Raw genomic sequence first — 56,748 nt, 5'->3', positions numbered from 1 at the left:
GGGCGCTGTCGACCGTCATCGGATGCACCTCTTTGCCAAGACTCGCCGCAGGATATTGATCCCGGCGCCCCAGGGTCAATCAACCGTGATGACGAGCTTTCCGAGCGCGTTGCCCGCCGCCAGGTCACCCACCGCGGTGGAGGCCTCCGCCAGGGAGTACGTGCGCCCGACGGCCGGTCGAACGGCCCCGGCCTCGATGAGGTCGCGCAGCGCGTCCAGGTCGGCGGTGCGGGTCAGCGCGATCAGCGAGTCCAGGCGCTGGCGCGTGAACGGGGTGATCAGCCGGGCGACCAGCAGCCGGCTGAGCCCGCCGAACCACCGACCGCCGCCCTCACCGCCGACGATGACGAGCCGGCCGCGCTTGGTGAGCAGCCCGCGCAGCAGGGCCAGCGGCCGGATGCCCGCGATGTCGATGATCAGATCGTACTTCCCGGTGAGTGGCTCGCGCGTGTAGTCGATGACGGCCTGGGCGCCCAGCGACCGGACGAGGTCGGCCTTGGCTTTGCTGCACACGGCGGTGACGTGGGCGCCGCCGGCGACCGCGAGTTGCGTCGCAAAGCTGCCCACGCCGCCGCCGGCACCGATGACCAGCACCTTCTCGCCAGCGATGACCTGGCCGACGGCCCGTAACGCGGTCACCCCTGACACGGGTACGGCCGCCGCTTCGGTGAAGCTCAGGTTGGCGGGCTTGCGGGCGAGCTTGCCCGGGCGGGCGAGCGCGAACTGCGCGTACGCGCCGGTCGCCGCGCCGTACACCTCGTCGCCGGGGCGAAACGCGGTCACGTTGGCGCCGACGGACTCCACGACGCCGGCCGCGTCCATGCCCGGCACGCGGTTGCGGGGCCGACGCAGGCCGAAGCCGAGGCGGCCGATGAGCGGCAGCCCGGTCATGATGTGCCACACGCCGTAGTCGATGCCGGCCGCGTGCACCCGGATCAGCACATCGTCGGCGCCGGGCGTCGGGATCGGAACCTCACCGAGGCTCAGCACGTGCGGCGGGCCGTACTCGTCCTGGACGATCGCCCTCATGAGGGGTCTCCTTCGGTGTCGGGGTACTGGAAGACGTCGTTGAGTCCGGATCGGAACACCCGGGCGATGCGGAATGCCATCTCCAGCGAGGGGGAGTAGCGACCCTGTTCGATCGCGATGATGGTCTGGCGAGTGACGCCGACCCGGTCGGCCAGCTCGGCCTGGGTCATCTCGTCGTGCGCGAACCGCAGGGCCCGGATCGTGTTGGTGACCTGCGTCGGCTTCACCACGTCTGGAAGCCGCCCTTGCGGTACGCCATGATCTTGGCAAACGAGCTGAGCACCGAGGACAGCACGAACGCCAGGTAGACGGCGTTGGCGATCCAGAAGTGGCGCAGCTCGGCGATGGCCATGACCAGTGCGGCGAGCGCGCCGATGATGACGATCGACTGCCCGATGCGCTCACTGACCTGGTTGATCTCACGGTCGCGCTCATCAGTGCGGTCGCTGCCGTGGCCGCCCGCGATGGCCATCGCGATGTTGGCCACGATCGCGGCGACGATGGCGCCACCGATGGTCCACAGCAGAGTTCCCGCGTAGGCGACGTCGGTGAGCGGGCCGTCGCCGGCCCGGCCCAGGACGGTCGCCACGTAGATCGTGTACGCGCCGACGGAGACCAAGATCATTAACCAGGCGCGCTTTTCCTCGAAGGCCATGCCCGCTCCTCACGTAAAACAAAGCTGACATCAACCAATGTAAAGCGCCTCGGACACCATGTCAAAGTTTATTTACACGCATGGTCGGCGACGCCATGGCGCCCGGCGCGGTGTTGCTACAAAACGTCCACACTCGGCTGGACGGCGCAGGTCGCACCGGCCCGCCCTCATCGGAAGAGCCCGCAGAATCTGGGCTACTCCGGCTCGCGCCGCTGGGCGGCACCCTCGCCGCCGCCCGGTGGAAGACGCTTGGCCACGTCAGGCCGCACCTCGCCGTAGGGCTGGATGTGCTGCCAGAACAGCGGGGTCAGTCCGTGGCGGTCGGTGGGCTGCTACAAGAACGAGCCGGTGTACCGGCGGTCTTTCACACGATCGTAGATCTCACGTAACCATGGCTGACTAACCAGCGGCAGCCGCTCCAACGTCCTGAGGAACACCTCCCAATCAGGCCGGAAAGGACTGTTCGGCAGCAGCGGCGGCGAATCATCGCGGCGCACATCTGCGGGCATCCGGGCTGCCGCGTGCGCGAGCTGCCGATCGTCGTTGAAGGCCATGTAGGTCCATACGTCGGCGGCCAGCGGGACTACCGCTTCTCCGCTGCACGGCCATACTTCGCCGGTCTGCGGATGTCGCGGCACCATGGCGATGTCGGTGATCTCGGCGGCCAGGCCGGGCCCGGTCAAGACAAGGCGCCGCTCGGGCGGTCCTGGAGGGAGCAAGGTATCGAGCGCCCAGCGAAGCGCCTCGGCGGCAAGCCCCTCAGGGACGATCACGCGCTTGCCGCCCGACACCGCCAGCAAGTGAGCCAGCGCCACCGCGATCGCGGCCATCCACTCCAGGCTCCACCATCCTGGCTGTTCAATGAGCGGTATGCCCGGATGGACCTCCCGCAGCGCCTCCCAGCCGACCACCCGACAAGCGGGGCCATCGACGGCGACCGGACGCACGGCGCCCGGGTCAAGCCACACCACCTGCCAGAACCCGCAGTCGTCAACGCGGGTCGCCACCGGACACTCGCACGCGGCGCACGCCAGGTTGGGGCCGTACCGGCCGTCCCAGCCACAGCAGCAGCCGCCGTACCGCTCCGGAATGAACATGGTCCTGCGGACATCGCCCGGCGCGACCCCGATCCTTCCCGGGGCCCCCGACAGGGTGTACATCTGCCGGAACACGCCAGGGCCTTCCGCCTCAACCTCCCAAGGCTGCCACGGATGTCCGTCTCCTGGGTCCACCGCGTAGGTCCCGGGCTCCAGAAGCGCAGGCAGCAGGTCATGTCCGTACTTCTGGCCAGCATGGTCGGGAAGCGCGACCTGCGATACCCGGGCAGTCAATACAGCGCCGCACCCCGTACAGGCGAAAACGACCAAGCACCCTCCCCTGCCTCAACGATGCGATCATGCTGGCGCAAATCCTGGCTTTCGTGAACCGATCACCACCGAAACGCCGTCTCAAGCGAGATCTTGCTACCACTTTTGGTGTCGGCAAGGCGCTCGGCCAGTACGGAAGGACGGGGGCCAACAGCACCGTGACGACCGCTGAGCTGGCCGCACGGCGAGTGAGAGGCGTCGAGCGCCACAACAGAGGTCGGGTTGCCCGGGAAGCCGGCGTCGGTGTCTGCGACGAACTTCTCCCGCAGAGCCGGCCGGATCGCCATGTCGCGGGCGCAGGTCACGTACGTACGGGGCGCTGCGCCCCTGCCGCCAGCATCCTGGCCCCGAGGGCGATGCGGCCAGCGCGTCCGGACGCGGCAGCGCGATGGCGGCGTCGGCGACGGCGGGATCGGCGTCCCGCCCGGGGAGCCGCGAAGCCGGGCTGACCTTTCGCGAGCGCTGGGCGCATGTGCCCGCCCCTCGCGGTGGGCGACTCCAGACGGCCGCGAGCGACCAGAAGTGGTTGTCGTTGTTGCCCGCGGACGGACGCCGAGGGCCAGGTGCTGTTCCGGACAAGCGCGCGGTGTTTCCTCGATGTCCAAGTGGATGCGCTCTGACCTGCGGTTTCATTTGTCCAACGGGGCGAGCGCCACTTTGGACGACCTCTGGACAAAGGTCCCTTGGCCGAGCGTAAAGCCGCGTGCCAGCATGACGACCGGGGCACGCGCAATCTCCTCAAAAGCAGCGCTCACGTCGTCACGGCCGCCTCCAAGGGGGCGTGGGCGGTCGGGGCGCCGTGGTGGACCTGGACGGTGGCGGCGACGATCGACAGGCCGAGTCCTAGGCCGTCGCCGGTGGCCCTGCGCCGGCCGGACGACCCAGATGAGATGTATCCACCATGCATATGCCGCATCCCGGCGAAACTCACTACTCCGGAAGGAACCCGATGCGAGTCCTTGCTCTCCTGGTTGCGGGCACCACTTTCTTCGCCGCCCCACTGACCGCGCAGGCCGCCACCGGCTCGGCCGCAGGCCTGACCCCGGTCGCGAGTTCGAGTGCCCAGCGTGCGGCCGCCGCCTGGCCCTCCTGTGTGAAAGCCACCCGCACCAAGCTGAACAACAGCGGTTGGTCCGATCCCAAGTGGCAGGTCCGGGTGGCCAACAACTGCGCCAGCAGGACCAAGTACTCGATTGTGCGCGACCGGCAGTCCGACTTCGACTATGTGGCGGTCGCCCCCGGTAAGACCAGCTCTCGTAACATTGGCAAGTACTCCTTCGGGCACAGTGCCTCCGAGCCTGACGGCGTGAAGATCTACTACCGGGGCACCCGCTACACGAAGCGCTTCTGAGGCAAGGGCGGGCGGCAGTGGACTGGACTTCCCTGCCGCCGCCCCCATTTCTGTTGGCTCTGTCGTAGCTTCGGTGGTGACGGTACGTCTCACTGCATCACATTGAGTCACGAACGGTGCAGGCGAGCTCGTAAGCGTGGTGTTCTCCGGGCTATCACCGCTGATCATGGATGACGCGACGCGCTGGGCGTGATCTTCATCGTGCTGGGTCTGAGCTAGGCCGATCAGCTGGCCAGCGATCGTTCACATGCTTGAGCCCGCGTTGGTCGTGCACGTCGCCGCTGTCGGTCCATTGCTTGCCGCTTGCTTGGCGCATCTCGCCGAACCGCCTGGCGGCTGGGCGAGTACGAGCGGGCCATCGTGTACTACCGGCACGCCCTGACCCTCTACCGGGAGGTTGGCGACCGGTACAACGAGGTCGGCACTCTACGCCACCTTGGCGGCAGCCACCGCGCGGCCGGTGACCGGGACGCGGCCAGGGCCGCCTGGCAACGAGTCCTGGACCTGTCGGGTGCAGTTCGCCGCCCCGACCTTGCTCGGCGGGCATCACACAGATGCTGTCCAGCATCCATCTGCTGGCCGACGTTGGACCGCATCGAGGATCGACCGCCTGAGACAGAAGTTACTAATGGGAACAAAGTGGGGTATCGGACATGGCACCATTTCTGGAGTGAATGCGGTCAAGCAGGCGCCTCGGGGCGGGGATCGGCTGATTCGTGCGTCGATGACGGCCGTGGTGCTGGCGGTCGCAGCGGTGGCTGCGTGGGTGTCGTACTGGCATGCGGTGGCGGTGATCGAGAGGTATGGCGCCGAGGACGAGTTGTCGGCGCATCTGGTCCCGGCGACGGTGGACGGCATGATCTACGCCTCCTCGATGGTGCTGCTGTGGTGTGCTCGCTACCGCCTGGCTGTGCCGGCACTGGCCCGCTGGGCGCTGGCGCTGGGAGTCGCCGCGACGCTGGCAGCGAATATCTTGCACGGGGTCGAGCGGGGACCCGTGGCCGCGGCGCTGGCCGCGTGGCCGGCGATCGCCTTGGTGATCTCCTATGAGTTGATCATGTGGGTGGTCCGCTCGGGTCGCGAGCTCGCCGATCGCGCGCACGACTCAGGGCAGTCGGAGCGAGCGCTCGCCGAGCCCGCAGACCCGAGCGTCGCCTCACACCAAGCGCCGCGGGAGCCGCAGCCGGGACCGGCGGTGCACGCCACGCCGCAGGTCGACCAAGGCGAGCTGACGCGGGAAACCGGCGAGCGCCCGTCAGCGTCCGCCGAGCCCGGACCGGAGACCACACAGGCCGGCCAAGACGCGCCGACGGGCGAGACCCGGGAGGACGGCGACCGGCGAGCCCAGGTGGCGGCCCTGCTTGCTCAGGATCCGAAAATGACCGGGACCGCGCTCGCCCGTGCGCTCGGGGTGCACGAGTCCACCGGGCGCAAATACCGCCGCGAAGCCCTCAACGGCCATGACCGTTCTGCATAGCGCCAGAACCGGGGCTCAGCGTGGGCGGGGCCTCGATCGTCATCGGCGAGCCAGATGCTCCCCTTCTCCGCGTTGATCCTGCCGAACGGCGACGACTGTGAAGGGCCACGGGTGAGATAGATCATCGTCGCCCGCCGGACCCACTCGCCGTTTCTCCAGGCGGTACCCTCGGCCGGGCGCAGCTCGCGGGCGTCCAGCAGGGCAGCGGCTGGCCTCACTGTTCCCATGACGGGGTGGGGGCCGCTTCTCAGACACCTCCCATCAAGCGCCGTTGGGCCGTAGGTCGGAGGCTCGAGGCCCGAAGCCGGCTCGCGGCGAGCCGTAAGGCGACGCTGCTGCCGATCCGTTGCGTGGACTCGGGTTTGCTGATCGGCGACGTCGAGGTCTCCCGGGCCCTCTGGTGCGCCTGTAGGGAGCAGGGCCAGGTGATCTAGATGAGCCGAGGAGTGTGAGCAAGCGGGTCAGTCTGGCCTGGGGCAGGGCGTGCCCGTACAGCACCAGCCGGCTGCCGGCCCTGTGCGGATGCTTTGGCGTGCCGGCGCATTCGGTACGTGGACCGCGGTCAGGGTCGCCGTGTGGGCGACAGCGTTCGCCAGGACAGCAGGGCGGCGATGGCCGAGGCCGCGCCGGCCAGTGTGACGACCAGCCCGGGGGCTGCGACTTCGCCCAGCGCGCCGCCGGCTGCGGCGGCCAGGCCCTGCAGCGTCATCGTTCCGGTCAGCAGCAGGCCGAACGCCTGACCGCGCTGCGTCTCGGGCACCGCGTCGAGAAACCTGCGGGCCAGTGCGAGCTGGTAGGCGACGCCGAAACCGGACACCGTCATCAGGATGGCGGCGTATCCCGGTGCGGGGTGCAGCGCGAACCCCAGCAGCGGCAATCCGAGCGCGAGCGCGAGGGGGCCGGCCAGCCGCTCCCGGCCCGCAGGGCGCACCAGGCGGCCGACGATCAGGTTGCCGGCGAACATCCCGGCGGCGACCGCTGCGAACAGCAGACCGGCCGCGTCAGGCGCGCCGGCCTGCGCGGCGTACGGGACCAGCACGCCCTCTGCGCCGACCATCAGCGCCGGTGCCAGCCATTGCGCCAGCAGCAGCGCCCGGACCGCGGGCCGGCGCAGCAGCGCCCGGTTCACCTGCCAGGTCTCGCTGATGCCGGCCGAACCGCCGGTGCGGCGGCGTGGGTGGTCGGCCAGGCGCAGTTGCAGCAGGACTGCCGAGGCCAGGCAGGTCGCGGCGGTGATCCAGAGCGCGCCTGGCGCGCCGACAGCGGCGATCAGCATGCCGCCGGCGGCGAAGCCGAGCACCTGCGTGCCGCCGGCCGCCATGGAGAACACGGCACGGCCGAGCACGTAGCGGTCACCGTCCAGCAGGTCGGGCAGAAGGGCGGTGCGCGAAGCTGAGGCGACGGCGCTGGGTAAACCCGTGACGAACACGAGCGCCAGCATGGCCGGTACCGGCAGTAGACCGGCGGCGAGCACGGCGCCGACCGCGGCGCGCAGCACCTCGTAGCCGATCATCACGGTGCGCGGGGGCCAGCGGTCGGCGAAGGCCAGCAGTAGCGTGCCGCCCAGGGCATAGGGCAGGAAGCCTGCCGCATACGCCAGCGCCGACATCAGCGGCGACCCGGTTGCCGCGTAGACGGTCACGGACAGTGCGAGCATCCGCACCGTCTCGCCGATCAGGAAGAGCGTGTAGCTGCCGAACAGCACGCGGAACTGGCCCACAGCGAACACCTCGCGGTAGGTGGCCGGGCGTGACGCGACGGGCGTGGTGGTCATGGCCGACAGCATCACGGCAGCCCGGCCACGGTGACTATGCTTTCGTGTGGAGGCGAAACATGCTGGCCATCGAGGTGGGACCCGTCGACGTGGCGCGTACCCGCTACGCGATCTCGCCGCTGGGCGAGGCGATGCAGGCGCTGCGCGTCGCAGCCGGCGTGCAGGCCGCCGGCCCGCTCCGGCCGTGGGCCGAGCGCATCGCGCCCCGGTACGAGCAGCTGCGCCGGCAGGTGCCCGCGGTCGGGGCGCTGACGGCGCTGTTCCGCCGCGGCGGCTACAACGCCGACTTCATCCATCCGCCGCCGTCGGGCTCCGGTGGCGACTTCGCCGCCGAGCTGGCCGTCGTGCGCGCCACGCCGCTGCGCCGCGCACGCCTGGAACTGGCCCGCAACCTGGCGGGACTGCGGACGCCGCCACGCCACGTGCAGCGCATCCTCGACGCGTCGGACGTGGTCACCCGGCTCGCCGATGCGCTCGAGGCGAGCTGGCAGGCGCTGGTCGAGCCGGACTGGCCGCGGCTGCGGGCGGTGCTGGAGCGTGACCTGGTCCGCCGCGCCGGGTACCTGGCGATGTCCGGCTGGGCGGCAGCGCTGTCCGATCTCGACCCGCGGGTGAGATGGCGCTCCGAGGGGCAGGCCGGGACCATCGAGGTGCGTACGGGCTCGCGTACCGAGTGGGACCGGCACCGGCTGGCCGGCAAGGGCCTGCTGCTGATGCCGACGGTGTTCGGCACTCTGATCAGCTACGTCGAGCCGCCATGGCCCTACGCTCTGGTCTATCCCGCCCGGGGCATCGCGGACCTGCTCGGCCCTGTGGCGCGTGCACCGGGCGGTGAGGCCCTGAGCCGGCTGGTCGGCCCGCGCCGCGCGGACGTGCTGCGCGCGCTGGACGTGCCTGCAACGACGACGCAGCTGGTCGCCCAGCTCGGCCTGAGCCTGGGCTCCGTCGGCAGCCATCTGGCGGTGCTGCGCGATGCCGGCCTGGTCACCCGCACCCGCGCCGGCCGGGTCGTCCGCTACGAGCACACGCCGCTGGGCGCGGCCCTGGCGGACAGCTGAGCGCCACCGGGCGGTCCACCGGGTGGCCCACCTGGCCGCCCGAGGCTGACACCTCGGTGGCGGCAGGGCGCCACAGAGGCACGTCCAACCCCACGCGCTCGAATACCTTCGCGCCGGGCCGGGCCCGCTCGGCATGCTGGGGTCTACTCGCCTGATGTACCGGACAGTGCGAGGGGGGTTGCGCAAAGTGCTGCTAATCGATTAGAAACGTCTCATCTAATCGATTGGATGCATCATGGTGTTGACCTTCGAGCCGGCTGTCGTCGTCGTCGGATCCGTGAACCTCGACACCACGATCCGCGTCGCGATGCTGCCCCTCCCGGGCGAGACCGTCCTCGCCGCGACGCATCACCATCAGCTCGGGGGCAAGGGAGCCAACCAGGCCGTCGCCGCGGCGGAGGCCGGAGCATCGGTTGCCATCGTCTGCGCGCTGGGCGATGACCGTGCCGCCGGACAGGCCCTCGACTGGCTGCGGGCGCGGGCCGTCGAGGTCCGGCCGGTGCGTGACCGGACCCGCCCCACCGGCCGGGCCTGGGTCATGGTCGGCGCCGACGGCGAGAACGCCATCGTCGTCGACCCCGGCGCCAACGCGGCACTCACGGCTGACCTGGCCATCGCCGCCGTCCTCGACGAGATGCGCGGCGGGGCGAGGGCGGCACCCACGCTCGTCGTTCAGGGGGAAGTGGCTCCCGCGGTCGTCGACGCCGTCGCCGCGTTCGCACGGGAGCACGGCCTGCGGCTCGTCCTGAACCTGGCGCCGGTCATCGAGGTCGGCGAGGCGACGCTTCGTACGGCCGCGCCGCTGATCGTCAACGAGGGCGAGGCGACCGCCCTCGCACGCCGCCACCTCGGTGCGGACTCGCGACCCGCGGACCTCGCGCGGCGCTGGGGCATCGACGTCATCATCACTCTCGGCGCCGAGGGCGCCGCGATCATCCCGCCCGACGGCGAGATCCGCCGGGTGTCAGCACCCCCGGTCGACGTCGTCGCGGACACGTCGGGAGCGGGCGACGCGTTCGTGGGAGCGGTCGCCGCGGCCTTGAGCCAGGGCCTCTCTCTGGACGAAGCCGCGGAGAACGGCGTCGCCGCCGGCGCTCGCGCCGTGCGCCGATGGGGCGCATCAGGCATCGGAGACGAACAAGGAAGCAATCGATGAACACGAACAAAGTGCGGGCCGGCCTGCTGGTCCTTCTCATGGCAGCGGCGAGCGCGACACTGGCCGGATGCGGCGCACCGCCCGAGAGCGGCGGTGCCGGCGGGGCGAAGCCGTCGCTCTGCATGGTCACGGACACGAACGGGATCGACGACGGCTCGTTCAACGAACTGACCTACGCCGGGCTCACCCGGGCAGGCGGGACCAAGCCGACCGTGACGATCTCGCGCACCTCCGACGACTACGTCCCGAATGTCGAGAGCCTGGTCAGCGGCGACTGCAGCCTCATCGTCGGTGTCGGGTTCAACCTGGTCGACGCCATCAAGTCCGCCGCCAAGGCGAACCCGGAGATCCGGTTCGTGATCGTCGACGACGGTTCGATCGACCTGCCGAACGTGACGACGATAACCTTCGACATCGTTCCGGCGGCGTTCCTGGCGGGCTACGCCGCAGCGAGCCACTCGACCACCGGCGTGGTCGGCACGTACGGCGGCACGCAGATCCCGCCCGTCACCGCGTTCATGGACGGCTTCGCCCGGGGCGTCGACTATTTCAACAAGGACAAGGGCGCCGACGTGTCGGTGGTCGGCTGGAACGTCGCCAAGAAGACGGGGACGTTCGTGGGCGGCTACGCGGCGGGCGTCGAGGCCAAGACGGTCGCCCAGAGCCTGCTGGACCAGGACGCCGACGTCCTGATGCCGGTCGGCGGCCCGATCTACCAGTCCGCGGCGGAGGCGATCCGCGACCGCGGGACGTCCGCCGCGCTCATCGGCGTCGACACCGACGGGTACGAGTCGGATCGCAAGTACCAGAACCTGTTCCTCACATCAGTGCTGAAGCGGGTCGACGTGGCGGTCGCCCAGGTGGCCGGCGCGACGGGGAAAGCGGCCGACGCGGGCGGCTACGTCGGCACCCTGGCGAACAACGGCGTCGGCATCGCGCCCTTCCATGACTTCGCGGACCGGACCCGCCCCGCCCTCGGCGCGAAGTTGGACAAGATCCGGGCCGGACTCATCGACGGCTCCATCAAGCCGTGACCCGCGAAAGAGGCCAAACCTCATGAAACTCGAGCTCCGCGACATCACCAAGCGGTTCGGCGGCCTGACCGCGAACGACCACATCGACCTGGTGATCAGGTCCGGCGAGATCCACTGCCTCCTCGGCGAGAACGGCGCGGGCAAGTCCACTCTCATGAACGTGCTGTGCGGGCTGTACCAGGCCGACGAGGGCGAGATCCTCCTGGACGGCGTGGTCCAGCGGTTCTCCAGCCCGGGCGACGCGATGAACGCCGGGATCGGCATGGTGCACCAGCACTTCATGCTCATCCCCGTGTTCACGGTCGCCGAGAACATGATGCTCGGCGACGAGCCCACGCGTGGCGGTGGCACGCTCGACCTCGATGCCGCCCGGGTCCGCGTGCGGGAGATCGCGGAGCGCTTCGGGTTCGACATCGACCCTGACGCGCTCGTGGCGGATCTCCCGGTCGGCGTGCAGCAGCGAGTCGAGATCATCAAGGCCCTCTCCCGTGACGCCCGGATTCTGGTCTTCGACGAGCCCACCGCCGTGCTCACGCCCCCGGAGACCGACGAGCTGATGGCGATCATGCGCCGGCTCAAGGAGCGTGGCACCGCGATCGTGTTCATCACCCACAAGCTGCGTGAGGTGCGCGAGGTCGCCGACCGCATCACGGTGGTGCGTCACGGCAAGGTGGTCGGCGAGGCCTCGCCCACGGCCGGTAACGCCGAGCTCGCATCGATGATGGTCGGCCGCGCGGTCGAGCTGACGGTGCGGAAGGCACCGGCCAGGCTCGGGGATACCGCGCTCGTGCTGCGCGACCTGTCCGTGATCGACGCGCGCGGCCAGTACGTCGTGTCGCACGTCGACCTGGCGGTGCGGTGCGGGGAGATTCTCGCAATCGCCGGGGTGCAGGGCAACGGCCAGACCGAGCTGACGGAGGCGATCCTCGGGCTGCGGCCGCGGGTCGAAGGCTCGATCACGCTCGACGGGGCCGAGTTGGTCGGTCGCACGCCGCGGCAGGTCCTCGACGCGGGGGTCGGGTTCGTGCCGGAGGACCGTACGGAGGACGGCTTCGTCGCCGAGTTCACGATCGCTGAGAACCTCATGCTCGCGCGCTCGAACGGTGCTCCGTTCGTGCGGGCGGGCGCGCTTCAGCTCAACGCGATCGAGACGTTCGCCCGTGCCGCGATCACCGAGTTCGACATCCGCGCGCAGGGGATCGACACCCACGTCGGCCGTCTGTCCGGCGGCAACCAGCAGAAGGTCGTGCTCGCCCGGGAGCTGAATCGCGAGCTCCGGCTGTTCGTCGCCGCCCAGCCCACCCGCGGCGTCGACGTCGGCTCGATCGAGTTCATCCACAAGCGGATCCTTCGGACCCGCGATGCGGGGGTGGCCGTGATCGTCGTGTCGACCGAGCTCGACGAGGTCGTCGCGCTCGCGGACCGCATCGCCGTGATGTTCCGCGGCCGGATCGTCGGCATCGTGCCCGGTGACACGCCGCGCGACGTGCTCGGTCTCATGATGGCCGGCGGCACCGCCCAGGCGGTGGCGGCATGAGACAGGACGTACCCCGCTCGCATCGGCTGCTCAGGGAGATCGCCGGCGGTGACGCCGTCGTCTCCGTCCTCGCGATCGGGCTCGCCCTGGTGGCCGGCGGCATCCTCATCGTGCTCACCGATCCCGAGGTGCAGGCGGCCGCCGGCTACCTGCTCGCGCGTCCCGGCGACACCGTCCTGGCGGCCGGCGACGCCATCGCCGGCGCGTGCTCGGCGCTGTTCCAGGGCGCCTTCTTCAACGGGACGCGTGCGGGCTGGGCGAACCAGATCAAGCCGCTCACCGAGACGCTCACGCTCGCGACCCCGCTCATCGCGGCCGGTCTCGGTGTCTCCGTCGCGTTCCGGGCGGGCATGTTCAACATCGGCGGCCGGGGACAGATGCTCGTCGCAGCCGCCGTCGCCGGCTGGATCAGCTGGTCGTTCCCTATGCCGTACCTCCTGCACATGCTCGTCTGCGTGCTCGGCGCGATCGTCGGCGGCGCGCTGTGGGGCGGCATCGCCGGTGTGCTCAAAGCCCGGACCGGTGCGCACGAGGTGATCGTCACGATCATGCTCAACTACGTCGCCTTCTACCTCGTGTCGTTCCTGCTGCGGACTCCCGGGGCGCTACAGGCGCCCGGCTCGAACAACCCGAAGTCGCCGGCGGCGCTCGACACGGCGGTGATGCCGACGCTGTCGGACCTGCTCGGCATCGGTTCCTTCCGCCTGCACGCCGGGTTCGTGCTCGTGGTCATGGCCACGATCCTCATCTGGTGGGTGCTGAACCGTTCCAGCATGGGCTTCCGGTTCCGGGCGGTCGGCGAGAACCCGAGAGCGGCGCGGGTCGCCGGCATCGACGTGCAGCGCGTGTACCTGGTCGCGCTGATGATGTCCGGCGGTCTCGCCGGCCTCGCCGGTGCTTCGCAGGTGCTCGGCACGACGACCATGGGCTTCGGCTCGGGGGTCGACGCGGGCATCGGCTTCGACGCCATCACGGTCGCACTGCTCGGGCGCTCGCGCCCGTGGGGCGTCTTCGCCGCCGGCCTCCTGTTCGGCGCGCTCAAGACGGGCGGGTACGCGATTCAGGCGACCCAGGCGGTCCCGATCGACCTCGTCCTCGTCGTGCAGTCCGTGATCGTCCTGCTGATCGCGGCGCCGCCCCTCGTCCGTGCCGTGTTCCGGCTGCCCGCCCCTGCCGCCGCCTTGCCGCACCGCCGTACGGAAACGGTGGCCGGGTGAACGGCGTGAGCGGTGTGAGCGGTGTCGCGACGACGACCGTCAGCGCCCGGAAGGCCGTGAGCCGCGACTGGAAGGCGCCGATCGTGCTCGACGCGTTCGCCGTCGTCGCCCTCATTCTCGGCTTCGTGGCCACACGTGCCGGAACGAGCACCTTCGGCCTCGCGACGCGCGGCGACCTCGTCGCGCTCCCCCCGCTGGCGGTCCCCACGGGCGGCACCGTCACCGCGCTCGCGCTCGTGCTCGCCGGGCTCGCGGTCGCGGCCCACGCGTTCGTGCTGGTCGGAGCCGCCCGGCGGGTGCCGCTCTGGCTCATCGCGGGATTCGCGGCCGTGTTCCTCGTCGCGTTCCTCACCTGGGCGTCGGCGGGACGAACCGTGCCCGTTCCCGGTCTGCTGGTCGGCGGCCTCGCGCTCAGTACCCCGCTGGTCTTCGGCGCCCTCGGGGGCGTCATCGGCGAGCGCGCGGGCGTGGTGAACGTCGCGATCGAGGGCCAGCTACTGCTTGGCGCGTTCTCGGCCGCGGTTGTCGGGTCGGTCACCGGTCAACCCGTCCTCGGGCTCGTCGCGGCGGTGGCCGGCAGCGTGCTCGTCGCCCTCGTGCTCGCCGCTCTCGCGATCCGGTACGTCGTCGACCAGGTCATCGTCGGCGTCGTGCTGAACGTGCTCGTGACCGGGCTGACAGGCTTCCTGTACGCGAAAGTGCTGAAGTCCGACGCCGAGCTGTTCAACGCGCCCGACCGGTTCCCCGTACTGCCGATTCCCGGGCTGTCGGCGATCCCGATCATCGGGCCGGTGCTCTTCCGGCAGACGATCATCGTGTACCTCATGTACCTCGCGGTGTTCGCCGTGTGGTTCGGCCTGTTCAAGACCCGCTGGGGGCTGCGGGTACGCGCGGTCGGCGAGCACCCGAGCGCGGCCGACACGGTCGGCATCAACGTCAACCGCACCCGGTTCCGGAACGTCGCCCTGGCCGGCGCGATCGCCGGCGTCGGCGGTGCCTACTTCACGCTCGACTCCGTCGGCGCGTTCAACAAGGAGATGACGAACGGCATGGGCTTCATCGCCCTCGCGGCCGTCATCTTCGGCCGATGGCACCCGATCCGGGCCACGCTGGCGGCGCTGCTGTTCGGATTCGCCACGAACCTGCAGAGCATGCTCGGCATCATCGGCTCCCCTGTGCCGAGCGAGTTCCTGCTCATGCTGCCCTACGTCATCACGGTGTTCGCGGTCGCCGGCCTGGTCGGGCGGTCCCGCGCGCCCGCGGCGGGCGGAAAGCCCTACCTCAAGTCCTGAGTGCACAGAACAAGGAGAAGATCACTAGTGTCCCAGAGTTTCGTCATCGACACCGACACCGCGTCCGATGACGCCGTCGCCCTGTTGCTGGCCGCGCGCGATCCACGGTCGCGGATCCGCGCCGTCACGGTCGTCGCCGGGAATGTGCCCCTCGTGCAGGGCGTCCGCAACGCGAAGGTCACCCTCGAACTGGCGGGGGCCGCCGACGTCCCGGTGTGGGCGGGATGCGGCGCTCCGCTCGTCCGCGACCTCGGGACCGCGCAGAACGTGCACGGCTCCGATGGGATGAGCGGAACGTCGCTGCCCGAGCCGCGGATGGCGACGCAGGACGGCCACGCCGTGCTCGCGCTTCTCGCCATCGCCCGGGACGAGCCCGGGCAGCATACGCTCGTCACGCTGGGACCGCTCACGAACATCGCGGCCGCCGTCACGATCGATCCCGGGTTCCTCACGAGGTTCCGGCACACCTACATGATGCTGGGCACCAGCGACGGCAACGGCAACGTGTCCGCGATCGCCGAGTACAACGCCTGGGCCGATCCCGAGGCGGCGCAGGTCGTGCTCCGGGCGCCGGGCGAGAAGACCATGGTCGGCTGGGACATCTCCCGCAAGTACGCGGTGATCGATCCGGCCGAGGATCGCCGGCTGCGCGATCTCGGGAGACTCGGGAGCTTCGCCGCCGACATCAACCGCGACGTGCACGCGTTCGCGGTCGAGGAGACCGGGCTGGCCGGTTACGACCTCCCCGACCCCATCGCCATGGCGATCGCCATCGATCCCGGCATGATCGTCAGCGCCGAGGACCTCCACTTGCAGGTGTCGACCGACCCGGTGACTCGCGGGCACACCTACGCCGACCGCCGCACCCCGCCGCGACCGGTGAACACCCGCGTCGTGACGAGTGCCGACGGCCAGGTCTTTCTCGACGCGCTGCGGGCCGCCGTGACCCTCTGACGCGGTAAGGGCCGGTACGGGTCGGCGCGGGCCGGCGCCGGCCCGCGCCGGTCGCAGGTCCTCCGACCGGCGTCGGCCCGCACGCCAGTAGAGTGAGGAACCATGGTGGTCACGTACGCGGATGTCGCCAAACGGGCGGGCACGTCGACCGCCGTGGTGAGCTACGTGCTCAACGACGGGCCGCGCAACGTCGCGCCCGCCACCAGGGAGCGGGTGCTCACCGCGGCCGCTGAGCTCGGATATCGGCAGAACCGGATCGCGCGAGCCCTGCGTTCCGGCCGCACGGGCCTGGTCGGGGTGCTGACGCCCGACGCGACCATTCCCTACTTCGGCGAGCTCACCCGGGCGATCGTGCGTGCACTCGGCGACGCCGACCGGTTCGCGCTCGTGAGCCACGCCGCGGTGTCCGGACGGTCCGAGCGCCAGGCCATCGAGGCGCTGCTCAGCGCTCAGGTCGATGGGCTGCTGATCACGGCGTTCTGGCCGGACCAGGAGCTTCCGGTCGAGATCGACGTCCCGGTCGTCTACGTTCATCACAAACCCGACGGTGTCGAGGGCCTGCTCGTCGAGAGCGACAACACACACAGCGTCCGTGCGGCGGTGGAGCACCTCCGGAGCCACGGTCACGGCGCGCCGGCATTCTGGGCGGGCCCCGACGACGTCGGCCCCACCGGCGAGCGAACCCGCGCATGGGCCGCGCTCGTCGGCGACGACGGCACGCTCTACCGGTCCGGCTACAGCAGCGGGGAAGCGGCCGCCGAGTTCCGGCGACAGCACCGGCTCGGGACGCCGGCGAGGTCGCTGGTGGTCGCCTCCGACGTCCAGGCGCTCGGGATCCTGTCCGCCGCCTACCAACTGGGGGTGCGGATCCCGGACGACCTCGCCGTCATCAGCCTCGACGGATCCGCCGAGACGGCGTTCACCGCTCCGCCGTTGACGGTCGTGCGGCAGCCGGTGGAGTCGATGGCCGCGCGGGCGGTCGGCCTGCTGACCGGACGCCCTGACGCCGGCGAGTCGCTCGGGTCCTTGATCGTCCGTACGAGCTGCGGCTGTGACCACGACGTCTGAGGACCACGACGTCTGAGGACCACGACGTCTGAGGACTACGGCGCCTGAGCGACCCGCGACCGGATGAGCACGGTCAGCGCGGCGAGAGCCGACAGCAGGACGGCGATCGACAGCCCGGCGTCGATCGTCGGGCTCACCGCGCCGAGCGCCGTCCCCGCGCCGATCCCGGCATAGAGCGCGGCGGCGTTGAGGCCGACCGCGACCACGCCTTGCGACCCCGCGGCGCGCAGGAGCAGTCGCTGAATGACGGGGCTGATCGACCAGGTGGCCGCGCCCCACATGCCGAACAGCACGGCGACGCCCGTCGCCGAGGCCCCATCGACGTGCGTCAGGGCGACGAACCCCAGGAACACCAGGCACAGCACCGCGAGCGCGCCGACCAGCAGCCGTTCGGGGTGCCGCCTCCGGTTCTGCAGCAGGAGGCCGACCAGCGGAGTGGCGACGACGCCCCCGGCGCCGAAAACCGCCGACCCGGCCACGTCCGCCCCGACCTGGGTCGCGAGCTCCTCCGATCGGCCGAACACCGTGTAGGCCGACGCCATCGAGACCGTCGTGAGCAGCAGCCAGAATCCGCAGGCCGCCAGAGTGCCGAGATAGCCGACCGGCCGCGGCCGCTCTGGCCGGTCCGTCGTCGCGCCGCGCACCGCGAACCCCACGACCGCGGCGGTCGCGCCGCGCACTGCGAACGCCACGACAGCGGCGGCGAGGCCGATGAGGGCCGGCCCCATCAGCACCAGTTGCCAGGGGAGCCGGCTGACGAACGCCCGGGCCAGGTCGGGTGTGAACGAGGTCGCGGCCGCCAGGACGGCGAACGCGACCCCCGTCGCCGTGCTCGGTCGGCGCGCGGCCGCAGCCGTGGACAGGAGGACTGGAACGAGCGTCGCCGCGCCGATGGCGGCGATCGTCCGGGAGACGACGAAGGCGGCGTAAGCCGGGGCCAGCGCGCCGAGCACACCGGCCACGACGAGCAGCGCCGCGCCGATCGAGATGACGCCGTGCCAGGCGAGCCGGCGGCCGAGGGCCGGCGTGAACGGCACGCAGACCGCGTACGTGACCGAATAGGCCACGGTGGCGAGGTGGATCCGGCCAGGGTCCGTGCCGAGATCCCGCGCCACCGCGTCGGCCAGGCCCGCGGGGAGGAAGGTGCTCATCCCGGCGGCCGCGATGCCGAGGACGACGACGATGAACCTCACATGCCGATGAACCTCACGCACCGCGGGATCGGCGCCAATCGGCGGCCGCCTGCTCACGCGCCGTCACCTCGCCGATGTTCAGCGCGATGGCGGTCAGCGCCGCGCGGTGCAGGTCCTCCTGGTAGGACGCGCAGCAGTCGGCGGGCACCTGGACGTCCCATCCAAGCTGGAAGGCGTCGTTCGCCGTCGACGCGACGCAGCACTCGGTGGTGAGCCCGGTCACGGTGACACGATCGACTCCGGCCTGCCGCAGCATCGACTCGAGCGGCGTGCCGATGAACGCGCTGTACCTCTCCTTGCGGACGACGGTCTCCGCACCGAGCGGCTGGACCCGATAGAACTCGGCGAGTTCGGCGCCTTCCATGCACGCGTCGAACCCGAACCCGGTAGCCGGACCACGGAATCTCCTGTTGGCCTCCCAGGGCGCACCGAGCCGGGTCGTGTTCTGGATCCAGAAGATCGGGACATCCGCCGATCGCGCGTCGTCCACGAGATCGGCGATCTCCTCGACGGCCGCCTGGACGCGCGTCACCGCCTCCACCGGGACCTGGTGACTTCTCAGGAAATCGGGCCGGGCGAAGTAGTGCTGTACGTCGACGACGAGGAGCGCGTCGATGCCTGACCGTGTCATAGGCCGTCCTTCTAATCGTTTAGATAAGCGGGACGGGACGATACCGCCGGTCGGCGGTATCGTCAACAGGTGTGGCTGCGGGGCCGCCTGCCTGGACGCGGTGGGCACGTCTTGCGGTCGATGCGCGGCGCCGCGGCAACCGCTTCGTCTCCTTTACGCTGATGCACCCGATGACCGCGCATTTCGCCGGCCGACCCGCTTTACCCGGCGGCCGGCGCGCCGTAGACGCCGAGTTCGTAGATGCTGCCACCCGAGGAGCTCGAGTCGTTGATCGTGATGCGGACGTAGCGGGCGTTCACCGCGCTCGGGGGCAGGGAGTAGGTGGTCTGGGTCGTGGTCGGGGCGGCTGTGTGGTCCTCCAGGCTGGTCCAGCCGCTCGGATCGGTGGTGTCCGCCGAGTACTCGATCTTGTACTTGTAGCCGGACGACTTCTCGAAGGTCGTCACGACGCCGGTGATCTTCCGTAGCGATCCGAGGTCGACCTGGAGCCAGGACGGGTCGGGCAGGCCGGCTCCCTGGGCCCACCGGCTGGACATGGAGCCGTCGAAGGCCATGGCCGGGGTGTACTCGGCCGAGTACATGGACGAGGCGGTTGCGGTCTTCCCCAGTGCGAGGTTGACGCTGTTCGGCGTCGTCACCGACACCGAGGCGCTCTCCGCCGACAGGTTGCCGGCCGCGTCGCGGGCCCGCACAGTGAACGGGTAGGTGCCACCGGCGGTCAGCCCGCCGATGCGTACGGAAGGCGTCGCCGTGGCGTTGACGAGCCGGCCGTCACGGTAGATCTCGTAGCCGGTCACCGCGGTGTCGTCTCGTGAGGCGGTCCAGCTCAGGTCGGCGACCGTGGGCAGCGCGGCGGACCCCTGGAGGCCGGTGGGCGCGGTGGGGGAGTTTCGGTCACCGGCCGGCTGGGCCGGGTCGAGGTCACGGTAGGCCGGTTCGAGCCCGGCGGCGGCGGTCACCGACGCGGGGAGCGCCTCGCAGCCGGGCACCGTGACGTTGTTGGCGAGAACGTTGTTGGGGCTGCCCTGCAGCGCGGTCGCGGGATTGTCGGTGAAGTTGTATTCAGCCGTGTTGTGCCGAGCCCCGCCCCCGTTGATCAGGAGCCATCTGACGTCGAGGTCGCACAGGGCGTTCTCGGTGACCTTCACGTAGCGGCTGCCCTCGTCGAGGTACACCGGACCGTAGCCGTCCGGTCCGAGGCTGCGGATGTAGTTGCCCGAGATCACCGTTCCGGGGTCGGCGCCGAGGTGGTAGATCCCGCCGCCGTCGGCCAGTCCGGTCATCACGTCGTGGATCAGGTTCGCCTGGATGGTGTTGCCCATGCTCGTCGTCGGAGTGTCGTAGATCGGGGTGCCCAGATTGCCGTCATAGGCAGGGTTGCCGCCCGGGTCGGTCAGCCCGAATCCCCAGCCGACGGAGATCGCGCTGTACGGGAGCGCGTACAGCACGTTGTGGGTGAGGGAGGTCCTGGTCGTGTAACCGATGAAGATGCCGACCGCGTCGGCGTATTCGGCGCCCACGTCCGTGACCACGTTGTCGGACACGGTGTTGTCCTCGGTCACCAGTCGGGGGTCGTCCGGGTGGTGGTCGACCACGGCGATGCCACCGACCTGGATTCCGGCGGAGGAGACGTCCTGGAACCGGTTGCCGGTGATCGTGGCGCCCTTGCTGCCGGTGTCGAAGTTCAGTGCGGCGGCGCCAAGGTGGGTGAAGACGTTCCGATGGAAGGTGATGCCGCGGTCGTTGGCGAACGTCACCGCCGCGGGGGTCTTGGCCCACGAATCGCGGGTCGAGTCGAAGTTGGGGTTACCGCTGCCGACGATGTGGAAACCGGCCTGGACGTCGGCGTAGCCCTCGTCGGAGTTCGGCGCCAGCCAGGTGGCATGCGAGAAGGTCAGTCCCTCGAACCGGATGTCATGGATCGGCCGGCTGACCGTGCCGGTGCCCTTGATCAGGGCTTCCAGGCCGCCCGCCACCACGTCGGCGGTCCGGGGATCCTGGCCGGGCAGCGGGATGTAGTACAGCGCGCCCGCGCTCTTGTCGAGGTACCACTCTCCCGGCTGGTCGAGCAGTTCGTAGGCGTTCTCGAACCAGGTCGGCTTCTCCATGCCGATTCCGGTGTGCAGGTTGGCGTTGTGCCAGCACGGTTCCTGTACGGTGACGGCCGTCCCGGCGATCGACGCGACCGGGCAGCGGAGCAGTTTCCAGCTGATGCGGGTGACGACCTCGATGTCGGACTGGTTCTTCCAGCCCGCCATCGCCGGGTCGGACACGGTGAATCCGGTGGCGGTCTTGGCGAACGTCACCGGATCGTCCGGCGTGCGTGCCCTGGTGGCTCGCTTTCCGTTGACGTACAACTGCCGCGTGTCGAGGTCGCCCGCTGCGGCGCGGTAGATGTTCTTGGCCGCGTCCTGCAGCGTCCAGCCGGTGACGGTACGGCCGCCGCTGATCACGGGATGGCGGCCGGGAATCGCGCGCCAGATCACCTCGTGGCCGTTGGCGCCGGAGTCGGCGGCGGTGAGGTCGAGGGGCTTGTCGAGGACATACGTGCCGTCGTCGATGTTGACGACGACGTCCTTGCGCATTTGGGCGTTGACCCTGCGTACGGCGTCGCGGGCTCGTTCCAGGGTCTTGAACGGCCGGTCGCGGGTTCCCGGAGCGGAATCGTCACCACGAGGGGAGACGTAGAAGTTCGTGCCCACGTCGGCCGTGGCCGGGGAGACGACATGAGGAATCAGTACGAAGGGGACGAACATTGCGCTGAGCAGCAGTATCGAACGGCGAAGGAGGGGTTGCGAAAGGACCATCGGGCTCGCTCCAGGGAGAACTGGTGGGGGGTAAGAGCGCGATCGAGGGGGCGCGATCAGGGGTTGAGATCGCCGAAACCCGGGGCGGTGCCGGCGCGGACCATGCCGTCGGCGCCGACGGAGTCATCGGTGCTGATCGGGTTTCCCCAGACCAGCGCCTCGTAGTAGGTCGTGTTGGGAATGGCCATGCACAGGTGCTGGTTGACCAGCCCCATGCCGTGAACCTCCGCGCGGAGCCCGAAGCTCTCCGCGAGATGGGCGATGCGCATGGCTCCGGTGACGCCGCCCTTGAAGATGGCCGAGGTGCGTACGTGCGTGGCGGTGCCGGCGCTGATGAAGTCGGCGATGTTCATGTGGGAGCCGTCGCTCGTCTCCCCGACCAGCAGGGGCACCGACACCCGCTCGGCCAGCCAGCGGTGGCTCGTGATGTTGAACTCCCGCATCGGCTCCTCATACCACAGGAAGCCGAGGTCGGAGAGCGCCCGCCCGAGGTGGATCGCGTCGGCGAGGTCGAACCCGGCGGAGCCGTCGTACATCAGCGGGAAGCCGTCCCCGACGTGCTCGCGCAGCCGGCGGGCCAGTTCGGCGTCACGGCGGCCGTCGCCCCAGGCGTGCAGTTTGATCGCGCCGAAGCCCCGCTCGACGCACTGGTCGGCGATGTCGAGGTACTCCTCGATCGAGGAGTAGGTCACGGTCGACGCGTAGGCCGGGATGGCGTCCCGGAAGTTGCCGAGAAGGCCGTGCACGGGCAGCCCCGAGAGCCGGCCGGCGATGTCCCACAGCGCGACGTCCACCAGGCCGAGGAAGTAGAGCGGGAACTCCTCGATGCGGTCGAGCTCCCACATGCGGTGCCACAGCCATTCGCGGCGCAGCGCGTCCTGGCCGATCAGCTCCTCACGGACCCGGCGCTCGACGAGGTCGGCGGCGATGACGCCGCGAGGTGTCGGCGCGCTGCCCACCACACCGTCCTCGGTACGGACCCTCAGGACGCCGCCGGTGCGCTCCGGCTCGGACCCGGGCAGGCCGTCACGCCAGCGGAACGGCTGCTGGGCGGGCAGTCGTACCTGATCGACCCAGACATCCTGGATCGTCGTTCCGCTCAAGGGCGCTCCTTCGGGTCGTCGACGACGTTGAGCAGCCGATCTCTGATCCTGCGCTCGAACTGGGCCTGGGTCGTGTCGATATGCGCGATCATCGCGGCGGAGGCCTTCTCGGGCTCTCCCGCGGCGACGGCCTCGGCGACCGCGACGTGCTGGCGCGCGGCGACGGTGAGCGATCCTGGAAGATCGCCACGGAACAGCAGCAGGTCCGACTGCTGGGCGAAATCGCGAAGGGTCGTCACCGAGGCCTGGAGGAACACGTTGCCGGAGGCGGAGGCGACGGCGTCGTGGAAGAGCCGGTCGGAGCGCGCGAACTCGCGGTGGTCGGATCCCGGCGCCGCGACGAGCGACTGCTCGGCCGCCTCACGGATCGCGCGCACCTGCAAGGGGGTGGCCAGGGTGGCGGCCCGGCGCGCCGTCTCGGCCTCGATGAGCCGGCGATGATCGAACATCATGAGCACGTGCTCAAGATTGGTGGGCTGGAAGTAGGCCACCTGCTCTTCGGCCACGGCGTTGGAGGGAACGGCGACGAAGATGCCCGCGCCCTTGCGCACCGTGATCCGCCCTACCGCCGCCAGGACCTTGATGGCCTCGCGGGTCACCGTCCGGCCTGACTGGAAGATCTCCGCGAGCTGCTGCTCGGTCGGCAGCCGGTCACCCGGTTGCAGCTTCCGCTCGGCGATGTAGACCAGCAGCCGTTCGGCCACCAGCTCGTAGCCGGGGCGGTAGCTCGTGGCCGCGTGAGCGGGTTCGGACGGGGAGGCGCCCTCTTCAGGGGCGGCGCGTGGGCTCATGTGACCCTCTCTGGTGTTCTTCGGCGCCGGGCGAAGCATCCGGTCCTAACTGGCGAGAAGCATGCCACATCGAGGGTGGATTGAAAATAGATCAGATCTATCTGGGAAACAGAGCGTTGACATCCTGGTCGTTGGCTCGAATACTTACGCTCCAACAGCAACAGATCTTGTTTGTTAGCCAAATAGATCTGATTCTTCATCGGACGGCTGCGTCCTCACCCGAACGAAGGGGCCCCCATGAGCAGTCGACCAGGCGGCCGTGTCGCAGTGATCACCGCGACAGGCGCCACTCTCGCCGCACTTCTCTCGCTGACCGCCTGCGGCGGTGGCCGGAGTGCCGACAAGCAACCCACCGCCGACCCCAACGCCAAGATCGTGGTGTGGGCGGACGCCACTCGCGTCCCGATGGTCCAGGAGTACCAGAAGTCGCACCCCGCGGCGAAGATCGATCTGGTCACCATCCCGAACGAGTCCGGCTACATCGAGACGAAGGTCCAGCTCGCCAACCGTGCGGGACAGGGCTGGCCCGACGTCGTGTTCACCGGGGAGAACCTCGCGACGTTGCAGGCGAAGCCCTACGAATGGGCGGCCCCCCTCGACGGCCGGGTGAAGCAGGACGTCATCGACGCGTTCGCGAAGACCTCCGTCGGCAACTGCACCATCGCGGGTCATCTCTACTGCCTGCAGAACGACATCGCCCAGACGGTGCTCTGGTACGACAAGGGCCTCATGAAGCAGTTCGGGTACACCGTCCCGAAGACCTGGAAGGAGTACCAGGACCTCGGGGCGAAGGTGGCCTCAGAACACCCGGGCTACGTCGTCGGAGCGCTCGGCGCCCACGGCATGCTGTTCACCTACTACCAGTCGAGCGGATGCCCGCTGACCGACGCCAAGTCGGACACCACCGTCCGGATCAATCCCGATGCGGTGGAGTGCACGCGCGTCGACAACCTGCTCCAGCCGATGCTGGACAACGGGTCGGTCTCGCGGCTCGACGAGTTCGACCCCGCCTTCGTCGCCCTCGGCACCCAGCGGAAGATCCTCATGCTTCCGTTCGCGTCGTGGGCGGGCGACTTCGCGTTCAAGCCCACCTACAAGACACCGCCGGGCCAGCTCGCGGCGGCCCCGATGCCGACCTGGGAGGGCGAGAGCGTCGGATACTCCGGCGCGGTGGGCGGCGGGGTCTGGGCCATGAGCAGGCACGCCGCCAACCCGCAGGGTGCCGCCGACCTCATCACCTGGCTCACCACCGACATCGGTCTGCAGAGCAAGCAGCCCACCTACCCTGCCTACCGTCCGGCGGCGCAGGCATGGATGGCCGGTAAGGCGAACGACCCCTACTACGCCGAGGATCCCTCTCCGGTGTTCAAGGCGCAGGCCGACCTCATCCGCGAGAACTGGAAGTACACCCGGTACGCGGCGACGGTCATCAACAGCTACAACGAGACGGTCGCCAAGGGCATCCAGGACAAGGGCAAGCTCGCCGACCTGATGCCGAAGTTCGGCGAGCAACTGACCCAGGCGGCGAAGGACGCGGGCTACACGGTGACCCCGTGAGGCGGCACTTCGCGCCGTACCTGTTCCTCGCGCCGTACCTGGTGTTCCTCCTCATGTTCGGCGTGGTGCCGGCCGTCTACGCCGTGGGCGTCTCGTTCGAGACCCCCGACGTGACCTTCGCCGGGCTGGAGAACTGGGCGGCGGTGCTGGCCGACGCCCGGCTCCTGCCGTCGGCCCGGAATGTCGCCACCTACCTGGGCATGTGGCTGCCGACCATGCTGCTGTTCGTCACCGGGCTGTCGCTGCTGGCCCACCACCACGGCGGCCGGATCTCGGCGGTGAGCCGCTTCGCCTGGTACCTGCCGGGCGCCGTCACCGGCGCGGCGGCGGCGCTGCTGTGGCTGTTCATGCTGAGCCCGGGAATCAGCCCGTTCTCGCCGCTGCTACGGCTCGCCGGCGTCAGCTCCGGCACCGACCTGCTGGGCGGGCAGGGCCTGCCGATCGTGCTCACCGTGATGGCCACGATGGTGACCGCCGGCGGCTGGATCGTCGTGGTGTACGCGGCGCTCAACACCGTGCCCGGCGAGATCCTCGAGGCCGCGAGGGTCGACGGAGCAAACGGCTGGCAGGTGACGATGCGCATCAAGGTGCCCCACATCCGGCCGCAGCTCGCCCTCATGCTGATCTCCAGCTTCGCCTACGGGACGCAGATCTTCGTCGAACCCCAGGTGCTGCGCTCGGCGTTCACCAGCCAGGTGAGCGAGACGTGGTCGCTGAACCAGCTCGCCTATTTCTTCGCCACACAGCGCGGGAACTTCGGCATGGCCGCCGCGCTGTCGCTCATGCTGCTCGTCGTGGGCCTGCTGGTGGCAGTCCTCGTGATCGCCAGAACCGATCTGTACGCGACCGGCAGCAGGAAGGGTTGACATGGCCACCGACTCCGCGCTGGAACCAAGGGCGGACAGGACGAGCGACCCCGCGCCCGAACCAAGGGCGGACCGGACAGCCGGCACCGGACCACTGCTGCGGCGCCGGGCGAGCGCGGTCGTCGGGGCGACCGTCATGCTGGTCTCCGCCGCCGCGTTCGTCATTCCGCTGCTGTGGCTCGTACTGGCGCCGACTCACACGCGCGACCGCCTCACCGCCGGCGCGTCGCTGACGTTCGGATCCGTCGCCGACCTCGGCCGCGCCTGGTCCAACCTCATGACCTTCGGCGATGGCCTGGTCCTGGACTGGCTGGCGAACTCGATCGGCTACTCGGTGGCCGCGGTGATCCTCGCGCTGTTGATGGCGGTCCCCGCCGGCTACGCGCTCGCCATGTACGACTTCCCCGGGCGCCGGGCCGTGTTGAACGCCACCCTGGTGACGATGATCATCCCACAGGCCGCGCTGATCCTTCCCCTCTACCTGGAGATGGTCAGGCTCGAACTGATCGACACCGTCTGGTCGGTCGTGCTTCCGAGCGCGTTCTTCCCCTTCGGGGTCTACCTCACCTACCTCTACTACAACGACAACCTTCCGCGCAGTCTCATCGAGGCCGCCCGGATGGACGGCGCGTCGGAGTGGCGGGCCTTCGTGTCCCTCGGCCTTCCCTTGGGCCGGCCCGCCCTTGGGCTCACCGGGTTCTTCTGCTTCGTGCAGGCGTGGAACCAGTACTTCCTGCCCTTCGTCATGCTCTCCGACGACTCCAAGTACAACCTCCAGCTCGGCCTCCAGACGCTGATCAGCTCCACCGCCGCCGTCAATCCGTCCTACGGCGCGACGATCCTGCCCATCCACCAGCCGGAGGCGGCGCTCGCCGGGCTCGTCACCGTCGGACCCATCCTCGTGATCTTCCTCGTCGCGCAGCGGTACCTGCGAGCCGGGCAGCTCGGAGGAGCCGTCAAGGGATGATCAGCCACGTCTCCGTTCGTCATCACCGCTCCTGGGTGCTGCCGCACCCTCGTCGGCGGTGGACTTACTCGTCGGGTCCCTGGGTGTTCCAGGAGTCACTGCGGCGGGTGACACTCGGGCACAGCACCTCCGACACGCTGGTGCCGCCGACCATGGGCCCATGCTCGTCGTGTCTGGTGATGAACCCCTTGCAGGTGACGTGCACCTGGTGCCAGTGCCGCCACGTGCCGGGCGGGCAGACCGAGCGGGCTCCCCGCTTCACATCGTCGTCGTTGATATCCACCACATAGCAAGGACCGGTGGCCCGCACGATGCTGGACTCCGCGGTCGCTGGCCCGAACAGTGGGAGTCCCAGGATCGGCGCGGTGAGGGCGGCCAGGAATGCCTTTCCGCCGAATTCGCGGTTCATGCGTACTCCTTCGTGTGGCCGCAACGTGCCTGCAGCCATGACGGCGGCGGTGAGCATGCCGGCGAGTCCGTGACGTGCGTGCATGGTGGTCTCCTTTCTCCGGGTCGGCCGAAGGGGCCGACGTCTTCTCGTGTTCTCGTGGTGCGGCGGGCGTGCTCGCCCGATCACTACCGGTGAACAACAGAGAACCCACTCCGGCGGGGTGTCCAACAGGGCCTCGGCCGGCCTCGGCCGGACTCGGACGCTGCATCACCAGATCCGGACACGCCTGGTGATCGCTCGTTCCCCGCACCTTGATGCTTGCTATACGTCTTGACCTGCAGGATTGCGGTGAAGACATGTCTCGGAGAGAGGGCGGGGAAGGCTGGGCATGTCAGCTCACCTGCTCTGGCGGGTGATCGTGGCGGCCGCAGGCCCTTGTCCGGAGCCGTCAGGCGAAGAACTGGGTCAGTGACCGTGATACCAGGTCGGGAGCTTCCTCACACAGCCAGTGCAGCGCCTTGTCGATGGTGACGATGCCGCGGACGTCTGTGGCCACGTGGGGCAGTGTGCCCTCGAACCAGGGGCGGGTGTCCGGGGCGACCAGGCCGAGTACGGGGCGCTCACCTTGGCGTAGGTCTTCATGTCCTGGATGTCCTGGTGGCAGGCCTGGTACCAGCCGTTGCCCGCCCGGATGGCTTCGGCCTTGTCGTAAACGCGCGTAGATGGCCCTGTCGCGGGTCGGTCACCGAGCTTTGGTCGACGAGCCCGATGCCGTAGTGCCAGTCGATCAGAAACCGCGATCGGCCCGCGAGAAGTCGTTCCGGCAGACCCTGGACCTGGTTGAACGCCCACCACCACATGTGTGTGTCGCCGCCTGGCCGCTGCAACATCGGAATCTGGTAGAGGCTCTCGTCGGGGTGCAGCACGTCCAGTAACGCAAGCTTGCGCGTCGCAGCCAGGTGGTTGGCCGCGAAGCTGAAGGCGACCATCGCCCCGACGTCGTGCCCGGCGATATTGACGCGGTCGTGGCCGAGCTTGCGCACCAGTTCGTAGACGTCGCGTGCCATCGTCTTCTTGTCGAAGCCGCCCGCGGGTTTGTCAGAGGCTCCCATGCCCCGGATGTCGACGGCGATCAAATCACGGGGACTGTACGGTTCTGGACACACCCCACGCCGTTTACTGGACACACTCTAGTTGTCAGCCTTGGAGCAGCAGCCGGGAGAAGACGACTCTTTGGATCTGGTTGGTTCCTTCGTAGATCTGGGTGATCTTGGCGTCGCGCATCATGCGTTCGACCGGGTAGTCGCGGGTGTAGCCGTAGCCGCCGAGAAGTTGCACCGCGTCGGTGGTGATCTGCATTGCGACGTCGGAGGCGAAGCACTTTGCGGCGGCGCCGAAGAAGGTCAGGTCGGCGTCGTTGCGGTTCGCGCGACCGGCTGCGGCGTAGGTAAGTTGTCGCGCGGCCTCAAGCCGCATGCCCATGTCGGCGAGCATGAACTGCAGTCCTTGGAACTCCGCGATCGGTCGCCCGAACTGCCGTCGCTCGGTGACGTAGCCGAGAGCGTAGTCGAGAGCGCCCTGGGCGATGCCGACGGCTTGTGCGGCGATGTCGACGCGCGTGCGGTCGAGGGTGGCAAAGGCGGTCCGTAGCCCTGAGCCGGGCTCGCCGATGAGCCGGTCGTGGCCAACGCGGACGGAGTCGAGGTACACCTCGCGGGTCGGGGAGCCGTGCAGTCCCATCTTCCGTTCGGGTGCGCCGAATGAGACGCCCTCATCGTCGACGTGGACGACAAAGGCGGAGATTCCCTTCGAGCCGGCATCTGGATTGGTGACGGCGAACACGACGTAGTAGTCGGCGACACCGGCCAGCGTGATCCATCGCTTGACTCCGTTGAGCTTCCAGCCGTCGTCGACCGAGACTGCGCGGGTGGACATCGCTGCCACGTCGCTTCCGGCCTCGGGCTCGGACAACGCGAAGGTAAACAGCGCGCTGCCGTTCGCGACCTGCGGCAGGTACTGCTGTTTCATCTGCTCGGATCCCGAGAGCAGCAAGGGGATGGTGCCGAGTATGTTGGACGACGGGATTGAGGAGACAGCTGCCGATGACCGTGCTAGCTCCTCCATCACCAACGCCGCCGAGAGGGCGTCGCCGCCTGCGCCGCCGTACATCTCCGGGATGTGCACGGCATGCAGATCGGCGGACACCAGTTGTTCCAGCATGTCCCGGGGAAACTCGTCGGTGGAGTCGATGTCGGCCGCGCGGGGTGTGACCACCTTTTCGGCGAAGGCGCGCACCACCGTACGCAACTCGGCATGAACTTCAGGTAGTGCGAACAGGGGCGTGGTCATGACTGTCCTCCGAGGTGTTGGGTGGCGCCCCGTTGTCTGCGGCTTCCCGGGAATCTGCTCCTTCGGCACGATTCCATCCTTATTTCCAAGGTCAGGAGCCTCCAAAGTACTCAGTGCGGTTCATCCTGCCTCGCATCGCGGACTGGATCGGTCTTGTCTGGTTCGGGGGTCAGGCGCCGCCGAATCGGGTCCGCAGAGTGGGCTTGAGGATCTTGCCCATCGGATTCCGAGGCAGTTGCGGAACGATTTCGACGGCTCGGGGATGCTTGTACTTCGCGAGACGGTCGGACAGGAATGTTTGGATGTCGTCGATGGCGAGTTCGCGCCGGTTCTCCTTGAGCTCGAGCACGACGAGAGCCTTCTCACCCATGTCGGGGTCGGGCACGCCGATCACGGCACATTCCTGGATATCCGGGTGCTGCTGGAGGACCGCCTCGATCTCGGCGGGGTAGATGTTCACCCCACCAGAGACGATCATGTCTCTGCTTCGGCCGGTCACGTATAGGTACCCATCCTCGTCGAGGCGTCCGGTGTCTCCTGTCTTGAAGAACCCCCGGGGAGAGAGCGTCTCCGGTCCCATGGGTCCTTGCCCCAGGTACGCGCCGACGAGACCGGGTGTCCTCGCCGTGATCTCACCCTCTTCGCCGATCGGTTTGGGGCGCCAGTGCTCGTCGACGATCTCGATGGTCACGTGGGGAAAAGGTCGGCCGCTCGCCGTTGGATGAGTAAGGAAGTCCTCTGGCGCCATCCGCGTCATCGCGGCCGCCTCTGTTGATCCGTACTGTTCCCACAGCACGGGGCCGAAAGTGCTCAGCACCCAGCGCTTGAGCTCTGGGGGGACCGGAGCGGCGCCCACGTAGATGCTCTCAAGACTAGTCAGATCCCACGAACGATCGGAGGTTTCCAGAAGCGTCTTGATGCGCAGCAACATGGTGGGCACCGCCATCCAGTGCTGGATTCGGTGCCGCTCGATGAGGTCGAGGGCTTCTTCGGCCTTGAACCGAGGCAGCAGATACAACGTGCCGGCGCGCTGGTGAGTCACCGTGGCCTCGACGGCGCCGGCGGCGTGGTGCACCGGCAGCGTCAGCAGGACACGGACGCCTTCGGGATGAGGAGGTGTGGCTGCGATCGCGTCCTGGTACTCCCGGCGTTCGTCATCGTCCCACGGGAGTCGGTCGTGGAAGGAGACCCCCTTGGACTTGCCGGTCGTACCCGAGGTGTAGATCAGGATCGGCGTTTGCGGTGGCCCGACTCGCTTCGGCGCAGGTGAGATGTACAGGTTTGCCAAGGACTGATCGTCCGCGGCACCGACGATCAGTTTGAGTGGCCGGTGGGCCGCGATCTCGGCCAGTTTGGTGTGGTCGGCGTCCGCTGTGATGAGCGCTTCGGCTCGTGCGTCGTCCAACAATTCCACAGTCTCGGCGGTCGTCAGTTGGGGATTGAGAGCCAGTTGCTCTGCGCCCAACTTGCCGATCGCTCGATTGACGATCAGCCAGTCGATGCTGGGCCGCATGCGGACACCGATGCGGGAGCGGGGTCCGAGACCCGCGCGAGAGAGTCCTTCAACGAGCATGTCGGCCGCTTGATCGAGTTCCGCGTACGTCATCGTCTTGTCGTCGTGCACGACCGCGAGTCGGCCGGGAAACCGTCGTGCCTGGAACTCGAGTGTGCGGTGGTCCGTGTTGAGTTCCACCTGATCATTCACAGTGTTCTCCACATGATGCTTGGCGCGGGGATTGGAGCATCAGACCTGCAGGATGTGGACGAAGCAGACAGCGCCGAGGCCGACCATGTGCGCCAGGCCGGTCTTGGCTCTGGGATGCTGACGCTGTCCCGCTTCTCCTCTGAGCTGTCGCGCGACCTCCACGATCTGACCGACGCCCGTCGGTCCGATGGGATGGCCCATGGCCAACAGCCCGCCTGACGCGCTTACGGCCGCCCGGCCGCCGATGTCGAACTCGCCTGCGGCGACGGCAGCGGCGGCCTTCCCTTCCGGGGCGAGGCCGATAGCCTCGAGGTAGAGGATTTCCTCGATCGCCATCGCGTCATGCACCTCGACGACGTCGAGGTCGGTCGGCTCTACCCCGGCGCTTTCCAAGGCCGCCATCGCGGTCGTTCGGGTTAGGGCGACATCGAAGTTTTCCTGGCCGTAGAGAACTTCAGATCGGGCCTCACTCGCCGTGATCCGTACGGCACGCGAGCGGTCGATACCGAGTCGGCGTATGCCTTCTTCGCTGGCGAGGACGACAGCGGCAGCGCCTTCACCGATGGGGGTGCATTGCAGCCGCGTGATGTGGCCGGCCAGCAGCGGTGGGGCAAGGACTTCCTCGAGTGAGCGTTCCTTCTGCCGTTGCGCGTAGGGGTTGAGGCTGCCGTTCCGGTGGTTCTTGACCGCGACCTGCGCGACCTGTTCGATGCTCGCGTCCGAATTCTCAAGGTACTCCTGCAACAGGAGTGCGTAGTGGGTGAACGGGACGACGACGTCATCGACCAGAGGCTGGATGCCCGACTTTTCGAACCCGAAAACGAACGGATCGGCTTTGTCGACTCCGATGGCGATGGCCACGTCGGAACTGCCTGCGGCGACATCGAGCAGGGCAGCCCTCACGGCGGTGGACCCGCCTGCCGACGCGTTCTCGACGTGGGTGATCGGGAGACCGGTCGCTCCAAGGAATCGCAGCATCTCGCGCCCGAATGCCATCCCGATCTTGGAACTGGCGAGATACGCGGCCTCGACGTCGGGCCAAGAGATCCCTGCGTCGCTGATCGCCTCCCGCACGGCAGTGTTGCCGAGCGTGACGTAAGAGGTTTCACTGGGACGCTGGTATCGGTGAAGGCCGATCCCGACGACGTAGATGGGTCTTGCCTGATCAAGGAAGTTCGTCACGAGCCTTCTCCTTCGAAGTACGGCCGGTCGCCGAGGCCAAGGCGAGTAGCGATCACTCGACCGCCGCTTCGCCCGTCCACCGGCGCGTCCCCGACGGCTCGGACGAGGGGGCCCGCGTCCAGTACGACCTCGACGACGGTGAATGGCTGCTCGATCTCGGGGTGGACGTAGACGGTGGCGAACGAGCGCAGCCTTCCTCGGGCCACGAGTTCGACGTCCGTGAGTTCGCTACCTTCGGCGCCGCAGTTCTCGCAGCCGTAGTGCTGGCGTGGCCAACGAACGACCTGGCACTTGGAGCAGCGAACCCCCTCTAGAGCCAGTGGGCCGCGGACGCTCTCGGCTGCGTCAGTACTGATGTGGCCGCTCACAGGTTCACCGAGTAGCCGCCGTTGACCGGGTAGGTCTGCCCGGTGATCCAGCCCGCCTGCTTGGATGCCAGGAGCAGGACTACTGGGGCGATGTCCTCTGGCTCACCGGCACGACGGATGATGTAGCGCGAGAACAACTTCTTCGGTCCGACCTCATCGATGTACGCCGACGTAGTGGGCGTTCGAGTTACGGCGATGGCGACGTTGTTCGCTGTGATGCCGTATTGGCCGGCGACGCGGGCGATGGCGCGGGTGAACCCCGCAGCTCCTGCCTTGGCGGCCGAGTAGGCCTCGAGGCCTGCTTCCCCGACGCGGCCAGCGTCGGAGATGACGGTGACCACGCGCCCATAGCCGGCATCCTTCATGCCTGGCAAGAATGCGCGCGTGCAGTTCATGGGTCCGTAGAGGTTGACGTCGACGAAGGGACGCCAGTTTCTCGGGTCGATGTCCCAGAACGCGCCCTCGTCGATCATGGCGGGATCGGCGCCCGAGTTGCCGGCGTTGTTGACCAAGACTTCGACTGTGCCGAATCGTGACAACGAGGCGGCCGCCATCCGTGACACGGATTCGTAGTCGGTGACGTCGGCCTGAACCGGGAGCGCCGCGCAGCCGGCCGCCTCGAGCTCTGCGGCGACTTCCTCCGCTCGTTCCAGCACCACGTCGTTGACCACGACGCCCCGTGCTCCGGCGCGGGCGAACGTTCTGGCGATCTCGGCTCCGACGCCTTGGCCGGCTCCGGTGATCACGGCGACCGAGTCGGTGATGTCGAGTAGCCGCTGCGTTGTCTCACTCATCGATGCTTCTCCTAGTTCGCAGGTTGTAGGACGATGGTTCACGAACTGCTGGGCGAGACCAGATTGCCTTCGAGCGTGAACGATCCGGTGTCGGCGCTGTACTTGGTGATGTAGAAGGTTTCGCTCGGAACGGGGTCGGTCGTGCCGTTCATGCCGACCTCGACGCGCGGAAGGGTCACGCTGGAGGACAGTTTGAAGTTACGCGATGCCTCCAGGATCGAGGCTCGTGTGAGTCCGTCAGGGGACTGCTGTGCCTGCTTCAGCACGGCGACGACGACTTCGCCCTCGTACCAGCCGGTGAGGGCGGACGCGGCGACCTTCGACTTGCCCTCCTGGTCCATCCAGTCCAAGTAGGCGGCCACACCCGGCCTCGATCGCGCGCCGTCGCTCTGAATGTCGGCCAGCATGTTGGCGGTCATGACACCGTCGGCGGCGTCCTTCGCGGCGCGCAAGACCGTGCTGTTCGCGCACGTCCAGGTCAAATAGACGTCGGGATTCCAGCCATCCGCCTGTGCCTCGCGGGCGGCGAGCTCGCGGAGGAACGTGACGCAACCCGAGCCCACCGGGAGCGCGACGATCGCGTCCGGCTTGTCGGCCGCCAGATTGGTGACCTGCGAGGTCGGCGGGTTGGTGTCGACAGGGTCGAGGGTCTGCTCAGAGGTAATCTTGATGCCGAGGCCTGACGCGACCGAGCGCATGGCGTTCACGTATGCCTTACCTGCCGGGTTCGCCACGGTGAGGAGGGCGACCTTCGCGCCGCTGGGGTGATCTGCGGCGATCTTCCGCGCGTAGGCCTTCACCTCGAGGTCATACGGGATCGGCAGACCGCTCGTCCACGGATACGCCTTCGGGTCGTTCATGTCCGGGGCCCCGGTAGATGCGAAGAGCTGTGGCATGCACTCATCGTTGAGCGTGGTTCTGACGACTTGGTTGCTGGCGGTCCCGAGACTGCCGGCGAAGACGTCGACCTTCGACTCGATGAGCTTGTTGACCGCGTTGGGCGTCAGGTCCGGGCTGAGCTGGTCGTCTTCGACGATCAGCTTGACCTTGAGGGCATCGAGCAGCCCCCACTTGTTCGCGTAGTCGATGTAGGCCCTGTAGCCGTCGAAGTAGGGGGTGAAGCCGGCAGCCACGCCGCCGGTGAGTGGCCCAGTCGCACCGATAGTGACAGTGCCTTTGATGGGCGCGTTGACGGCGGCGGAGTCGGGGCACTTGTCGGTGGGTGCCTTCCATCCGTCTTGGGTCGCGGCCTGGACGGAGAAGAAGGCGTCGTCACCGGGGCGCTTGGCGGTGGCCCCGCTGCCGTCGGAGCCGCATGCGGTCACGACCAGCAGAGAACCGGCCGTTGCGACCAGTGCCGCCGACTTGAAGGGGCGAAGGTGTGTATGCATCAGCGGGGCTACTTCCTTTGCCAGGTGGCCACCCGCGCTCGCGCGGGTTCTGAGGGGGCGACTGCGGCGTCCCGCGTGCGGTACGCCAGGACGGCCTCCTTGATGCGCGTGCCGATACCGGCGAGCCCGCGTGGCGCGGCGAACATCAGGAGGATGAGGAGCACGGCGAAGATGCCGTTGCCTGGCGGGATTTCCGCCCAGCCGAAGACCGGGCGCAGGATGGCGGGGATGTTTTCATCGTTCGCCCAGCTACCGGTCTGATCACTGATGATGATGTACACGCCGGCGCCGATGATCGGGCCCCATAGCGTACCCACGCCGCCGAGAATGACGGCGATCAGGAAGACCATCGCTCCCTGGAAGGTCAGATAGGTGCTTTCAGCGGTGACGTTCCCGGTCCGAATAGCCGCGACGCTTCCGGCTAGGGCACACAGGCCCGCCGAAGTGGCGATGACGAGTGCTTTCGTGGTGGCGACGTTGACGCCCATTGTGGTGGCCGCCGTCTCGTTGTCGCGAACGGCCACCAGTGCCCGGCCGACTCGACTGTGGACGAGGCCCCTGCAGGCGAGGTAGACGACGAGGGCGGTCAGAAGCGCAAGCCAGTAGAAGAAGGTTGTCTTGCCGGTGATGGATCGCAGGTTGTCGATAAGGGTGAGTCCGAAGAGTTCCAGCCGCGGCATCGAACGGAAGTCGAATCCGGCGTCTTGGATGCCGGCGGATCCGGACGTGAGCCATGCGAGCTTCTGCCAGCGCAGGAGATTCGGGAAGACGAGAGCGAACGCGAGGGTGACGAGGCCCAGGTAAATCCCTCGAATGCGGAGTCCTGGCAACGCCAGCAGGAGGCCGGCGACGAACGCCAGAGCGAAGGCGACGACGAAGGTCGCCCACGGGCTCCAGCCGTACTTTGAAACCAGAACCGCGGTGGAGTAGCTACCGATCCCGAAGAAGACCGAGTGCCCCAGTGACAGCTGTCCGGCATAGCCGAACATCAGGTTGAGCGCCATCGCCGCACTCGCGAGGATGAAGAAGGTCGTCATGGTGCCTGCGCCGCTGTCCGAACCGAAGGTCGGGTAAAGCAGCAGGGCGAGGAGGACCAAGAATCCCGCTGCCGGTGCGACCCATGTGCCCGCACGGCCGGCCGTCGACCGGTGTTGTGACTTGAACATGCCGGCGCTCACACCCTCTGCACTCGTGCTGTTCCGAACAGGCCTGACGGGCGGAATGTGAGCACACCGAGGAGCGCGACGAATGCGATGGCAGTCCGCATCTCCTGACCGACCCACACCTGGGCGTAGCCGGCCGCCAGATTTTCGACGACGCCGATACTCAGTCCGGCTACCACCGCGCCGAGCGGGCTGTCGAAGCCGCCGAGCGTGGCCGCGGTCGCGCCGTACAGGAAAACGGTGAGCATCAGCGTCAAGCTGACGTTGCCGCTGATGGACGCGAAGACCAGGCCGGCGACGGCTCCGAAGGCGCCCGCCAATCCCCAGCTGACGGCGTTGACGCGGTTGAGCGGAACGCCCAACAACCTGGCGCTGTCTGGATTGCTGGCGACCAGTCGCATCGCCAGGCCTAGGCGTGTCTTGCTGAACAGCCATGCCAATCCGGCCGCCATCACCAGTAGCGTTGCGAGCGCGCCGATGTACTCGTAACGCCACGTCGCCCCGAGGATTCGGACGAAGTCGCTGCTCTCGCTGGGGAACACCGACGGGTAGGTGAATTGGACACTGTTGAAGTTCGGTAGGAGCTGATCGCCCCAAATGGCGCCCGCCAGCCAGTTGATGAGCAGCATCACCCCGATGGTGGCGATGACGACCGCGAGCGTCGACGCCGATAGTGGTCGAACGATTGCCACTTCGATGCCGACGCCTAGGCCGAAACCTGCTGCTACCGCGAGCAACACACCGAGCGGGAGGGGCAGGCCCGACTCGCCAAACTGGTAAAGTAGATAGGCACACAGGAGGCCGATCTCGCCCTGGGCGATGTTCAGATGCGACGTGGCGCGGAAGACGATGACAAGTCCCAGCGCGACCAGCGAATAGATGCTGCCGATGCTCAGCCCGTCGAGCACATATTGGAGAAAAGTACTCATCTCAGAATCCCAGGTACGCCTTGCGGATGGTGTCGTCTGCGCTGAGCTCGTGCGCGGGTCCGTCGGCGACGATGCGACCGGTCTCGAGGACGTAGACGCGGTCGGCGAAGCTCATCGCCAGATTCGCGTTCTGCTCCACAAGAAAAACGGACAGTCCGGTCTCCTTGTTGAGCCGGTGGAGCACGTCGAAGAAACCCCGCGTAATGCGAGGTGCCAATCCCAGGCTCGGCTCGTCGCAAAGCAGAATCTTCGGCCGGCTCATCAGGGCACGGGCGATCGCGAGCATCTGCTGCTCACCCCCGCTGAGGGTGCCGGCGCGCTGGCTACGGCGCTCCGCAAGCTTGGGGAACATGTCGTACCACTTGTCCATCTCGCCGGCCACCTGCGACTTCGGCAGCACGTAGCCCCCCGCTCGAAGGTTCTCGGCGACGGTCAACTCCGGAAACGTTCCACGACCTTGCGGGACTTGGGCGACACCGCGGCGCACGATCTGCTCCACAGACGCCTCGCTGATGTCGCTGCCGTCGAGCATGACCGTGCCGGTGCGACTGATAACGCCGTTGATGGCACGGATCGTGGCGGTCTTCCCGGCCCCGTTCGCGCCGAGCATCACGACGAACTCGCCGTCACCCACGGTGAGAGACAAGCCGTGCAGCACGGTGGACCGGCCGTAGCCGGCGTCCATATCCGCCAACTGGAGCATCACGGTTCCACCCCCAGGTAGGCCTCGACGACCGCCGGATTGTTGCGAATCTCCTCAGGCGTGCCGTCGCCGATGACCTTGCCGAACTCCATGGCCACGACGCGGTCGCTGATGGACATGACCATGGCCATATGGTGCTCAACGAGAAGGATCGAGAGGCCGAAGTCGTCTCGGATGGCTCTGATGCCGGCGCCGAGTTCGTCGACCTCTCCATGAGTCAGGCCTGCGGCCGGCTCGTCCAGGAGGAGCAGGCTGGGCTCGCAAGCAAGAGCTCGGGCGATCTCCAACTTCTTCAGCGTGCCGAAGGGCAGCCCGTCAGCCAGGTGGTCGCGCCACGGCCCCAGCCCGACGCGGTCGAGTAGTTCCTCGGCTCGCGCTCGAACGCGCTTGTTCTCAGCCGACGCTCCGAACCGTGCGACCGCGCGCCCGAACCCGACTTTGCCGTGTACGTGCGCGCCCACCATCACGTTCTCGGTGAGGGTCATCGATGGAAACAGCGCGAGGTTTTGGAAGGTGCGCCCGATCCCCAGCTTCGCCATCCGGTGAGCAGGGTACTTCATCAGACTTCGCCCATGAAAGGTCACGTTGCCGGCCGCAGGTTCGTAGATTCGGCTGACCACGTTGAACACAGTCGTCTTGCCCGCACCGTTGGGTCCGATCAGCCCGCATATCTCGCGCTCACGCACTGCGAAGGACGCCTCGCTCAACGCCACGACGCCGCCGAAACGCAGCGTCACGCCGTCCAAGCGAAGGAGTTCTCCCTGAGGCGTAGCCATCGGCGCGGAGATATCGCTGCGAGAGGTCGTCACGAGACCTCCTCGTAACCGAAGATGCGTGCGTATACGGGGTTGCGGGCTGCGGCTTGCCGGCGCGCTTCCTCTCGCTGCGCAGGGGTGGCCATGGTCGCCGCAACGGTCTTCTCGACCTGCAGAGCTGTTTCCAGCGGGGACTCCGCTCCCCGGTCTATCAAGAACTTGACGGCATGGATGGCGTACGCGGGTCGCTCACTGATCACCCGGCCGAGCTCCTTCGCCGCAGAGAGAACGCCGGCCGACGGGCTCACCTCATCGGCGAGGCCGATCTGCACAGCCCGCTCGGCGTGGACGCGCTCGCCCGTCCAAATGAGTCGCTTGGCCAGCGAGGGCCCGACCAGTCGGGGCAGCCGAGTGGTGCCTCCTCCGAAGGGGAGTTCACCGAACTGCGTCTCCGGCAGCGAGAAAAAGCCGTCCTCGGCAACGATCCGATAGTCGCAGGCGAGCGCGAGTTCACAACCGCCGCCGACGGCTCCACCGTTCACCGCCGCGATCACCGGCTGCGGGAGTCTCTCGAATCCGATTCGCACACCGGCGGGTAGGGGCTCGTCGTCGGCGAGGTCTGCTCCGCCACAGAAGTGCCGGCCCGCGCCGGTCACTACGACGGCGCGCACTGACGGATCAGCCGCGATCATGACCTGCACGTCGACGAGTTCGATCAACATACGTGTGCTGAGCGTGTTCGCCTTCTCCGGGCGGTTCAAAGCGATGACGGTGACCGGCCCGTCGGTGGAGACGGAGAGCGTTGCGAACGCCATGTCATGCCCCATTCAGTGCGGTACAGACCGCTTCGTGCGGCGACGCTGGCGCGGTTGGGTCTGGAATTTCAGACATCGCCCACCTGGCCGGCAACCCTCAGGAACGAGGTCGGGAACATCCTGCCTACGGCAGGTCCGATGAGTCCGACCGCCAGCGAGCCGACCTGCGCGTTGACCATGAACCACAGTGTGCCCAGGTGCCAGGTGCGGCCGTGCCGCTCTTCGAGGGGCACGAAATGGATGGAGTGTGTCTCGGTGGCTGGCGTGGCCATGGCAGCTCCTGGTGACGAAGAATACTCCGAAACGGACCGTGAGGGGTGAACGTACGGTATGATTCGGACCATGTCAATGGGTCACGCAGCGGCGGATCAGGCCGCAGTTCGGCTGTCGCCGACGTCGTACGTCGTCCTCGGGCTGGTCGGGTTGCGCGGCCCATCGACCCCGTACGACCTCAAACGCGCCGTTGGCCACTCGGTGGGCTACTTCTGGCCGTTCCCGCACGCGCAGCTCTACAGCGAGCCCATCCGGCTGACCGAGGCCGGTCTGCTCGAGATGGAGCAGGAGGAGGACGGGCGACGGCGCAAGCTCTACTCGCTGACCGCCGACGGTCGCGCGGCCCTGCGGCAGTGGCTCTCGGAGCCCGTCGGAGAGCCGTTCCAGCTCCGCAACATCGCCGAGCTCAAGCTCTTCTTCGCCGAGCTCGGAGACGCTGATGACGTCCCCCGGTTAGCGCGTGAGCAGGTAGCGCTCCATCGGGAACGTCTCGGCGAACTCGACCGGATCGCCGAACGCTTCGGTGACGCCGCCCCGGATCTCGCCGCCCGGCTGATCCCGCTGCAACTCGGGCGCGAGCTTGAGGAGGCGGCACTTCGATTCTGGGAACGGCTCGTGCCGGATGACCGCGAGGGGTCATAGCCGGACGGCTTCGGCCCGAAAAGGAGCGCTACTCGGCTCCAGACAGAGTGACGACGGACGTCAACTCGTGAGCGTGACCTGGACATCGGTCAGGCCCGGCCCGAGATCCTCTGCTCCAGCACCCGCGCGGTTCGCCGGATGCTCTGGGCGACCAGCTTGACAAACACATGGGTGCGTTCCTCTACAATTTGGCCCGCCTGTCCGGCGACACGGGCCTCGAGTCCTTGCAATGGCAGGGGACCCTCGCACGTCCGCCGCCCGGAGGCCCTGCCCCTGAGACCTGGAGTGCTCACTTGTCACAACAGCCGATCGCCCCTTCCACGGAAGTCCTGGCAAGCTCAGTCGCCGACCTTGGTTGGCTGACCTCATGACGCAGCAGATCGCGGTGCCCACGACCGACGGCGAGATGCCGGCCCGCCTCTGGTCCCCGAAGTCCGGCTCGGGCCCGGGCATCCTGTTGCTCCAGGAGATCTTCGGGGTCAGCGCCTACATCCAGCGGCGCGCGGCCTCGCTCGCCGAGGAGGGGTACGTCGTGCTTGCGCCCTTCCTCTACTGGCGCCTCGACCGGCAGACCTTCGACGACGTGTCCGCACCTGACGTCGTTGAACAGGCGATGGCCCTGGCCGGGCAGATGGACGCCGAGCAGGCCGTCGCCGACGCCGTCGCGGCGTTCGAGGTCCTCGCCGCCCGTGACGAGGTGACCGGTACCCCCGCGAACCTCGGCTTCTGCATGGGCGGCGGCCTCGGCTTCGCCACCGCGGCCCGGACCGAGCCAGCCGCCCTCGTCTCCTACTACGGCACCGCGCTCCCGCAGCTGCTCGACCTCGCCCCGCAGGTCACCTGCCCGAGCCTCCACCACTTCGGCACCGCTGACGACTACCTCTCCATGGACGAGGTCCGCGCCATCACCAAGGCGGTCACCGCCGACGGCCGCCCCGCGCAGGTTGAGCTGTACGACGGCGCGAACCACGCGTTCGACAACGACGACTTCTCCCTCTACCACCCCGAGGCGTCCCGCCGTGCGTGGGCCACCACCCTCGATTTCCTCCGGAATCACACCTCCCTCGCCTAACCTCGGGCTTTCGCCGGGCGGTGGGCCGCGCCAGAACTTGTCGCCGATGCTGCACTTCATCATCACGACGTCCGCCTTGTCGTCGACCCGGCCGAGCGATGTACTCGTGCCGTCGGGATGACATTCATCTCGCAAGCGGAGTCGGTGTAGCAGTCCGTCGTCACTCTGTCTGGAGCCGAGTAGCGCTCCTTTTCGGGCCGAAGCCGTCCGGCTATGACCCCTCGCGGCCATCCGGCACGAGCCGTTCCCAGAATCGAAGTGCCGCCTCCTCAAGCTCGCGCCCGAGTTGCAGCGGGATCAGCCGGCGCCGGCGAGATCCGGGGCGGCGTCACCGAAGCGTTCGGCGATCCGGTCGAGCTCGCCGATGTTGCGGAGCTGGAACCGCTCTCCGACGGGCTCCGAGAGCCACTGCCGCAAAGCCGCGCGACTGTCGGCGGTCAGCGAGTAGAGCTTGCGCCGTCGACTCATTGACATGGTCCGAATCGTACCGTACGTTCACCCTTCACAGTCCGTTTCGGAGTATTCTTCGTCGCCAGGAGCTGCCATGGCCACGCCAGCCATCGAGACACACTCCATCCATTTCGTGCCCCTCGAAGAGCGGCGCGGTCGCACCTGGCACCTGGGCACACTGTGGTTCATGGTCAACGCGCAGGTCGGCTCGCTGGCGGTCGGACTCATCGGACCTGCCGTGGGAGGGACGTTCCTGACCTCGTTCATGGGGATCGTGGCCGGGGTGCTCTTCGGCACCTTCTTCATGGCCTTCCACTCCGCCCAGGGCCCGCATCTGGGTCTGCCGCAGATGATCCAGTCACGAGCCCAGTTCGGCTACCTCGGCGTGCTGCTGCCCATGGTGCTCGTCGTCCTCATGCTGCTCGGCTTCAATGTCTTCGGCCTCCAGCTCATCGGCGAGATAACGGCAACCACCAACACGCTCCCGCATGACGTCGGTATCGGCGTCGGGGCGGCCCTGTCGGTGATGCTCGCATGCGTCGGCTACCGGTGGATCCATGGAGTGGAGCGCTGGCTGGCGTACCTGTTCCTGGCCTTCTTCGGCGTGCTCACCATCGGCACCGCCGCGCAGATCCACCTGTCGGCGGCCCAGTTCGACCTCGGTGGATTCCGGTGGGTGCCGTTCCTGGCCATGTTCGGCATCACCGCCGGATGGCAACTGGCGTGGGCACCGTACGTCTCGGACTACTCGCGCTACCTGGCGCCGTCGGTCGGTCACGCCGCCCCGTTCTGGTGGACCTACATCGGCTCGGCTGCCGGCGCACTGTGGCTGATGGGGTTCGGCAGCTACCTCGGTGCCGCGTTCCCCGACGAGGCCTCCCTTGGGTCGCTGCTGCGCGCCGGTGACGTGATCTTCTCCGGCTATGGGAAGTCCGTCCTGCTCTACTCGCTCGTCTGTCTGGTCGCGGTGAACGCCGTGGGCTTTTACACCGCCTCGCTGACGGTGCTCTCGATGGCCGACTCGGTCCGCCCGGTCGGCACGGGGCGCACTGCCCGGCTGGTCACCGCCGTCGTGTGCGGTGCGGCGGTCATGCTGCTGGCCGTCTTCGCCCCGGGCGACTTCCTCACGAACTTCCACAGCTTCCTGTTGCTCCTGCTCTACTTCATGATCCCGTGGACGGCGATCAACCTGCTCGACTACTACGTGCTGCGCCGCGGGCAGTACGACGTGTCCGCGCTGTTCGACCGCGACGGGCAATACGGACGCTGGTCGGCCTCGGGTCTGGCCTCCTACGTCCTCGGCTTCGTGGCGATGATCCCGTTCTTCAGCGTCCCCGGACTGTACGTCGGCGCGGTGGCGAAGCTGATCGAAGGGGCGGACTTCTCCATCTTCGTCGGGCTCCTGGTCGCGGGCGGCTGCTACGCCCTGGCCACCCGCAAGCGCGACCCGAGCCTGGGCACGGCACCTCGGATCACGGAAGCGGCATGACGAGGGTGGAGGAAGGGGACCCTCGCACGTCCGTCGCCCGGAGACCCTGACCATGACCCTGAGACCTGGAGTGCTCACTTGTCCGCGACGACCGAACCGCACCTTTCCGCCGACACCCGAGGCGACGGCTGGTTCAGCATCAAGCGTCGGATCGGCTGGACGGAGGTCGACCCGTCGTCCAACTACCAGTTCAGTTCGGCGCTGCAGTACGTCGAGGAGGCTGAGATCGCCCTCTTCCGCGAGGCCGGGGTGCTCGGAGACCTCTATCCGCACCTGCCCCGCACCCACGTGACCGCCAGCTACGTGCGGCCGGCTCGCTTCGACGACCTGATCACGGTCCAGGTGAAGGTGTCCCGCGTCGGCCGCTCCTCGGTCGACCTGGACTTCCGCATCCTGCTCGACGAAACCGTGTGCGCCCACGGGGTGCTCGGGTCTGCCTATGTCGACCCGGCCACAGGAACCAGCACACCCGTCCCCGAGCACGTCCGTGCCCGGCTCGGATTCACTCACCTGGAGGCCTGACCATGGCATTGGTCGACGACCGGTCCCTGTGGCTCGCTGACCCGGGACCGGTGCCCCTCCTCCCGACCACCGTGGCCGACCTCCTCGCCGAAGCTGTCGGCAGGGCGGCAGACCGGGAAGCCCTGGTGATGTCGGCGTACGACGCCCCCGAGCTCACGGTGCGGTGGACGTACCGCGAGCTGGCCGAGCGGGTGGACTGTCTGGCCAGGGCTCTGGTCGCCCTCGGGGTCCAGCCCCGCGACCGCGTGGCGCTCTGGGCTCCCAACGTCCCGGAGTGGGTGGTCACGGAGTTCGCCGCGGCCCGGGTCGGCGCGGTCCTGGTGCCGGCCAACCCGACCTACCGTGCTGACGAGATCCGCCATGTGCTCGAGCTCTCGGGCGCCGTGGCGTGCTTGTTCCTGCCGGACTTCGAGCGACTGGACCTGTGGTCGGAGCTGCGCGAAATCCGCGACGCACTGCCGCGGCTGCGGCACCTCGTGTCGCTGGGCGGCCCCGTCGAGGACGTTTCGGGGCTGGCCGACGTCCTGCGACAGGGTGACAGCGTCGACCTCGGCGAGCTCGATCGTCGCACGCGCGCGACCTCCGCCGACGACCTGGCCCAGATCCAGTTCACCTCGGGTACGACCGGACGCCCCAAAGGAGCGGCCCTCACCCACCATAACGTGGTCAACAACGCCCGCCAGTCGGCCTGGCTCTGGAACGTCGAACCGGGCGACCGGTGGTGCAACCCCCTGCCGCTCTTCCACACCGCCGGCTGCGCGATGCTCACCCTGGGTGCTGTCGCTGCCGCCGCGACACACCTCCCGCTGGTCCGGTTCGACGCTGACAAGGTGCTGGACACCATCGAACGTGAGCGATGCACAATCGTCTCCACGGTGCCCACTATCCTGACCGCGCTCGTCGACCGGCAGCGTCTCCACGGGGCCGACCTTGGCTCATTGCGCCTGGTCGGCACCAGCGGAGCCCCCACACCGCACCAGCTCGGGCAGGCCTGCCTCCGCGAGTGGGGGGCGCCACTGCGGGTGCTCTACGGCTCGACGGAGCTCTCGCCCACGGTCGCGGGCACCTCACCCTACGATCACGGTGACCTCGGATGGACCACCGTCGGCCGTCCGCTCCCGTGGACAGCGGTGCGCGTGGTCGACCCGGAAACCGACGAGGTGGTGGCCGTCAATTCGTCCGGTGAGTTGCAGGTCAGCGGCTACCAGGTGATGCGGGGCTATCACGAGGACTCGGCTGCGACCGCCGCAGCGACCACGAGCGACGGCTGGTTTCGCACTGGTGACCTCGCCACGCTCGATGCCGAGGGACGACTCCGGATCATCGGCCGGCTCAAGGACGTGCTGATCCGCGGCGGCGAGAACCTCTACCCCGCGGAGATCGAGGAAGCCATCCGCGGGTACGACGGCATTCTCGAGGTGGCCGTGGTCGGCGTGCCCGACCCGTTCTTCGGCGAAGAGGCCTGTGCCGTCGTCACCGTCAAGAACGGCTGCCCGTTCAACCCGGAGGCGCTGCGCCTCTGGCTGCGCGAGCGGGTCACCCACCAGAAGGTCCCGAGGTACGTCTACGTCGTGGACAGCCTCCCGCAAACCGGGTCCGGGAAAGTCAAGAAGTTCCTGCTTCGTGAGGAGATGACCCGCAGGTACGCCGCCGAATGAACCCAGCGATGACTCTCACTGACGACCGGACCGGCGATTTCCCTGTGACGACAACCCTTGCTGTGACAGATCCCGCCCTGGCTCCCGGAGCCGCTGAACGAAAGAAACCACAATGAAGGTCGACTCCATGCTTGAATGCCGCCCGATTTTGGCGGCCGACTCCGCTTCGACTCTCGAGAGAGCGGGTTTCAACGGACTTTGGTCCGCTGAAACCCAGTACGACCCGTTCTTGCCCCTGTCGATAGCCTCTCAGGTTACACACTCGGCCGAACTCGGAACGTCGATTGCCGTTGCCTTCGCTCGAAATCCGATGGACCTTGCGCAGCTCGGGTGGGACCTTCAGGCCTATACCCGCGGTCGGCTCATCCTCGGGCTCGGGACACAAATCAAGGCGCACATTGAGCGACGCTTCTCTATGCCGTGGAGCCGACCGGCGGCGCGGATGCGAGAGATGGTTCTCGCCATTCGCGCCATCTGGGACACCTGGCTGACCGGCGCCCCGTTGAACTTCGAAGGTGAGTTCTACACCCACAACCTCATGTCTCCGACTCTCTCCCCCGATCCCAGCGACATCGAGGTTTGGGGCACGCCTCCGATTTTCATCGCAGGGGTTGGACCTCTCATGACCAAGACTGCGGCGGAAGTCGCCGATGGTTTCGTTTTCCACCCCTTCACTACAGCCCGATACATGGAGGCCGTGACGCTGCCCGCCTTGCGCGAAGGGCGATCGACGAGCGCGGGCGGCCGATTCCAAGTCTCGGGCCCGGTCTTCTTTGTGACCGGCGAGACCGAAGAGCAGATGAGGGAGGCCGGTCGGCGCGTCAAGCACTCGATCGCTTTCTACGCGTCTACGCCGGCCTATCGGCCCGTTCTCGAAACCCATGGGTGGGGAGACCTGCAGACAGACCTCCACAAGCTGGCCAAGGCGGCGCGCTGGGACGAGATGGGCGGCTTGATCTCGGACGAGATCCTCGAAGAGTTCGCCATCGTCGCCGAGCCCAGTGCCGCCGCTGCCCGGGTGGTCGACCGATTCGACGGTCTCGTCGACAGATTCTCATTCGACACGCCCTATGAGATCGACCGAGACATATTGGCCGATATCGCACGTGAGGTGATCGCACTCACAAACGGTAGAAACCTGTCACCAGTTTCGGTGACTGCGCCCTGAGCGGGCGTGATGATAAGGGGCGACCGCACGATGGATGATCTGGGACGCGTTGCAGTGGTCGGTGGGACGGGGACTCGGGGCCGGGGCCTGGCTTATCGTTTCGCGCTGGCTGGATGCGCCGTGGAGGTCGGATCGTGGGACGCAGCCCGCGCACAGGTGACGGCGGAGGAGATAGCCGAGAGGCTCGGTGGCGTCGGCGGTGCTGTGACCGGGGCGTCGAACGCAGGTGCCGCGGCAGGCGCGGACGTCGTGCTGCTCGCGGTGCCAGGGGACGGTCACCCGCTCTGGTGTCGGCGCTCGCCGATGGTCTCGAGGGCAAGGTCGTGATCAGTTGTGTCAACCCGCTGGGTTTCGACGCGGAGGGGCCGTTCGGCCTGGTGCTGGAGGAATCGGCGGCGCAGGCGTCCGTCGCACCGGTGTGACCATGTGCATCCGCGGAGGCATAGGTGCCGCAGCCTTGTTCTCGGTGGCCTGACCCTCCAGTGCGGGCGAACCCCAAGACTGCTGGATCCGGACGAGAAGAGGAGCACCCACATGACTAAGACCACAGCGTCACCCCCGGCCGACATTGTCCTCACCGAGCGACGAGGCGGCGTGCTGATTCTTGCCCTGAACCGCCCCGACCGGCTCAATGCTTGGAACGAAGCCTTGGAGCAGCGCTACTTTGGCCTGCTCGACGAGGCTGAAGCGGATCCGGATGTGCGCGCCGTCGTCGTGACTGGTGCCGGGAGAGGCTTCTGCGCAGGCGCGGACATGGACGATCTCCAAGCCGTCGACAACAGCGACCTAACCGCGTTGGTGCGGCGCGATCCCGTGCGGCACCGACCGCTGCTGTTCCGCAAGCCGCTCATCGCAGCCGTCAACGGTGCGGCTGCCGGCCTTGGTCTTGTGGAAGCGCTCTACTGCGACGTCCGCTTCGCTGCGCCGAAGGCCAAGTTCACCGCCGCATTCTCTCGACGTGGTCTCATCGCCGAGTACGGCGTCGCGTGGCTGCTGCCGCGTCTGGTCGGCCGGAGCCGCGCATTGGACATTCTTCTGTCCTCCAGGGTGATTCTCGGGGAGGAGGCGCTGCAGATGGGTCTTGTCGACCGAGTGGTCAGGCCCCAGGAGCTGCTCAACGCAGCGGTTGCCTACGCCCACGACCTGGCCACATACTGCTCCCCCAGCGCAATGCAGGCGATCAAGCAGCAGGTGCTCAATGCTCAGAACATGACGTTCGCCGATGCGGTCACGGAGGCCGACCAGCTGATGGTCGAGGCCTTCACCGGTCAGGACTTCGTGGAAGGCATCAAGAGTTACCTCCAGCGCCGACCGCCAGGATTTGCCGGCCTGGAGATTCGCTGATGCGACGAGAGTGGCGCAGGTCAGCAATGGCTGTGGTCACGGGCCGGGTCAGGCGGCGGGAGATCGAAGTGTTCATGGACGAAGAAAGTGGATGATGCGTCCGTGCTCCTCACTCGTGGTCAGTACCAGCTCCAACCCGAGCTGCCGTTCGTCCTTGGGTATGAGGTGGCCAGCATCGTGCGAAATGCCCCCCGTGGGTTTGTCGGTGATATGTGACAGCGTTTGCCGGTCTGCTGCGACAGCGATCGTTTCCAGTTGAAGGCGATGTCGCTGAGAAGTAACAGCGCTCCGGGGCTTGCGGTGAGAGCATTGGTGTGCTTCGCGGGATGAGGTGGCGCTGGTGCAGCATCAAGGTGCCGTACGCCTGCTCGACGATCCATCGTTTCGACTGGGGGACGCACCCCTGGTCGGCGGGGTTGCGTTCGACGATCTCCACGTCGATCCCGAGCCCGGCCCCATGGTCGACGACCGTGTTCTTGAACCCCTGGTCGACCAGGGCTTTGGTCACCGTGCCGGAGGTCTGGGCTGCGACCCGGTCCAGCAGAGCGGTCCCGGCGGTGTTCTCGTGCGCGGAGGCGGCCGCACAACCACCGCGATGACCAGGTCGAACACGTCCACGGCCAGCCCTCTCTTGCGGCCCGGCAGCTTCTTGGCCGCTCGTCCGGCGTGGATGTGCTGGTGGCAGGTGCGGCAGACCACGAGGGTCTTGCGCTGTCGCCGGCGACGGCCTTGTATTTGCGGGCCATCACCGCGACCGAGGAGCGATGCTTGGCGGCCAGGGTCTTGAGCATCGAGATGGTCCTCACCCATTGCAGCCGCATGCCGTGGCGCCGGTAGCGACCGGCCCAGCGGCGGGCAGTGGTGACGGCGACGCGGACACCGCCTGTGCGGCGGCTACGCATCGGCGTGCTGCCGAACGCGTATTTCTACGGTACTGGGAGCCCCATCGTATCCGCCAAGCTAAGGATCAGTACTCAGGGGAGGATTCCATGATCACAATAAGTGGAGGCGACGAGATCGTCACCCTCGTCGCGCGGATGGAGCACCTGGTTGAGCACATGCACGCCCAGCAGCGACAGTTCGTCACTGACGCCTCGCATGAACTCGGCACGCCTCTGGCCGGTCTCCGGCTGCAACTGGAGGAAGCCCGCATGAATCCCGGCCAAACCGACCTAGGACACCTGGTCAGCCATGCTCTACGCGAAGTCGACCGGATCCAGGCCATCGTCAATGACCTGCTGATGCTCTCCAGGCTGGACACTGGCTCCCATGACCCGCTCCTGCCCATCGAGGTTGCCGATCTTGTCGAAGAGGAGGTCGGCAAGCGGGGCACAGTCGTACCTATCAACCTGGACCTGAAGAAGGGCCTGATCGTGGGAGGCCTCACCAGCACTCTGGCCCGCCTGCTCAGCAACCTGCTGGACAACGCCGAACGACATGCCAAATCAGCGGTGAGAGTCACCGTAGGGAGCGAGGACGACGAGGTGGTGGTCACGGTCGACGACGACGGCCTGGGCATTGCCCTTTCGGAGCGCGAACGGGTCTTCGACCACTTCAGCAGGACCGACGGCGCCCGCAGCCGCGAGCACGGCGGTTTCGGGCTGGGCCTTACCATGGCCTTGGCCATCGCCCAGGCGCACAGCGGCACGCTGACCGCCCGGGAATCGGGCATGGGAGGCGCCCAGCTCGTGCTGCGCCTGCCGCTGCTGCACCTCGACGCGGTGGCGTACGAGGCAGCCTGAGCACTCCCGGTAGAGCCGCACCACCGATAGGGCTGATGACGGAGACGCGAACGCCGTCCATGGCGGACAACCATGAGGGCTCTTCATTCCGACCTGACCTACGGCCGTCCCGAGCAGCCCGATGACCGCGACCAGAAAACGGTACGTCAAACACTTCGCACCCGCACCCGCACCCGATCCTTGGTAATTCCTATCCCATGCCTCGACCGTACGTTGGTTACATCCCGCAGGTCAGGGGCAGATAGTGACCGACATGGGTCGATTGGTAGCCGAGCAGCTCACTCCTGACCTCCGTGCCGGGTCGGGCGAGATCATCGGTCGCAAGCGGGAGATTGCCGCGGTCCGGAGCTTGTTGTCCACCACGCGGTTGCTGACCCTGACGGGTACGGCCGGCGTGGGCAAGACGCGGCTGGCGACCCACGTGGCAGCCCACGTGCAACGAGCCTTCCACGATGGGGTGTGGCTGATCGAGTTGGCCTCCCTACGGGACGAGCAGTTGCTTGCCGTGACCGTCGCGGAGGCCCTGGGTCTGCAGGAAGAGATGTCCCAGCCGTCCGCTGAAACCTTGATCGCCCATCTGCGAGCCAAGCAGATGCTCCTGGTGCTGGACAACTGTGAACATCTGGTGGAGGCCTGCGCTTCGCTGGCCAACACCCTGCTCACTGCGGCGCCCAAGATACGACTACTGGCCACCAGCCGAGAGGCGCTGGGGGTGCCAGGTGAGACGTCTTTCATCGTGTCGCCACTGTCCTGCCCCAGCCCCGACGCCCGCGGCACCGAGAGCGACGTCCTGCGTTATGGTGCCCTGGAGCTGCTTGTGGAGCGGGCCAAGAGCATCGCGCCGGAGATCGATATCACTTCCCAGCATGTGGCGGCGGCGCAGTTGTGCCGCCTGCTCGACGGCATTCCGCTGGCGATCGAGCTTGCCGCAGTGTGGCTGCGGGTCCTGTCGCTGGAGCAGATCATCAGCAGGCTCGGCCACCGCCTGCACTTCCTGACGCGGGGCTACCGCACCGCCCTGCCGCGCCATCAGACGCTGTGCGCGGCGGTCGAGTGGAGCTTCGAGCTGTGCTCCGCACAGGAACAGACCATGTGGGAACGTTTGTCGGTTTTCTCCTGCGGCTTCGACTTGGCAGCGGCGGAGGAGGTCTGCTCGGCTGCGCCGCTCTCGCGCGAGGACGTCTTGCCCCTGCTGGCCGCGCTGACCGAGAAGTCCATCGTGACCAGGGAGGCCTGCGGCACCCGCCCCCGCTACCGGATCCTGGAGACCCTGCGACAGTACGGTCAGGACCGCCTGAACAAGAGCGAGGCGACACCAGCGATACTCCGCCAGCACGCCGACTACTACCAGGGCCTGGCCGAACGCAACAGGGCCAACTGGTTCGGCTCGAACCAGATGGAGTGTTTCAGCACGGTCGTGCCTGAGATGCCAAATCTGCGAGCCGCCCTGGACCACTGCCTAGGTGAAGACTTCCGCGCCGAAGCGGCGGTACGAATCTTCACGTCGCTGGAGGGATACTGGCGCTTCTTCGGCAGTCCGTCAGAAGCCTGTCATTGGTCTGACCGGCTTCTCGAATGCCGGCAGATAACCGGGCGGAAACGCTTCAGTGCACTGGCCCTCGGCGCGCTTTTCGCTCTCATGCAAGGCAGGATCGACACCGCGAGCCTGCTGATCGAGGAGTGCCGGCTTCTGGCCGACAGCGATCGCCAGGGACCGCAGGCGATGACAAGATTTCTGTCGGGACGCCTGACCCAGATGAAGGGTGACTACCAGGAGGCGGTCGAACTGCTCGAACCGGCCCTGAACTGGTACGAGCACAACACGGGCGACATCACGCAGGACGGAATCCTGCAGGATGCGTTCCTGCCGGCGTTCTACCTGGCCCTGGCCGCGATCTTCGCCGGCGACCCTCGCGCCGGGTCCTGGGTGGCGCGATGCGGCCAACTCGCCGAGGCGGCGGGCTCGCGCGGCGAGATTCCGCTGGCGATATGGGTTGCGGGCATCGAACGCTGGTCCGCGGGCGACCTGACGCAGGCCGCCTCCTTGCTCCAGTCCAGCCTGCGCCTCGAACGGGCGGTCGGCTACCGCTTTACCCAGGTGTGGCACGTGGAAACGCTAGCCTGGGTCGCTGCCGCCCAGGGGCGCGATGTGCACGCCGCGCACCTGATAGGCGCCGCCGCCATGATGCGGCGCCAGTTCGAGATCTCAATCGCAGGCTTTCGCGCCTACGACGACGCCCACCGCACCGCAGAGTCTTTGCTACGCGACCGCCTCGGCGAAAAGGATTACCGCAAGGCCGTCGACGAGGGCGCGAGCTTTGACTTCGACGCGGCCATCGGCTACGCCCTGCAGGAGCCGACCGAGTCGCGAGCCGATTCCGCGCCCTCCGCCGCACCGACGCCCGCCCTGTCGCAACCGGTGCTGACCCCGCGGGAACTCGAGGTGGCTAACCTTGTCGCTAAAGGCATGCGCAACAAGGACATTGCGGCCCGACTAGTCATCTCCCCGCGCACGGCCGAGGGCCATGTGGAACACATCATGGACAAGCTCGGATGCACCTCACGCGCACAGATCGCCGCCTGGTACGTCAGCCAGTTCGCGCCGTCTCCGGACGGCTGACACCGGAGAAGACATCAGCGCATCAAGACCGCCCTCGCCCGGCAGCCGCCGACGGACTTCTGCTTAGGGGCTGATGACCATCACCGGCACCCGGCTCACGCGAATGCACTGCTGCCCTAATACGGGTCTGTCTACCTAACGGCGTCGATCTGTCCGACGAGCGGTGGGAACTGATCCGGCCGGTGGTGTCGGCGTGGAAGGGCCAGCACCCTCGGTCAGCGGCCATGCGGGCCGCTACGACATGCGGGAGATCGTCAACGCACTCCTCTACCAGGCCCGGACCGGCTGCCAGTGGCGCTACCTGCCGCACGACCTCCCGCCGTACACCGCCGTCTACTCCTACTTCGCCAGGTGGCGCGACGACGGCACCGACCAGACCATCTATGATCTCTTACGCTGGCAGGTACGCGAGCAGGGCGGCCGAGCCGAGGATCCCAGCGCGGTCGTGCTGGGCACCCGGACCGTGCACACCTCCGTCAACGCGCCGGCCACCACTACGGGGCTGGATCCGGGTAAGAAGAGCCGCGGCCGCAAACGCGGCATCGCCTCCGACGTACTCGGACTGATCATCGCCGTGGTGGTGGCAGTTGCGAGCGTGCACGACAACGCCATCGGCCTCGCGCTGCTGGACAAGGTCGCAGCCGACAACCCCAGCGTGACCAAAGCGTGGACCGATGCCGGGTTCAAGAACGCGGTCATCGATAACGGCGCCGGCCTGGGCATCGACGTGGAGGTGGTGCATCGCAACCCGCACACCATCGGGTTCGCGCCGGTGCCCAAGCGCTGGGTGGCCGAGCAGGTCTTCGGCACGCTGATGCTGCATCGCCGGCTGGCGCGTGACTATGAGGCGCTGCCCGCCAGTTCCGAATCGATGATCTACTGGTCGATGACCGACAACATGACCCGGCGGTTGACCAGGACGACCACCCCGACCTGGCGCCAACCCAGCCAGACGGCGACATAGGGGGTCGGGGCGCGGATGCACGAGTTCCTGGAGCGTCTGGCCGAACGCCAACCCGCCGCACAAACCGAAGCCGAAGCGCTGCGCGAGCAGATCGCCGAGCTGTCCGCGCTCCTGAGTGCGGCCGAACAGGTGCTGTCCCGGCTGCGCATCACCCGCGAAACGATCCTGGAAATGACCGGCGACCTGCCCGAATCCAGCTCCGAGGCGATCCCGCTCCCGCCCGCCTACCAGCAGATCCTGGCCGTCGTGGAGCAAGCGCCGGACGGGCTGCGCGCCAAGGACATCTGCCGGATGCTGAACAGAGGACTGGAGCCCAAGCACACCGAGAACATGCGCGCCAAGCTCAAACGCCTGGTCAGCCACGGCATTCTCATCGAACCCGAACCCGGGCTATTCACCCTGCCCCGAGCCATCCACCACGCGTAGACGCCCACCACTCAGCCCCAGAACGGACGAAATCTCACAGAACTCCCTCTTAGGTGCATTCAGCATCAACTGGACCATCTCGGCGGCGTTCTGTTCCTGGACAGAGCGCCAGGAGCCCTATCACTTCACCGCAGACTTCACAGATGTGACGCCTGATACGAAATTGTGCTCTCTGAAGCCTGGTCCGTTTCGTATGATTGCGGCGCCCCCGTAGCCCAAAGGCAGAGGCAAACCCCTTAAAAGGGTTGTAGTGCGGGTTCGAATCCCGCCGGGGGCACCCGCGTCTACCATAGGAAATGCCCCATTAAACAACCCTCAGTAACCGTGGGAACTCAGGAACGTATCCGTTCGTTGTCCACCTGCTGAAGTCTCGAAACCACATAGATCTGAGCGCCGGTTGACCTAAGAGCTGATTCTTAGATCTGCTGACTAGTTGTGGTGATGTTGTCACGATTGGTGCATGGGTCGTGGTGACTTAACGAATGCCGAGTGGGAGCGGCTCAGGCCGCTGTTACCCGAGGGGGGTCGTCGGGGCGGGCGGTGGAATGACCACCGCACGACGATCGACGGCGTGTTGTATCGGGCTCGGACCGGGTTGCCCTGGCGGGATCTGCCCGAGCGGTTCGGTTCGTGGATCACGGTCTACAAGCGGCATCGCCGCTGGTCGGCCGATGGCACGTGGCAGATGCTGCTGACGGCGATCCAGGCCGAGCAGGACGCCGAGGGCCGGGTGGACTGGGATATCTCCGTCGACTCCACTACGGTCCGGGCGCACCAGCACTCCGCCGGCGCGCCACGCACACCGCCACCGCCGTCTTCGCCGTCTCCCGCGCCGGGGGGCAAAAAGGGGGACGTCGCCGGGACAAACCGGGGCGATCCGGCGCTGAGGTCTCTGGCGGCCCGGCTGGCGGGGGTGGTCAGGCTGGGGAGTGCCTAGGTCGTTCCCGGGGCGGTTCACCACCAAGATCCACCTGTCGGCGGACGGCCACTGCCGGGTGCTGTCGCTGGTCCTGACGCCCGGCCAGTACGGCGACAGTCCGCAGTTCCGACGGGTGCTGGGCCACATCCGCATTCCCCGGCTCGGGCCGGGACGTCCACGCACCCGGCCCGACAGCCTGGCCGCGGACAAGGCCTATTCCTCCCGCGCCAACCGCGTCTACCTGCGCCGCCGCAAGATCCGCCACACCATCCCCGAACCACGCGATCAACGCGCCCACCGCCGCCGGCGCGGGTCAGCCGGAGGACGGCCCACCGGCTTCGACGCCGAACGTTACAAGGCACGCAACGTCGTCGAACGGGCGATCAACCGGCTGAAGAACTTCCGGGCCGTGGCCACGCGCTATGACTGTGAGGATCTATGGGTGCCGCCTCGGGCCGTGGTCTAACCCGCGCTATGACTGACCAGAGTGTCCTTCGTTTGATCTGTCGATCACGGTTCGGGGCGAGGCTTGCTGTTGCCGGACCGGTGGAGTGTGTCCCGATAGGGGCCTTGCCCGCCAGCACCATCACAGTCCTGACCGCTCCCTCGGCCCGGCGACGGCCATATCCGTGCCCGCGCCGATCAGGAGCTCCAATGCCTCACACTCCTCCCGCCTCCGCAGAGCGTTCCGCCGATGAGCAGGCCGAGGTGATCCTCGGAGTCGATACCCATAAAGGCTTCCACGTCGCCGCCGTGATCACAGTCGTGGGCACGCTGCTGGAATGCAGGAAGTTTCCCACGACCGTGGCCGGCTACCGGGATCTGCTGGAGTGGGCACGCTCATTCGGATACGTGCACCGCGCCGGGGTGGAATGCACGGGCTCTTACGGCGCGGCACTGGGCCGCCATCTGAGCGCTTCGGGAGTAGATGTCCTGGAGGTCAATCAGCCCGACAAAGCCGCACGTCGACGAAGGGGTAAGACTGACGCGTTGGATGCCGAGGCAGCAGCTCGGGCCGTGCTGTCCGGCAGCGCTACGGCTCTGGCCAAGGCCGGCGACGGGCAGGTGGAGATGCTCAGGCTGTTCAGATTGGCCAAGACCTCGGCCATCAAATCAAGGTCCCAGGCGATCAACCAGCTCAAGGCCGTTTTGGTGGCGGCCGAACCCGAACTCCGCGACTCACTGGCCGGCCTGAGCAACCCCAAACTAATTCGCCGATGCGCGGCACTTGCTGCAGAGGCAGCACCTGGTGGCCCGTCACGAAACCTTGGCGGGGCAACTGGTCCAGCTTCGGATGGGCGAGCTGGCGGCGAAGCTGGTTTTCGGCTGCGCGCGGGTGTTGCGCCAGCGGACGTAGCCGCCGATCGCCGCGTTCTGCTCGTCATGAGTGCGGTGATCGGTGCCGTTGAGGGCGTAGTAGCGCAGCGCGGCGAACTCGGACTCGATCCAGTTCGACCACGAGCCATAGGTGGGCAGGAACACCAGCTCGACGTCGCTGTCGGCGGCCCAGGAGCGGACCTGGGCATGCTTGTGCGGCGAGTAGTCGTCCATAATCACGTAGAGCTTCTCGCCGGGCCGGCGCTCGCACAGGGTCTTGAGGAAGGACAAGAACTCCCGCCACCGCTTACGTTTGCGGATGCGGATGCGGATGCGGTAGTAGAGCTTGCCGGTGGCCAGGTCGAGCGCGGCGATCATGTGCATGACGCCGAAGTAGCGGTTGTAGGTGGCTCGCAGCCGGGCAGGGCTGGCGGCCGGCCGCCAGCGTTTGCCCTTGCGGGGCATCAGGTTCAGCGGTCCGAACTCATCGACGCAGATCACCCACCCGCCCGTCGGCGGGTGGGTGATCGTATAACTCCAGTACCCGCTGCATCTTGGCGCATTTCGGGCGAGCATCCGGACTGGCCGGACTACGAGGCGGCGATGGTCCGGGACAAAAGGGTCATCGTCCGGGTGGCTCCGGTTCAGGCCGGGCCGGACCGCCACGGGTAGGGGAAGTCCGAAGAAGACGGCCGGGGACGCGCACGTCACGG

52 protein-coding genes, 1 tRNA gene and 6 pseudogenes are annotated in these 56,748 nt (G+C 67.7%); 31 read left to right on the top strand and 28 right to left on the bottom strand.

Going from position 1 to position 56,748, the window contains the following annotated elements:
* Positions 1-75: 75 nt before the first annotated feature.
* The 5 genes from AB0F17_RS56840 to AB0F17_RS56820 form a co-directional block, all read right to left on the bottom strand.
* A complete protein-coding gene (locus tag AB0F17_RS56840; protein WP_358042666.1) occupies positions 76-1,029 on the bottom strand; it encodes an NAD(P)-dependent alcohol dehydrogenase in 954 nt (317 codons plus the stop codon).
* Entirely contained in the window at positions 1,026-1,229 is a 204-nt protein-coding gene (locus tag AB0F17_RS56835; protein WP_358042806.1) for a helix-turn-helix transcriptional regulator, read from the bottom strand. The genes AB0F17_RS56840 and AB0F17_RS56835 overlap by 4 nt, the downstream gene beginning before the upstream one ends.
* Positions 1,230-1,252: 23 nt before the next feature.
* Positions 1,253-1,684: a hypothetical protein gene (locus AB0F17_RS56830; RefSeq protein WP_358042663.1), complete on the bottom strand. Its 432-nt coding sequence runs from the start codon at positions 1,682-1,684 to the stop codon at positions 1,253-1,255.
* A 332-nt stretch (positions 1,685-2,016) separates the two neighbouring features.
* Positions 2,017-3,051: a hypothetical protein gene (locus AB0F17_RS56825; RefSeq protein WP_358042660.1), complete on the bottom strand. Its 1,035-nt coding sequence runs from the start codon at positions 3,049-3,051 to the stop codon at positions 2,017-2,019.
* A gap of 751 nt (positions 3,052-3,802) precedes the next feature.
* Positions 3,803-3,958: a hypothetical protein gene (locus AB0F17_RS56820; RefSeq protein ID WP_358042658.1), complete on the bottom strand. Its 156-nt coding sequence runs from the start codon at positions 3,956-3,958 to the stop codon at positions 3,803-3,805.
* A 42-nt stretch (positions 3,959-4,000) separates the two neighbouring features.
* On the opposite strand from AB0F17_RS56820, the gene AB0F17_RS56815 reads away from it, so the two are divergent.
* The 3 genes and pseudogenes from AB0F17_RS56815 (at position 4,001) to AB0F17_RS56805 (ending at position 5,879) form a co-directional block, all read left to right on the top strand.
* Complete coding sequence (locus tag AB0F17_RS56815) at positions 4,001-4,402, top strand: hypothetical protein (RefSeq protein ID WP_358042655.1); 402 nt, start codon at positions 4,001-4,003, stop codon at positions 4,400-4,402.
* A gap of 303 nt (positions 4,403-4,705) precedes the next feature.
* Positions 4,706-4,897 (top strand): annotated as a pseudogene (locus AB0F17_RS56810) (tetratricopeptide repeat protein); the annotation flags it as partial.
* A 175-nt stretch (positions 4,898-5,072) separates the two neighbouring features.
* On the top strand, positions 5,073-5,879 hold the full coding sequence (locus AB0F17_RS56805) for a DUF2637 domain-containing protein (RefSeq protein ID WP_358042652.1): 807 nt from the start codon (positions 5,073-5,075) through the stop codon (positions 5,877-5,879).
* A 562-nt stretch (positions 5,880-6,441) separates the two neighbouring features.
* Here the strand turns inward: AB0F17_RS56805 and AB0F17_RS56800 are convergent.
* On the bottom strand, positions 6,442-7,653 hold the full coding sequence (locus tag AB0F17_RS56800; RefSeq protein ID WP_358042650.1) for an MFS transporter: 1,212 nt from the start codon (positions 7,651-7,653) through the stop codon (positions 6,442-6,444).
* A gap of 59 nt (positions 7,654-7,712) precedes the next feature.
* Here AB0F17_RS56800 and AB0F17_RS56795 point away from each other — a divergent pair, with 59 nt between their 5' ends.
* From AB0F17_RS56795 to AB0F17_RS56760, 8 genes are all read left to right on the top strand, one after another.
* Positions 7,713-8,711: a winged helix-turn-helix domain-containing protein gene (locus AB0F17_RS56795; protein ID WP_358042647.1), complete on the top strand. Its 999-nt coding sequence runs from the start codon at positions 7,713-7,715 to the stop codon at positions 8,709-8,711.
* 235 nt (positions 8,712-8,946) lie between these two features.
* Positions 8,947-9,867 (top strand): PfkB family carbohydrate kinase, encoded by a 921-nt coding sequence (locus AB0F17_RS56790; protein ID WP_358042644.1) that lies wholly within the window; start codon positions 8,947-8,949, stop codon positions 9,865-9,867.
* On the top strand, positions 9,864-10,901 hold the full coding sequence (locus AB0F17_RS56785; protein WP_358042641.1) for a BMP family ABC transporter substrate-binding protein: 1,038 nt from the start codon (positions 9,864-9,866) through the stop codon (positions 10,899-10,901). Before AB0F17_RS56790 ends, AB0F17_RS56785 begins: the two co-directional genes overlap by 4 nt.
* Before the next feature lie 22 nt (positions 10,902-10,923).
* Positions 10,924-12,438 (top strand): ABC transporter ATP-binding protein, encoded by a 1,515-nt coding sequence (locus tag AB0F17_RS56780; RefSeq protein WP_358042638.1) that lies wholly within the window; start codon positions 10,924-10,926, stop codon positions 12,436-12,438.
* The gene (locus AB0F17_RS56775) at positions 12,435-13,655 is read left to right on the top strand and encodes an ABC transporter permease (protein WP_358042635.1); all 1,221 of its coding nucleotides are present in this window, start codon (positions 12,435-12,437) and stop codon (positions 13,653-13,655) included. The genes AB0F17_RS56780 and AB0F17_RS56775 overlap by 4 nt, the downstream gene beginning before the upstream one ends.
* Positions 13,656-13,660: 5 nt before the next feature.
* Positions 13,661-14,947, top strand: coding sequence for an ABC transporter permease (locus AB0F17_RS56770; protein ID WP_358042632.1), 1,287 nt, complete (start codon positions 13,661-13,663; stop codon positions 14,945-14,947).
* Positions 14,948-14,974: 27 nt separating this feature from the next.
* Positions 14,975-15,901, top strand: coding sequence for a nucleoside hydrolase (locus AB0F17_RS56765; RefSeq protein WP_358042629.1), 927 nt, complete (start codon positions 14,975-14,977; stop codon positions 15,899-15,901).
* A 102-nt stretch (positions 15,902-16,003) separates the two neighbouring features.
* The gene (locus AB0F17_RS56760; RefSeq protein WP_358042627.1) at positions 16,004-16,969 is read left to right on the top strand and encodes a LacI family DNA-binding transcriptional regulator; all 966 of its coding nucleotides are present in this window, start codon (positions 16,004-16,006) and stop codon (positions 16,967-16,969) included.
* 35 nt (positions 16,970-17,004) lie between these two features.
* Here AB0F17_RS56760 and AB0F17_RS56755 read toward each other — a convergent pair whose 3' ends face one another.
* The 5 genes from AB0F17_RS56755 to AB0F17_RS56735 form a co-directional block, all read right to left on the bottom strand.
* Entirely contained in the window at positions 17,005-18,162 is a 1,158-nt protein-coding gene (locus AB0F17_RS56755) for an MFS transporter (protein WP_358042624.1), read from the bottom strand.
* 13 nt (positions 18,163-18,175) lie between these two features.
* Positions 18,176-18,793, bottom strand: a complete 618-nt coding sequence (locus AB0F17_RS56750; RefSeq protein WP_358042621.1) for an isochorismatase family cysteine hydrolase — start codon at positions 18,791-18,793, stop codon at positions 18,176-18,178.
* Between the two features lie 200 nt (positions 18,794-18,993).
* Positions 18,994-21,549 carry a discoidin domain-containing protein gene (locus AB0F17_RS56745; protein WP_358042619.1) on the bottom strand — a complete coding sequence of 852 codons (2,556 nt, stop codon included), beginning with the start codon at positions 21,547-21,549 and terminating at the stop codon, positions 18,994-18,996.
* 107 nt (positions 21,550-21,656) lie between these two features.
* A complete protein-coding gene (locus AB0F17_RS56740; RefSeq protein WP_358042616.1) occupies positions 21,657-22,703 on the bottom strand; it encodes an enolase C-terminal domain-like protein in 1,047 nt (348 codons plus the stop codon).
* The gene (locus AB0F17_RS56735; RefSeq protein ID WP_358042614.1) at positions 22,700-23,494 is read right to left on the bottom strand and encodes an FCD domain-containing protein; all 795 of its coding nucleotides are present in this window, start codon (positions 23,492-23,494) and stop codon (positions 22,700-22,702) included. Before AB0F17_RS56735 ends, AB0F17_RS56740 begins: the two co-directional genes overlap by 4 nt.
* A gap of 237 nt (positions 23,495-23,731) precedes the next feature.
* On the opposite strand from AB0F17_RS56735, the gene AB0F17_RS56730 reads away from it, so the two are divergent.
* Genes AB0F17_RS56730 through AB0F17_RS56720 form a run of 3 tightly spaced genes read left to right on the top strand, consistent with a single transcriptional unit; the run spans position 23,732 to position 26,884 of the window.
* On the top strand, positions 23,732-25,051 hold the full coding sequence (locus tag AB0F17_RS56730) for an extracellular solute-binding protein (RefSeq protein ID WP_358042611.1): 1,320 nt from the start codon (positions 23,732-23,734) through the stop codon (positions 25,049-25,051).
* Entirely contained in the window at positions 25,048-25,917 is an 870-nt protein-coding gene (locus tag AB0F17_RS56725; protein ID WP_358042608.1) for a sugar ABC transporter permease, read from the top strand. The genes AB0F17_RS56730 and AB0F17_RS56725 overlap by 4 nt, the downstream gene beginning before the upstream one ends.
* A gap of 1 nt (position 25,918) precedes the next feature.
* Positions 25,919-26,884 carry a carbohydrate ABC transporter permease gene (locus AB0F17_RS56720; RefSeq protein ID WP_358042605.1) on the top strand — a complete coding sequence of 322 codons (966 nt, stop codon included), beginning with the start codon at positions 25,919-25,921 and terminating at the stop codon, positions 26,882-26,884.
* A gap of 64 nt (positions 26,885-26,948) precedes the next feature.
* Here the strand turns inward: AB0F17_RS56720 and AB0F17_RS56715 are convergent, their stop codons facing one another.
* The 15 genes and pseudogenes from AB0F17_RS56715 to AB0F17_RS56645 all read right to left on the bottom strand — a co-directional run bounded on the left by AB0F17_RS56715 (position 26,949) and on the right by AB0F17_RS56645 (position 39,701).
* A complete protein-coding gene (locus AB0F17_RS56715) occupies positions 26,949-27,377 on the bottom strand; it encodes a hypothetical protein (protein WP_358042602.1) in 429 nt (142 codons plus the stop codon).
* A 536-nt stretch (positions 27,378-27,913) separates the two neighbouring features.
* Complete coding sequence (locus AB0F17_RS56710) at positions 27,914-28,411, bottom strand: alpha/beta fold hydrolase (protein ID WP_358042599.1); 498 nt, start codon at positions 28,409-28,411, stop codon at positions 27,914-27,916.
* Between the two features lie 61 nt (positions 28,412-28,472).
* Positions 28,473-29,624 (bottom strand): acyl-CoA dehydrogenase family protein, encoded by a 1,152-nt coding sequence (locus AB0F17_RS56705; protein ID WP_358042596.1) that lies wholly within the window; start codon positions 29,622-29,624, stop codon positions 28,473-28,475.
* Positions 29,625-29,793: 169 nt separating this feature from the next.
* Positions 29,794-31,329, bottom strand: a complete 1,536-nt coding sequence (locus AB0F17_RS56700; protein ID WP_358042594.1) for an AMP-binding protein — start codon at positions 31,327-31,329, stop codon at positions 29,794-29,796.
* Positions 31,330-31,368: 39 nt separating this feature from the next.
* Positions 31,369-32,511, bottom strand: coding sequence for a thiolase family protein (locus AB0F17_RS56695; protein WP_358042591.1), 1,143 nt, complete (start codon positions 32,509-32,511; stop codon positions 31,369-31,371).
* The gene (locus AB0F17_RS56690; RefSeq protein WP_358042816.1) at positions 32,508-32,717 is read right to left on the bottom strand and encodes a hypothetical protein; all 210 of its coding nucleotides are present in this window, start codon (positions 32,715-32,717) and stop codon (positions 32,508-32,510) included. Before AB0F17_RS56690 ends, AB0F17_RS56695 begins: the two co-directional genes overlap by 4 nt.
* 39 nt (positions 32,718-32,756) lie before the next feature.
* Positions 32,757-32,879: pseudogene (locus tag AB0F17_RS56685) on the bottom strand (hypothetical protein); the annotation flags it as partial.
* Positions 32,876-33,625 (bottom strand): SDR family oxidoreductase, encoded by a 750-nt coding sequence (locus AB0F17_RS56680; RefSeq protein ID WP_358042589.1) that lies wholly within the window; start codon positions 33,623-33,625, stop codon positions 32,876-32,878. The pseudogene AB0F17_RS56685 and the gene AB0F17_RS56680, both read right to left, overlap by 4 nt.
* Positions 33,626-33,711: 86 nt before the next feature.
* A complete protein-coding gene (locus AB0F17_RS56675) occupies positions 33,712-35,064 on the bottom strand; it encodes an ABC transporter substrate-binding protein (protein WP_358042586.1) in 1,353 nt (450 codons plus the stop codon).
* Positions 35,065-35,072: 8 nt separating this feature from the next.
* Entirely contained in the window at positions 35,073-36,242 is a 1,170-nt protein-coding gene (locus tag AB0F17_RS56670; protein WP_358042583.1) for a branched-chain amino acid ABC transporter permease, read from the bottom strand.
* The gene (locus AB0F17_RS56665; RefSeq protein ID WP_358042580.1) at positions 36,239-37,156 is read right to left on the bottom strand and encodes a branched-chain amino acid ABC transporter permease; all 918 of its coding nucleotides are present in this window, start codon (positions 37,154-37,156) and stop codon (positions 36,239-36,241) included. The genes AB0F17_RS56670 and AB0F17_RS56665 overlap by 4 nt, the downstream gene beginning before the upstream one ends.
* Before the next feature lies 1 nt (position 37,157).
* Complete coding sequence (locus AB0F17_RS56660) at positions 37,158-37,859, bottom strand: ABC transporter ATP-binding protein (protein ID WP_358042803.1); 702 nt, start codon at positions 37,857-37,859, stop codon at positions 37,158-37,160.
* On the bottom strand, positions 37,859-38,668 hold the full coding sequence (locus AB0F17_RS56655) for an ABC transporter ATP-binding protein (protein WP_358042577.1): 810 nt from the start codon (positions 38,666-38,668) through the stop codon (positions 37,859-37,861). The genes AB0F17_RS56660 and AB0F17_RS56655 overlap by 1 nt, the downstream gene beginning before the upstream one ends.
* Positions 38,665-39,429, bottom strand: a complete 765-nt coding sequence (locus AB0F17_RS56650) for an enoyl-CoA hydratase-related protein (RefSeq protein ID WP_358042574.1) — start codon at positions 39,427-39,429, stop codon at positions 38,665-38,667. The genes AB0F17_RS56655 and AB0F17_RS56650 overlap by 4 nt, the downstream gene beginning before the upstream one ends.
* A 68-nt stretch (positions 39,430-39,497) precedes the next feature.
* Entirely contained in the window at positions 39,498-39,701 is a 204-nt protein-coding gene (locus AB0F17_RS56645; RefSeq protein WP_358042571.1) for a hypothetical protein, read from the bottom strand.
* A gap of 70 nt (positions 39,702-39,771) precedes the next feature.
* Here AB0F17_RS56645 and AB0F17_RS56640 point away from each other — a divergent pair, with 70 nt between their 5' ends.
* Both AB0F17_RS56640 and AB0F17_RS56635 read left to right on the top strand, forming a co-directional pair.
* Positions 39,772-40,344 (top strand): PadR family transcriptional regulator, encoded by a 573-nt coding sequence (locus AB0F17_RS56640; protein WP_358042568.1) that lies wholly within the window; start codon positions 39,772-39,774, stop codon positions 40,342-40,344.
* A 367-nt stretch (positions 40,345-40,711) separates the two neighbouring features.
* Positions 40,712-41,416, top strand: a complete 705-nt coding sequence (locus AB0F17_RS56635; protein WP_358042565.1) for a dienelactone hydrolase family protein — start codon at positions 40,712-40,714, stop codon at positions 41,414-41,416.
* A gap of 297 nt (positions 41,417-41,713) precedes the next feature.
* Here AB0F17_RS56635 and AB0F17_RS56630 read toward each other — a convergent pair whose 3' ends face one another.
* Entirely contained in the window at positions 41,714-41,890 is a 177-nt protein-coding gene (locus AB0F17_RS56630) for a hypothetical protein (protein WP_358042562.1), read from the bottom strand.
* A 70-nt stretch (positions 41,891-41,960) separates the two neighbouring features.
* Here AB0F17_RS56630 and AB0F17_RS56625 point away from each other — a divergent pair, with 70 nt between their 5' ends.
* The 15 genes and pseudogenes from AB0F17_RS56625 to AB0F17_RS56555 all read left to right on the top strand — a co-directional run.
* The gene (locus AB0F17_RS56625; RefSeq protein WP_358042560.1) at positions 41,961-43,355 is read left to right on the top strand and encodes a cytosine permease; all 1,395 of its coding nucleotides are present in this window, start codon (positions 41,961-41,963) and stop codon (positions 43,353-43,355) included.
* 78 nt (positions 43,356-43,433) lie between these two features.
* Positions 43,434-43,877 (top strand): thioesterase family protein, encoded by a 444-nt coding sequence (locus AB0F17_RS56620; protein WP_358042557.1) that lies wholly within the window; start codon positions 43,434-43,436, stop codon positions 43,875-43,877.
* Positions 43,878-43,879: 2 nt separating this feature from the next.
* Positions 43,880-45,535 carry an AMP-binding protein gene (locus AB0F17_RS56615; protein ID WP_358042554.1) on the top strand — a complete coding sequence of 552 codons (1,656 nt, stop codon included), beginning with the start codon at positions 43,880-43,882 and terminating at the stop codon, positions 45,533-45,535.
* A 112-nt stretch (positions 45,536-45,647) separates the two neighbouring features.
* Positions 45,648-46,703 (top strand): TIGR03617 family F420-dependent LLM class oxidoreductase, encoded by a 1,056-nt coding sequence (locus AB0F17_RS56610; protein ID WP_358042551.1) that lies wholly within the window; start codon positions 45,648-45,650, stop codon positions 46,701-46,703.
* Between the two features lie 9 nt (positions 46,704-46,712).
* The gene (locus AB0F17_RS56605) at positions 46,713-47,030 is read left to right on the top strand and encodes an NAD(P)-binding domain-containing protein (RefSeq protein WP_358042800.1); all 318 of its coding nucleotides are present in this window, start codon (positions 46,713-46,715) and stop codon (positions 47,028-47,030) included.
* Complete coding sequence (locus tag AB0F17_RS56600) at positions 46,991-47,125, top strand: hypothetical protein (protein WP_358042814.1); 135 nt, start codon at positions 46,991-46,993, stop codon at positions 47,123-47,125. Before AB0F17_RS56605 ends, AB0F17_RS56600 begins: the two co-directional genes overlap by 40 nt.
* Before the next feature lie 112 nt (positions 47,126-47,237).
* Positions 47,238-48,047 carry an enoyl-CoA hydratase-related protein gene (locus AB0F17_RS56595; protein WP_358042548.1) on the top strand — a complete coding sequence of 270 codons (810 nt, stop codon included), beginning with the start codon at positions 47,238-47,240 and terminating at the stop codon, positions 48,045-48,047.
* 989 nt (positions 48,048-49,036) lie between these two features.
* On the top strand, positions 49,037-49,789 hold the full coding sequence (locus AB0F17_RS56590) for a HAMP domain-containing sensor histidine kinase (protein WP_358042545.1): 753 nt from the start codon (positions 49,037-49,039) through the stop codon (positions 49,787-49,789).
* 253 nt (positions 49,790-50,042) lie between these two features.
* Positions 50,043-52,409, top strand: a complete 2,367-nt coding sequence (locus tag AB0F17_RS56585) for a LuxR C-terminal-related transcriptional regulator (protein WP_358042797.1) — start codon at positions 50,043-50,045, stop codon at positions 52,407-52,409.
* Positions 52,410-52,528: 119 nt separating this feature from the next.
* Positions 52,529-53,373, top strand: a pseudogene (locus AB0F17_RS56580) (IS5 family transposase).
* Between the two features lie 15 nt (positions 53,374-53,388).
* Positions 53,389-53,799, top strand: coding sequence for a hypothetical protein (locus AB0F17_RS56575; protein ID WP_358042542.1), 411 nt, complete (start codon positions 53,389-53,391; stop codon positions 53,797-53,799).
* A gap of 42 nt (positions 53,800-53,841) precedes the next feature.
* Positions 53,842-53,955: pseudogene (locus AB0F17_RS56570) on the top strand (peptide deformylase); the annotation flags it as partial.
* Between the two features lie 48 nt (positions 53,956-54,003).
* Positions 54,004-54,076, top strand: a tRNA-Leu gene (locus tag AB0F17_RS56565).
* A 183-nt stretch (positions 54,077-54,259) separates the two neighbouring features.
* Positions 54,260-55,145, top strand: a pseudogene (locus AB0F17_RS56560) (IS5 family transposase); the annotation flags it as partial.
* Between the two features lie 11 nt (positions 55,146-55,156).
* Positions 55,157-55,864, top strand: a pseudogene (locus tag AB0F17_RS56555) (transposase); the annotation flags it as partial.
* A 111-nt stretch (positions 55,865-55,975) separates the two neighbouring features.
* On the opposite strand, the gene AB0F17_RS56550 reads toward AB0F17_RS56555, so the two are convergent.
* Positions 55,976-56,748, bottom strand: a 773-nt coding sequence (locus AB0F17_RS56550; protein ID WP_358042539.1) for a transposase, incomplete at its 5' end; no start/stop codon positions are given.

It is taken from the genome of Nonomuraea sp. NPDC026600, from assembly GCF_040638335.1.
Classification (GTDB): domain Bacteria; phylum Actinomycetota; class Actinomycetes; order Streptosporangiales; family Streptosporangiaceae; genus Nonomuraea.
Note: the sequence above shows the minus strand (reverse complement) of the source record. Positions and strands in the feature narration are given on the sequence as shown.

What these genes read in the sequence shown, in the direction of transcription:
- AB0F17_RS56640 (WP_358042568.1), top strand. Translation starts at nt 39,772, where the DNA reads ATGTCAATGGGTCACGCAGCGGCGGATCAGGCCGCAGTTCGGCTGTCG.
- AB0F17_RS56605 (WP_358042800.1), top strand. Translation starts at nt 46,713, where the DNA reads ATGATAAGGGGCGACCGCACGATGGATGATCTGGGACGCGTTGCAGTG.
- AB0F17_RS56735 (WP_358042614.1), bottom strand. Translation starts at nt 23,494, where the DNA reads ATGAGCCCACGCGCCGCCCCTGAAGAGGGCGCCTCCCCGTCCGAACCC.
- AB0F17_RS56595 (WP_358042548.1), top strand. Translation starts at nt 47,238, where the DNA reads ATGACTAAGACCACAGCGTCACCCCCGGCCGACATTGTCCTCACCGAG.
- AB0F17_RS56830 (WP_358042663.1), bottom strand. Translation starts at nt 1,684, where the DNA reads ATGGCCTTCGAGGAAAAGCGCGCCTGGTTAATGATCTTGGTCTCCGTC.
- AB0F17_RS56610 (WP_358042551.1), top strand. Translation starts at nt 45,648, where the DNA reads ATGAAGGTCGACTCCATGCTTGAATGCCGCCCGATTTTGGCGGCCGAC.
- AB0F17_RS56675 (WP_358042586.1), bottom strand. Translation starts at nt 35,064, where the DNA reads ATGCATACACACCTTCGCCCCTTCAAGTCGGCGGCACTGGTCGCAACG.
- AB0F17_RS56715 (WP_358042602.1), bottom strand. Translation starts at nt 27,377, where the DNA reads ATGCACGCACGTCACGGACTCGCCGGCATGCTCACCGCCGCCGTCATG.
- AB0F17_RS56630 (WP_358042562.1), bottom strand. Translation starts at nt 41,890, where the DNA reads ATGTCAATGAGTCGACGGCGCAAGCTCTACTCGCTGACCGCCGACAGT.
- AB0F17_RS56705 (WP_358042596.1), bottom strand. Translation starts at nt 29,624, where the DNA reads ATGACCACGCCCCTGTTCGCACTACCTGAAGTTCATGCCGAGTTGCGT.
- AB0F17_RS56665 (WP_358042580.1), bottom strand. Translation starts at nt 37,156, where the DNA reads ATGAGTACTTTTCTCCAATATGTGCTCGACGGGCTGAGCATCGGCAGC.
- AB0F17_RS56760 (WP_358042627.1), top strand. Translation starts at nt 16,004, where the DNA reads ATGGTGGTCACGTACGCGGATGTCGCCAAACGGGCGGGCACGTCGACC.
- AB0F17_RS56780 (WP_358042638.1), top strand. Translation starts at nt 10,924, where the DNA reads ATGAAACTCGAGCTCCGCGACATCACCAAGCGGTTCGGCGGCCTGACC.
- AB0F17_RS56800 (WP_358042650.1), bottom strand. Translation starts at nt 7,653, where the DNA reads ATGACCACCACGCCCGTCGCGTCACGCCCGGCCACCTACCGCGAGGTG.
- AB0F17_RS56720 (WP_358042605.1), top strand. Translation starts at nt 25,919, where the DNA reads ATGGCCACCGACTCCGCGCTGGAACCAAGGGCGGACAGGACGAGCGAC.
- AB0F17_RS56575 (WP_358042542.1), top strand. Translation starts at nt 53,389, where the DNA reads ATGCACGAGTTCCTGGAGCGTCTGGCCGAACGCCAACCCGCCGCACAA.
- AB0F17_RS56590 (WP_358042545.1), top strand. Translation starts at nt 49,037, where the DNA reads ATGATCACAATAAGTGGAGGCGACGAGATCGTCACCCTCGTCGCGCGG.
- AB0F17_RS56775 (WP_358042635.1), top strand. Translation starts at nt 12,435, where the DNA reads ATGAGACAGGACGTACCCCGCTCGCATCGGCTGCTCAGGGAGATCGCC.
- AB0F17_RS56790 (WP_358042644.1), top strand. Translation starts at nt 8,947, where the DNA reads ATGGTGTTGACCTTCGAGCCGGCTGTCGTCGTCGTCGGATCCGTGAAC.
- AB0F17_RS56660 (WP_358042803.1), bottom strand. Translation starts at nt 37,859, where the DNA reads ATGCTCCAGTTGGCGGATATGGACGCCGGCTACGGCCGGTCCACCGTG.
- AB0F17_RS56745 (WP_358042619.1), bottom strand. Translation starts at nt 21,549, where the DNA reads ATGTTCGTCCCCTTCGTACTGATTCCTCATGTCGTCTCCCCGGCCACG.
- AB0F17_RS56635 (WP_358042565.1), top strand. Translation starts at nt 40,712, where the DNA reads ATGACGCAGCAGATCGCGGTGCCCACGACCGACGGCGAGATGCCGGCC.
- AB0F17_RS56645 (WP_358042571.1), bottom strand. Translation starts at nt 39,701, where the DNA reads ATGGCCACGCCAGCCACCGAGACACACTCCATCCATTTCGTGCCCCTC.
- AB0F17_RS56585 (WP_358042797.1), top strand. Translation starts at nt 50,043, where the DNA reads ATGGGTCGATTGGTAGCCGAGCAGCTCACTCCTGACCTCCGTGCCGGG.
- AB0F17_RS56730 (WP_358042611.1), top strand. Translation starts at nt 23,732, where the DNA reads ATGAGCAGTCGACCAGGCGGCCGTGTCGCAGTGATCACCGCGACAGGC.
- AB0F17_RS56650 (WP_358042574.1), bottom strand. Translation starts at nt 39,429, where the DNA reads ATGGCGTTCGCAACGCTCTCCGTCTCCACCGACGGGCCGGTCACCGTC.
- AB0F17_RS56820 (WP_358042658.1), bottom strand. Translation starts at nt 3,958, where the DNA reads ATGCATGGTGGATACATCTCATCTGGGTCGTCCGGCCGGCGCAGGGCC.
- AB0F17_RS56840 (WP_358042666.1), bottom strand. Translation starts at nt 1,029, where the DNA reads ATGAGGGCGATCGTCCAGGACGAGTACGGCCCGCCGCACGTGCTGAGC.
- AB0F17_RS56795 (WP_358042647.1), top strand. Translation starts at nt 7,713, where the DNA reads ATGCTGGCCATCGAGGTGGGACCCGTCGACGTGGCGCGTACCCGCTAC.
- AB0F17_RS56615 (WP_358042554.1), top strand. Translation starts at nt 43,880, where the DNA reads ATGGCATTGGTCGACGACCGGTCCCTGTGGCTCGCTGACCCGGGACCG.
- AB0F17_RS56625 (WP_358042560.1), top strand. Translation starts at nt 41,961, where the DNA reads ATGGCCACGCCAGCCATCGAGACACACTCCATCCATTTCGTGCCCCTC.
- AB0F17_RS56785 (WP_358042641.1), top strand. Translation starts at nt 9,864, where the DNA reads ATGAACACGAACAAAGTGCGGGCCGGCCTGCTGGTCCTTCTCATGGCA.
- AB0F17_RS56815 (WP_358042655.1), top strand. Translation starts at nt 4,001, where the DNA reads ATGCGAGTCCTTGCTCTCCTGGTTGCGGGCACCACTTTCTTCGCCGCC.
- AB0F17_RS56750 (WP_358042621.1), bottom strand. Translation starts at nt 18,793, where the DNA reads ATGACACGGTCAGGCATCGACGCGCTCCTCGTCGTCGACGTACAGCAC.